This window comes from Roseovarius sp. TE539, assembly GCF_003298505.1.
Classification (GTDB): domain Bacteria; phylum Pseudomonadota; class Alphaproteobacteria; order Rhodobacterales; family Rhodobacteraceae; genus Roseovarius.
In genome coordinates, this window is the sequence record NZ_QNGB01000026.1 from 1 (window position 1) to 49,069 (window position 49,069).

The 49,069-nt window shown below is 64.3% G+C and carries 43 protein-coding genes and 1 pseudogene; 21 read left to right on the forward strand and 23 right to left on the reverse strand.

What is annotated here, in order from left to right; translation table 11 throughout:
* From DQW77_RS18595 to DQW77_RS14265, 12 genes and pseudogenes are all read left to right on the forward strand, one after another.
* Positions 1-111: pseudogene (locus tag DQW77_RS18595) on the forward strand (IS5/IS1182 family transposase); the annotation flags it as partial.
* 158 nt (positions 112-269) lie between these two features.
* Positions 270-725: a universal stress protein gene (locus DQW77_RS14215; protein WP_113258897.1), complete on the forward strand. Its 456-nt coding sequence runs from the start codon at positions 270-272 to the stop codon at positions 723-725.
* A 196-nt stretch (positions 726-921) separates the two neighbouring features.
* Positions 922-1,488 carry a NifU family protein gene (locus tag DQW77_RS14220; protein ID WP_113258935.1) on the forward strand — a complete coding sequence of 189 codons (567 nt, stop codon included), beginning with the start codon at positions 922-924 and terminating at the stop codon, positions 1,486-1,488.
* On the forward strand, positions 1,478-2,074 hold the full coding sequence (gene tsaB, locus DQW77_RS14225) for a tRNA (adenosine(37)-N6)-threonylcarbamoyltransferase complex dimerization subunit type 1 TsaB (protein WP_113258898.1): 597 nt from the start codon (positions 1,478-1,480) through the stop codon (positions 2,072-2,074). Before DQW77_RS14220 ends, tsaB begins: the two co-directional genes overlap by 11 nt.
* A complete protein-coding gene (locus DQW77_RS14230) occupies positions 2,064-2,507 on the forward strand; it encodes a GNAT family N-acetyltransferase (protein WP_113258899.1) in 444 nt (147 codons plus the stop codon). The genes tsaB and DQW77_RS14230 overlap by 11 nt, the downstream gene beginning before the upstream one ends.
* 193 nt (positions 2,508-2,700) lie before the next feature.
* On the forward strand, positions 2,701-3,690 hold the full coding sequence (locus tag DQW77_RS14235) for a BMP family protein (RefSeq protein WP_113258936.1): 990 nt from the start codon (positions 2,701-2,703) through the stop codon (positions 3,688-3,690).
* A 69-nt stretch (positions 3,691-3,759) separates the two neighbouring features.
* Positions 3,760-4,116, forward strand: coding sequence for a hypothetical protein (locus DQW77_RS14240; RefSeq protein ID WP_113258900.1), 357 nt, complete (start codon positions 3,760-3,762; stop codon positions 4,114-4,116).
* Positions 4,113-5,717, forward strand: a complete 1,605-nt coding sequence (locus DQW77_RS14245) for an ABC transporter ATP-binding protein (protein WP_113258901.1) — start codon at positions 4,113-4,115, stop codon at positions 5,715-5,717. Before DQW77_RS14240 ends, DQW77_RS14245 begins: the two co-directional genes overlap by 4 nt.
* Positions 5,710-6,807 (forward strand): ABC transporter permease, encoded by a 1,098-nt coding sequence (locus tag DQW77_RS14250; protein WP_113258902.1) that lies wholly within the window; start codon positions 5,710-5,712, stop codon positions 6,805-6,807. Before DQW77_RS14245 ends, DQW77_RS14250 begins: the two co-directional genes overlap by 8 nt.
* 46 nt (positions 6,808-6,853) lie before the next feature.
* Entirely contained in the window at positions 6,854-7,819 is a 966-nt protein-coding gene (locus DQW77_RS14255; RefSeq protein WP_113258903.1) for an ABC transporter permease, read from the forward strand.
* 111 nt (positions 7,820-7,930) lie between these two features.
* Positions 7,931-8,848, forward strand: coding sequence for a sulfite exporter TauE/SafE family protein (locus tag DQW77_RS14260; protein ID WP_113258904.1), 918 nt, complete (start codon positions 7,931-7,933; stop codon positions 8,846-8,848).
* On the forward strand, positions 8,848-9,600 hold the full coding sequence (locus DQW77_RS14265; RefSeq protein WP_113258905.1) for a TIGR02186 family protein: 753 nt from the start codon (positions 8,848-8,850) through the stop codon (positions 9,598-9,600). Before DQW77_RS14260 ends, DQW77_RS14265 begins: the two co-directional genes overlap by 1 nt.
* 145 nt (positions 9,601-9,745) lie before the next feature.
* Here DQW77_RS14265 and DQW77_RS14270 read toward each other — a convergent pair whose 3' ends face one another.
* The 8 genes from DQW77_RS14270 to DQW77_RS14305 all read right to left on the reverse strand — a co-directional run bounded on the left by DQW77_RS14270 (position 9,746) and on the right by DQW77_RS14305 (position 18,344).
* On the reverse strand, positions 9,746-10,459 hold the full coding sequence (locus DQW77_RS14270) for an SDR family oxidoreductase (RefSeq protein ID WP_113258906.1): 714 nt from the start codon (positions 10,457-10,459) through the stop codon (positions 9,746-9,748).
* The gene (locus DQW77_RS14275; protein WP_113258907.1) at positions 10,456-11,985 is read right to left on the reverse strand and encodes an ATP-dependent RecD-like DNA helicase; all 1,530 of its coding nucleotides are present in this window, start codon (positions 11,983-11,985) and stop codon (positions 10,456-10,458) included. The genes DQW77_RS14270 and DQW77_RS14275 overlap by 4 nt, the downstream gene beginning before the upstream one ends.
* A 74-nt stretch (positions 11,986-12,059) precedes the next feature.
* Complete coding sequence (locus DQW77_RS14280) at positions 12,060-13,556, reverse strand: phosphomannomutase/phosphoglucomutase (RefSeq protein WP_113258908.1); 1,497 nt, start codon at positions 13,554-13,556, stop codon at positions 12,060-12,062.
* Positions 13,557-13,602: 46 nt separating this feature from the next.
* On the reverse strand, positions 13,603-14,436 hold the full coding sequence (gene kdsA / locus DQW77_RS14285; protein WP_113258909.1) for a 3-deoxy-8-phosphooctulonate synthase: 834 nt from the start codon (positions 14,434-14,436) through the stop codon (positions 13,603-13,605).
* A 1-nt stretch (position 14,437) separates the two neighbouring features.
* Positions 14,438-16,144 (reverse strand): capsule biosynthesis protein, encoded by a 1,707-nt coding sequence (locus DQW77_RS14290; RefSeq protein ID WP_113258910.1) that lies wholly within the window; start codon positions 16,142-16,144, stop codon positions 14,438-14,440.
* Entirely contained in the window at positions 16,122-16,781 is a 660-nt protein-coding gene (locus tag DQW77_RS14295) for an ABC transporter ATP-binding protein (RefSeq protein WP_113258911.1), read from the reverse strand. The genes DQW77_RS14290 and DQW77_RS14295 overlap by 23 nt, the downstream gene beginning before the upstream one ends.
* 194 nt (positions 16,782-16,975) lie before the next feature.
* The gene (locus tag DQW77_RS14300; RefSeq protein ID WP_113258912.1) at positions 16,976-18,004 is read right to left on the reverse strand and encodes a permease; all 1,029 of its coding nucleotides are present in this window, start codon (positions 18,002-18,004) and stop codon (positions 16,976-16,978) included.
* Positions 17,997-18,344, reverse strand: a complete 348-nt coding sequence (locus DQW77_RS14305; protein ID WP_113258913.1) for a helix-turn-helix transcriptional regulator — start codon at positions 18,342-18,344, stop codon at positions 17,997-17,999. The genes DQW77_RS14300 and DQW77_RS14305 overlap by 8 nt, the downstream gene beginning before the upstream one ends.
* A gap of 187 nt (positions 18,345-18,531) precedes the next feature.
* Here DQW77_RS14305 and DQW77_RS14310 point away from each other — a divergent pair, with 187 nt between their 5' ends.
* Positions 18,532-19,119 (forward strand): uracil-DNA glycosylase family protein, encoded by a 588-nt coding sequence (locus DQW77_RS14310; RefSeq protein ID WP_113258914.1) that lies wholly within the window; start codon positions 18,532-18,534, stop codon positions 19,117-19,119.
* Positions 19,112-19,903: an SseB family protein gene (locus DQW77_RS14315; protein ID WP_113258915.1), complete on the forward strand. Its 792-nt coding sequence runs from the start codon at positions 19,112-19,114 to the stop codon at positions 19,901-19,903. The genes DQW77_RS14310 and DQW77_RS14315 overlap by 8 nt, the downstream gene beginning before the upstream one ends.
* 19 nt (positions 19,904-19,922) lie before the next feature.
* Here DQW77_RS14315 and DQW77_RS14320 read toward each other — a convergent pair whose 3' ends face one another.
* From DQW77_RS14320 to DQW77_RS14385, 14 genes are all read right to left on the reverse strand, one after another.
* Complete coding sequence (locus DQW77_RS14320) at positions 19,923-20,855, reverse strand: glyoxylate/hydroxypyruvate reductase A (protein WP_113258916.1); 933 nt, start codon at positions 20,853-20,855, stop codon at positions 19,923-19,925.
* A 3-nt stretch (positions 20,856-20,858) separates the two neighbouring features.
* Entirely contained in the window at positions 20,859-21,998 is a 1,140-nt protein-coding gene (gene rodA / locus DQW77_RS14325; RefSeq protein WP_113258917.1) for a rod shape-determining protein RodA, read from the reverse strand.
* Positions 21,995-23,935, reverse strand: coding sequence for a penicillin-binding protein 2 (mrdA, locus tag DQW77_RS14330; protein ID WP_113258918.1), 1,941 nt, complete (start codon positions 23,933-23,935; stop codon positions 21,995-21,997). The genes rodA and mrdA overlap by 4 nt, the downstream gene beginning before the upstream one ends.
* Positions 23,932-24,471 (reverse strand): rod shape-determining protein MreD, encoded by a 540-nt coding sequence (locus DQW77_RS14335; RefSeq protein WP_113258919.1) that lies wholly within the window; start codon positions 24,469-24,471, stop codon positions 23,932-23,934. The genes mrdA and DQW77_RS14335 overlap by 4 nt, the downstream gene beginning before the upstream one ends.
* Positions 24,464-25,402, reverse strand: a complete 939-nt coding sequence (gene mreC / locus DQW77_RS14340; RefSeq protein ID WP_113258920.1) for a rod shape-determining protein MreC — start codon at positions 25,400-25,402, stop codon at positions 24,464-24,466. The genes DQW77_RS14335 and mreC overlap by 8 nt, the downstream gene beginning before the upstream one ends.
* Positions 25,403-25,433: 31 nt before the next feature.
* Entirely contained in the window at positions 25,434-26,480 is a 1,047-nt protein-coding gene (locus DQW77_RS14345; RefSeq protein WP_113258921.1) for a rod shape-determining protein, read from the reverse strand.
* A 482-nt stretch (positions 26,481-26,962) separates the two neighbouring features.
* The gene (locus DQW77_RS14350; protein WP_113258922.1) at positions 26,963-27,859 is read right to left on the reverse strand and encodes an FAD:protein FMN transferase; all 897 of its coding nucleotides are present in this window, start codon (positions 27,857-27,859) and stop codon (positions 26,963-26,965) included.
* Entirely contained in the window at positions 27,856-28,371 is a 516-nt protein-coding gene (locus DQW77_RS14355) for a nitrous oxide reductase accessory protein NosL (protein ID WP_113258923.1), read from the reverse strand. Before DQW77_RS14355 ends, DQW77_RS14350 begins: the two co-directional genes overlap by 4 nt.
* The gene (locus DQW77_RS14360; RefSeq protein WP_404947938.1) at positions 28,368-29,189 is read right to left on the reverse strand and encodes an ABC transporter permease; all 822 of its coding nucleotides are present in this window, start codon (positions 29,187-29,189) and stop codon (positions 28,368-28,370) included. Before DQW77_RS14360 ends, DQW77_RS14355 begins: the two co-directional genes overlap by 4 nt.
* Positions 29,189-30,097 (reverse strand): ABC transporter ATP-binding protein, encoded by a 909-nt coding sequence (locus DQW77_RS14365; protein WP_113258925.1) that lies wholly within the window; start codon positions 30,095-30,097, stop codon positions 29,189-29,191. The genes DQW77_RS14360 and DQW77_RS14365 overlap by 1 nt, the downstream gene beginning before the upstream one ends.
* The gene (locus DQW77_RS14370) at positions 30,087-31,361 is read right to left on the reverse strand and encodes a nitrous oxide reductase family maturation protein NosD (RefSeq protein WP_181711282.1); all 1,275 of its coding nucleotides are present in this window, start codon (positions 31,359-31,361) and stop codon (positions 30,087-30,089) included. Before DQW77_RS14370 ends, DQW77_RS14365 begins: the two co-directional genes overlap by 11 nt.
* Before the next feature lie 2 nt (positions 31,362-31,363).
* Complete coding sequence (gene nosZ, locus DQW77_RS14375; RefSeq protein WP_113258926.1) at positions 31,364-33,274, reverse strand: TAT-dependent nitrous-oxide reductase; 1,911 nt, start codon at positions 33,272-33,274, stop codon at positions 31,364-31,366.
* Entirely contained in the window at positions 33,267-35,408 is a 2,142-nt protein-coding gene (locus DQW77_RS14380; protein ID WP_113258927.1) for a NosR/NirI family protein, read from the reverse strand. The genes nosZ and DQW77_RS14380 overlap by 8 nt, the downstream gene beginning before the upstream one ends.
* Positions 35,409-35,697: 289 nt before the next feature.
* Positions 35,698-36,891 (reverse strand): NnrS family protein, encoded by a 1,194-nt coding sequence (locus DQW77_RS14385; RefSeq protein ID WP_113258928.1) that lies wholly within the window; start codon positions 36,889-36,891, stop codon positions 35,698-35,700.
* Between the two features lie 144 nt (positions 36,892-37,035).
* Between DQW77_RS14385 and DQW77_RS14390 the strand changes: the two genes are divergently transcribed.
* Positions 37,036-37,731 (forward strand): Crp/Fnr family transcriptional regulator, encoded by a 696-nt coding sequence (locus DQW77_RS14390; protein WP_113258938.1) that lies wholly within the window; start codon positions 37,036-37,038, stop codon positions 37,729-37,731.
* Here DQW77_RS14390 and DQW77_RS14395 read toward each other — a convergent pair.
* The gene (locus DQW77_RS14395; RefSeq protein ID WP_113258939.1) at positions 37,728-37,949 is read right to left on the reverse strand and encodes a DUF1858 domain-containing protein; all 222 of its coding nucleotides are present in this window, start codon (positions 37,947-37,949) and stop codon (positions 37,728-37,730) included. The genes DQW77_RS14390 and DQW77_RS14395 overlap by 4 nt on opposite strands.
* A 574-nt stretch (positions 37,950-38,523) precedes the next feature.
* Between DQW77_RS14395 and DQW77_RS14400 the strand changes: the two genes are divergently transcribed.
* The 6 genes from DQW77_RS14400 to DQW77_RS14425 form a co-directional block, all read left to right on the forward strand.
* Positions 38,524-39,285, forward strand: coding sequence for a DeoR/GlpR family DNA-binding transcription regulator (locus tag DQW77_RS14400; RefSeq protein ID WP_113258929.1), 762 nt, complete (start codon positions 38,524-38,526; stop codon positions 39,283-39,285).
* Positions 39,282-40,394: an ABC transporter ATP-binding protein gene (locus DQW77_RS14405; RefSeq protein ID WP_113258930.1), complete on the forward strand. Its 1,113-nt coding sequence runs from the start codon at positions 39,282-39,284 to the stop codon at positions 40,392-40,394. The genes DQW77_RS14400 and DQW77_RS14405 overlap by 4 nt, the downstream gene beginning before the upstream one ends.
* A complete protein-coding gene (locus DQW77_RS14410) occupies positions 40,391-41,653 on the forward strand; it encodes an ABC transporter substrate-binding protein (RefSeq protein WP_113258931.1) in 1,263 nt (420 codons plus the stop codon). Before DQW77_RS14405 ends, DQW77_RS14410 begins: the two co-directional genes overlap by 4 nt.
* 63 nt (positions 41,654-41,716) lie before the next feature.
* Positions 41,717-42,610: a carbohydrate ABC transporter permease gene (locus DQW77_RS14415; RefSeq protein WP_113258932.1), complete on the forward strand. Its 894-nt coding sequence runs from the start codon at positions 41,717-41,719 to the stop codon at positions 42,608-42,610.
* A complete protein-coding gene (locus tag DQW77_RS14420; RefSeq protein ID WP_113258933.1) occupies positions 42,607-43,407 on the forward strand; it encodes a carbohydrate ABC transporter permease in 801 nt (266 codons plus the stop codon). Before DQW77_RS14415 ends, DQW77_RS14420 begins: the two co-directional genes overlap by 4 nt.
* Before the next feature lie 367 nt (positions 43,408-43,774).
* A partial coding sequence (locus DQW77_RS14425) for an ELWxxDGT repeat protein (RefSeq protein ID WP_113258934.1) occupies positions 43,775-49,069 on the forward strand: 5,295 nt, incomplete at its 3' end.

A 49,069-nucleotide genomic window follows, 5' to 3' on the forward strand; every position in this document is an offset into this window, starting at 1 on the left:
TTTTTCAATAAGATCAAACGCTTCCGCAGGATCGCATTGCGTTGCGAGAAATCCGTCAGCTCATTCAAAGCCTTCGTTGATCTCGCATGCGCAATGGCTTGGATCAGCTAAATGCAGACGCCGCCTACACCGCGTTCCGGGGGCGGCTGCCGGGGGTCGGAGCCTTGCTGGAGGGGCGTGGGCTGCCCGCATGAGCCGCCGGGCCGGCCCATTGTGCCATTGCGCGGGTCGGGCGCTTGCGTCATGATCACCGCTGAGGGAGAGGACAGATGCGCAAGTTTCTCGTGGTTCTGGATGACAGCCGCGAATGCCTCAACGCGATGCGCTTCGCGGCCATGCGCGCGGCCCATACCAATGCCGGGGTGGAGATCCTGTCGGTTATCCCGCCCGAGGAATTCAACCACTGGATCGGCGTTGGAGAGGTCATGCGCGAGGAAGCCCGCGAGCGCATACATGCCCATTTCGAGGTTTTCGCCAAGTGGATGCGCGACAAGCAGGGTGTCGATCCCGAACTGGTTATCCGCGAGGGCGAACCGGTGGACGAGATCATCGCGCAGGTGCGCGACGATCCCGAGATCGGGGTGCTGGTTCTGGGCGCGGGAACCGGGCGCAAGGGGCCCGGGCCCCTGGTCACGCAGTTGAGCCGCAATGCCGGCACCCTGCCGATCCCGATCACCGTCGTGCCCGGCGATCTGAGCAAGGAGCGGCTGGAAGAGATAACCTGACCCGCCGCGCTGCGAAATCGGACATTCTGTGCCATGCGTTGCGCGCCTTGCCTCTTGATTGCGGGCCGGTTCCGCAAGCAAAGCCGCCGGTTGCGGGGCGTCGCGGGGGCGCGGGCGGTGATTTAGAACCGTTCCAAATCTTGACATCGCGTGTCCCGGCGCGCATATCCAACTCATGCACCAAAAGGGGGCGCCCATGTTTATCCAGACCGAATCCACGCCGAATCCGGCAACGCTGAAATTCCTGCCGGGCCAGACCGTGCTTGATGCCGGGACCGCTGACTTCCCCTCGGCCGAGAGCGCCGAGCGGTCGCCGCTTGCAGGACGCATCTTTGCCGTTGACGGCGTTACAGGCGTGTTTTTCGGGAATGACTTCGTCACCGTGACCAAGGCGGAAGCGAACGAGTGGGATCACCTGAAGCCGGCAATCCTTGGTGCGATCATGGAACATTTCCAGTCCGGGCAGCCGGTGATGGCCGATGACGGGTCCGATCCGTCTTCGGGTCATGCGGATCATGACGGTGCGGATGGCGAGATCGTGGGCCAGATCAAGGAGTTGCTGGATACCCGCGTGCGCCCGGCGGTGGCGCAGGACGGTGGCGACATCACCTTCCACGGTTTCGAGCGCGGGGTCGTCTACCTGCACATGCAGGGTGCCTGCGCGGGGTGCCCGTCCTCGACGATCACCCTCAAGATGGGCATCGAGAACCTGCTGCGCCACTATATCCCCGAAGTGACCGAGGTGCGCCCGGTTGGTATCTGAACCTCTGGTTCTGGGATTTGACACGTCGGCCGCGCATTGTGCGGCCGCTTTGCTGTGCGGGGACCGGGTTCTGGCGGCGCGTGCCGAGGCGATGGGCCGCGGTCAGGCCGAGCGTCTCATGCCGCTGATTGCCGAAATGCTGGCGCGGAACGGTGCCGGGTGGCGCGATCTGGACAGGATCGGCGTTGGCGTGGGCCCGGGAAATTTCACCGGCATCCGCATATCTGTTGCCGCCGCCCGCGGGCTGTCACTGTCGCTGGGGTGTCCGGCGGTGGGGGTGTCGCAATTCGCCGTGATCCGGGCCGGTCGGGAGCGTCCGCATCTCGCGGCGGTGCCGGCCCCGCGTGAGCAGCTTTACATCGCGCCGCGGGGGCAGGCCCCCAGTCTTGTATCCCGCGACGAGGCCGAAGCGCTTGGCCTGCCGGTAGAGCTGCCGCCTGCGCCCGAGGATCTGGCGGTGGCGGTGGCACGGATCGCCGGGCACGAAACCGGGCCGTTCGCGGCGCCGGCGCCGCTGTATGTCAAGCCGGCGGACGCCGCGCCGTCGCGCGAGGCGCCGCTTGTGATCCTCGACGATGGGGGGTGACCGCGCGGTTTGCCTGCCGGGGCCGGCGGAATTGGCGGCGCTGCACGCGCGCGGCTTCGCCGGACGCGGGCGCGGCTGGAGGGCCGCCGAATTCGCCACGCTTCTGGCTGACGCGCAGGTTGTCGCGGTCGGGGATGGCCGGGCCTTCGCGCTTGGCCGGGCGGTGGCCGACGAAGCCGAGCTTTTGACCATCGTGACCGATCCGGATCACCGCCGGCAGGGGCTGGCGGCGGCGGTTCTGTCAGCCTTCGAGGGGGCCGCGCGGGACCGGGGCGCGGCGCGCGTCCTGCTTGAGGTGGCGCAGGGCAACGCCGCGGCGGCGGCGCTTTATGCCGCGGCGGGCTATGTCGTCATCGGGCGTCGCGCGGGCTATTACCGCGGTCCCGATGGTGGGCGCGAGGATGCGCTGATCCTTGAGCGCGGGCTGGCCTGAATGCCGCCGCGCCGGTGCCGCCGAACACGAGGATTTGTGCGGATGACGCCGCGGCAGCGTGAGTATTCTATTGACCGCGGCGGGGCGAAGCAGGCTTAATCCCGGCCTGAACGCAGACGTGACGGAAAACGCGTGGTCCGGCAAAGAGGGCAATACATGCCCCGCGCCGCGCATGGAACCCAGGGAGATTGCAATGACGATGATGAAGACCCTACTGACTGCCGCCGCCGGGTTGGCGCTGAGTGCCGGTGCGGCGCTGGCCGAGCCGGCGCTCATCTTTGATCTGGGCGGCAAGTTCGACAAATCCTTCAACGAAAGCGCCTATAACGGGGCGCAAAGATGGGCCGAGGAAACCGGTGGCGACTATGCCGAGGTCGAGCTGACATCGGAGGCGCAGCGTGAACAGGCCCTGCGCCGCTTTGCCGAGAACGGCAACAACCCGATCGTGATGACCGGCTTTGCCTTCGGCAACGCGCTGGCCGAGGTGGCCCCGGATTACCCCGACACCAAGTTCGCGATCATCGACATGGTCGTCGAAGAGCCCAATGTCCGCTCGGTCGTGTTCAACGAGCACGAGGGCAGTTACCTGGTGGGCATGATGGCCGCGATGGCCTCGGACAGCGGCACCGTGGGCTTCATCGGCGGCATGGATATTCCGCTGATCCGCAAGTTCGCCTGTGGCTACGTGCAGGGGGTCAAGGCCGTGGATGGCGACGCGGAGGTGATCCAGAACATGACCGGCACCACGCCGGCGGCATGGAACGATCCGGTCAAGGGATCCGAGATCACCAAGGCGCAGATTTCGCAGGGGGCAGACGTGATCTATCACGCCGCCGGCGGCACCGGCACCGGGGTGCTTCAATCCGCGGCTGACGAGGGTGTTCTGGGCATCGGTGTGGACAGCAACCAGAACTACCTGCACCCCGGCGATGTCCTGACATCGATGGTCAAGAGGGTGGACAATGCGGTTTACGAGGCGATGATGGCCGGCGATGACCTGGAAACGGGGATCGTGGTGATGGGTCTCGCGAATGGCGGCGTGGGCTATGCCCTGGACGAGCACAATGCCGATCTGGTCAGCGAAGAGATGCAGGCATCGGTCGACGCGGCCGCCGACAGGATTGCCAGCGGAGATCTCAAGGTGCACGACTACATGTCCGATAACAACTGCCCTGTGGAATAGGGCGGCTTGCCGGATCATGGGGTGGTGCGGCATGCGCCATCCGCCCTGCTGCACGTTGGGGGAAGGCCGATGACGGATACAGAGCTTCTCAATCATTTCTTCTGGGCCTGGGGCATGGCCGATGCGGGGCGCCGCCGCTCGGTCCTGTCGGAATGTTTCGCCGAGGATGGACTCTACAGTGATCCGCATTGTGCGGCGCCGGTGACGGGCCTGCCGGCGGTGGCGGCGATGTTGTCGGACTACGCTGCCAACATGCCCGGTGGCGCGGCCCGGGTGGCCGGTGAGGCAGAAGGCCACAACGGGTTCATGCGTGCCGAAGTCGTGTTCGAAAAGGATGGCGCCGAAGTGATGCGGGGGCGCTATTTCGCCCGGCGCGAGGGGAACGCCCTGAGCCTCGTGGTCGGATTCGTCGGGGCCGCCACATGACACCTCCGGTCCCGGCGATCGAGTTGCGCGGTATTTCCAAGTCCTTCGGGCCGGTGCGGGCAAACCGGGACATATCGCTGTCCGTCGCGCCGGGCACGATCCACGGGATCATCGGCGAGAACGGGGCCGGGAAATCCACCCTGATGTCGATCCTCTATGGTTTCTACCGCGCCGACGCGGGCGAGATTTTCATCGGCGGCACGCCTGCCGATATTCCCGACAGCCAGGCCGCCATCGCCGCCGGTATCGGTATGGTGTTCCAGCATTTCAAGCTGGTGGAGACCTTCACGGTGCTGGAAAACGTGGTACTTGGGGCCGAGGACGGCGCCCGCCTGCGGCCCAGCCTTGCCCGCGCGCGCGCCAGCCTCCAGGCGCTGGCGGATGAATACGAGCTGCACGTCAAGCCCGATGCCCTGATCCAGGATATCGGCGTGGGCATGCAGCAGCGGGTCGAGATCCTCAAGGCGCTTTACCGCGAGGCCGGGATCCTGATCCTCGACGAGCCCACAGGCGTTCTGACCCCGGCCGAGGCCGATCAGCTTTTCCGCATCCTCGACCGGCTCAGGAACGAGGGCAAGACCATCATCCTGATCACCCACAAGCTGCGCGAGATCATGGAGATCACCGACACTGTGAGCGTCATGCGCCGCGGCGAGATGACGGCGACCCTGCCCACTGCCGAGACAGACCCCGCGCAACTGGCCGAGCTGATGGTCGGGCGCAAGGTGCTGCTGCGGGTCGACAAGACCCCGGCCACCCCCGGCAAGGCGGCGCTGGAGGCCGAAGGGCTTTCGGTGATCGACGGGCAGGGGGTCGAACGGCTGCGAGGCATCGACCTGACGCTGCGTGCGGGCGAGATCCTCGGCCTTGCCGGGGTCGCGGGCAACGGGCAATCCGAATTGCTGGAGGTTCTGGGCGGGATGCGCGATGCCACCGGGCGGTTGCGGGTGAATGGCCGCGATCTTGCGTTGACGGGCCGGGCCGCCGACGGGCAGGCGCGGCGCGCGGCCGGAATCGCCCATGTTCCGGAGGACCGGCAGCGCGAAGGGTTGATCATGCAGTTCCAGGCCTGGGAAAACATGATCTTCGGCTATCATCATGACCCCGCGTTGCGCCGCGGACCGTTGATGCAGAACGCCGCCATCGCCCGCGACGCCGGTGTCGCCATGCAGGAATACGACGTGCGCCCGCCCGATGCCCGTCTGGCGGCGCGCAATTTCTCGGGCGGCAACCAGCAAAAGATCGTGCTGGCCCGGGAAATGCGGCGCGACCCGGAAATCCTTCTGGTCGGACAGCCGACGCGCGGTGTGGATATCGGCGCGATCGAATTCATCCACAGCCAGATCGTCCGCCTGCGCGATGCCGGCAAGGCGATCCTCCTGGTCAGTGTGGAACTGGACGAGATCATGTCGCTTTCGGACCGGATCGCCGTGATCTTCGATGGCCGCATCATGGGCGAACGCCTGCCCGGCGAAACCGACGAGGGGGAACTGGGCCTGCTCATGGCGGGGATCGAGGGCACCCCTGACAAACCCGCGTGGCAGGCCGTGGAGGACGCGCAGTTCGCGCAGGCAGAGGCGGTGGAGAAGAGCCATGGATAGGCTGCCCCGCTGGGCCGATATCGTGCTCATCCCGCTGGTCAGCCTGGTGCTGGCGGCCGTGCTTTCGGCGCTGGTGATCCTGGCCATCGGTGAGGATCCGGTGGCGGCTGTGCAATTGATGATCACCGGCGCGCTCGGTTCGACCTATGGCTGGGGCTACACCCTTTATTACGCGACGAATTTCATTTTCACCGGGTTGGCGGTGTCGGTCGCCTTTCATGCGCGGATGTTCAACATCGGCGGCGAGGGGCAGGCGATGCTGGGGGGGCTGGGCGTGGCGCTTGTCTGTCTGCACCTGCCGCTGCCGCACTGGAGCCTGGCGCTGATCGCCGCCACCGCCGGCGCGGCGCTTTTCGGGGCGCTTTGGGCGCTCGTTCCCGGTTGGCTTCAGGCAAGGCGGGGCAGCCACATCGTGATCACCACGATCATGTTCAACTTCATTGCCGCGGCGCTGCTCAATTACCTGCTGGTGAACCTGATGCGCCCGGTGGGGGCGATGGACCCGGCGACGCCCAAGTTTCCCACCGCCACCCACCTGCCCACGCTGCATGACCTGCTGGCGCCGCTCGGCATCGCCTTCTCGAAGGGGGCGCCGGCCAATGTCAGCCTTCTGGTGGGGCTCCTGGCCTGCGTGCTTGTCTGGTTGCTGATCTGGCGCACCCGGCTGGGCTACGAGATCCGCGCCCTGGGCCATTCCGAGACCGGGGCGCGCTATGCCGGGATCGGCCCGGCGCGGACCATCGTGATCACCATGGTGATCTCGGGCGCGCTGGCGGGCGGCATGGCGATCAACAACGTGATGGGCGAGGCCGAACGGCTGGTCATGAACGCGACCGAGGGCGCGGGGTTCATCGGCATCGCCGTGGCGCTGATGGGGCGCAACCACCCGTTCGGGGTGCTGCTGGCGGCAATCCTGTTCGGGTTCCTCTTCCAGGGGGGCGCCGAGCTGGCGCTGTGGACGGACATCCCGCGCGAGCTGATCGTGGTGATCCAGGCGCTGGTGATCCTCTTCACCGGGGCGCTGGACAACATGGTGCGCAGACCGTTGGCCATGGTTTTCGCGGCGCTCCGAAAAGGGCGCGAGGCATGACCGGGCGGCGGCATGGCCCGCTGGCGACCGGCAGGGAGGGGGATTGATGGATTTCCTCACCCTGCTTCAGGTCCTCGACAGCACCGTGCGGCTGGCCACGCCACTGCTGCTGGCCTGTCTCGCCGGGCTCTTCAGCGAGCGCGCGGGCATCTTCGATATCGGGCTTGAAGGCAAGATGCTGATGGCCGCCTTCCTGTCCGCTTCGGTGGCGTTTTTCACCGGATCGGTCTGGATCGGCCTGTTGGCGGGGATCGCAGCCTCGGTCCTGCTGAGCGTACTGCACGGGTTGGCCTCGATCACCTTTCGCGGCAATCAGCTCATCTCCGCGGTGGCGATCAATTTCCTTGCCGCGGGCTTGACGGTGCTGATCGCGCAGGCCTGGTTCCGCGAGGGCGGGCGCACGCCGTCGCTGATCGGGGGGGCGCGGTTCGAGCCGGTGACCCTGCCGCTGGCCGAGACACTGGCGCCGGTGCCGGTGCTGGGCCCGATCTATTCCGAACTGGTCTCGGGGCACACGATCCTTGTCTACCTGGCACTTGCCTGTGTGCCGTTGACCTGGTGGGTGCTGTGGCGCACGCGCTTCGGCCTGCGCCTGCGCGCGGTGGGTGAAAACCCGGCGGCCGTGGATACGGCCGGCATCTCGGTGGTGGGCATGCGCTACGGCGCCGTGGTGATCTGCGGGGTGTTGTGCGGGATCGCGGGGGCTTATCTGGCCACCGGTTTGCAGGCGGGCTTCGTCAAGGACATGACCGCCGGGCGCGGCTACATCGCGCTGGCGGCGCTGATCTTTGCCAAGTGGCGACCGTGGCACGCACTTGGCGCCACACTTCTGTTCGGCCTGCTGCAGGCGGTCGCGGTGCGGTACCAGAACATCGATCTTGGCGGTGTGGTGATTCCGGTGCAGGTGATGGACGCGCTGCCCTATGTCCTGACCGTGGTGATCCTGGCCGGATTTGTCGGCAAGGCGATCCCGCCGCGTGCCGGCGGCGAACCCTATGTGAAGGAACGCTGAACCCGGAGGGGGCACGCGGATAGGGCCAGATCCGCGGATTTGATCGGGCCTGCGGCGTTTCGGCCCCTCGCGTGCCTTGCATTGAGACCGCCTGCGGCGCTAGGAGAGGCCATGCAAATATACCTGCCCATAGCCGAGGTTTCGGTGAACGCCTTCCTGCTGCTGGGGCTGGGCGGGCTGGTGGGTGTATTGTCGGGCATGTTCGGGGTCGGCGGCGGATTTCTGATGACGCCGCTTCTTTTCTTCATCGGCATACCGCCGGCGGTGGCCGTGGCGACCGAAGCCAACCAGATCGTCGCCTCCTCCTTTTCCGGGGTGCTGGCCCATCTGCGCCGCAAGACGGTCGATCTGCGCATGGGAACGGTGCTTCTGATCGGCGGGCTGGTGGGTGCGGCTTTGGGTGTGGTGGTATTCAACTACCTCAAGTCGATGGGCCAGGTCGATCTTCTGGTGCGGCTCTGCTACGTCGTGTTCCTTGGAATCATCGGCGGCATGATGTTCTTCGAGAGCCTGCGCGCGATCCGCAACACCCGTTCGGGCAAAGCGCCAAGACGCAAGAAACACGGCTGGGTTCACGGGCTTCCCTTCAAGATGAGGTTCCGCACTTCGGGGCTTTACATCAGCGTGATCCCGCCGCTTCTGGTGGGGGTCGCGGTGGGTATCCTCGCCGCCATAATGGGCGTCGGGGGCGGGTTCATCATGGTGCCGGCGATGATCTACCTGCTGGGCATGCCGACGAAGGTGGTGGTCGGGACGTCGCTTTTCCAGATCATCTTCGTCACCGCCTTCACGACGCTGTTGCACGCCACGACCAACTTCACCGTCGATATCGCGCTCGCGGTGCTGCTGTTGGTGGGCGGGGTCATCGGGGCGCAGATCGGCACCAGGATCGGCACCCGCATGCAGGCCGAGCAGTTGCGCATCGCGCTGGCGGTGATGGTGCTGGCGGTCTGCGGCAAGCTGGCGATGGACCTGCTGCTGCAACCCTCGGAACTCTATTCGATCGGAACCGCGGGCGGGGGGCACTGATGGCCTGGCGGCTGGTTCTTCTGCTTTGCCTTGCGGCCCTGCCGGGACGCGCCGAGGAGGTCGTGCTGGGCCTGAGCCGCGACAAGGTGGCGATCACCGCGAATTTCGATGGTTCCAACATCCTGGTTTTCGGGGCCGTCAAGCGCGAGACGGCAATCCCCGAAATGCCGCTCGAGGTCGTCGTGGCCATCGCCGGGCCGTCACGACCCGCCACCGTGAGGCGCAAGGAGCGCCGCTTCGGCATCTGGGTCAACACCGAGGCGGTGGAGGTCGACGCCGCGCCAAGCTTTTACGCCGTTGCCACGAGCGGACCTCTGGAGGACGTGCTGTCGCGGGTCGAGGACCTCCGCCACCGGATCACCATTCCCAAGGCGATCCGGTCCGTCGGGACCGGGGTTCTGGACGCGGAGAATTTCACCGATGCGCTGATCCGCATCCGCATGCGCGAAGGTGCCTACCAGATGCTGGAAGGCGGCGTGGCGCTGGATGAACAGACCTTGTTCCGGACCTCTATCGACCTGCCGGCGAACCTGACCGAGGGCGACTACGCGACACGCATCTTCCTGACCCGCGGTGGACAGGTGGTATCCGAATATGAAACCGTGATCGACGTGCGCAAGGTGGGGCTGGAGCGGTGGCTTTTCGTTCTGTCACGGGAACAGCCGCTGCTCTACGGGCTGATGTCCCTGGCCATCGCGATCGCCGCGGGGTGGGGCGCATCCGCTGTTTTCCAGTTGTTGCGGCGGGGCTGACCGCCCGTTCCCCCGGCCGGCAATTTCCCGGATGAGCGCGCCGGGGGCGCGCGCAGGCTTGTCTCGTCACCCGCCTCCGGCGGCCTCCTCGGGTGCCTCCGGCGGGAGTACTTGGGAAAGATGAAAAGGCCCCTCGCGGACGCTGCTACCCGCGCCCGATATACGGCATGCCGGTGGCCATCACCGTCATGAACTGCACGTTCGCCTCGGCGGGCATGGCGGCCATGTGCAGGACCGAACGTGCCACGTCCTGCACGTCCATGGTGGGCATGTCGGGCCGGTCCTTCTTCAGGGCCGCGACCAGTTCGCTTTCGGCATTGCCGACGTCGATCTGCCCGCAGGCGATCCCGAAGGGCCGCCCATCGAGGGACAGGCTGCGTGTCATGCCGGTGATCGCATGTTTCGAGGTGGTGTAGCATATCGAACCGGGCCGGGGGCTGTGGGCCGAGAGCGAGCCGTTCATGATGATCCGTCCGCCCTGCGGGGCCTGCGAGCGCATCCTTGCGAAGGCCAGGCGGGCAGCGATGAACATGCCCCGCAGATTGACCGCCATGACCTCGTCGAACTCCTCGACCGTGACGGCATCGGGTGTGGCCGAGGGTCCGAACATCCCGGCATTGTTGAAGAGCGCGTCCAGCCTCCCGGCGATGACCTCGAAGCGCTCGAAGGCGGCTGCCACCGCGTCCGCGTCGGTCACGTCGCAGGGCAGGGGATGCGCGCCCGCGAACCGCTCTGCCAGGGCCACGAGCGGTTCGGCGCGCCGTGCGATCAGGCCCACGCGCCAGCCGGCGTCGAGAAAGGCGGTGGCGGTTGCGTGGCCGATGCCCGAACTCGCGCCCGTGACGATGACGGATTTCATGACCCGGCCTCCAGTTCCAGAGGCGCCGGCCCGGCCTTCAGGTCATCGGTGCGCAACGGCGCGAGCGGTTTCGACAGCCGGTTGCGCACCACCCAGTGCAGGCGTTCCTCGGCGCGGGTGATGGCGACATAGGCGAGGCGTTTCCAGAGCGGCTGACCGGCCTCGTTGCGGCCCATCCGCGCCGCGGCCCACAGATCGGGGGCGAAGACCTGCACATCGCGCCACTGGCTGCCTTGCGCCTTGTGGATCGTCACCGCCGCGCCATGCAGGAACGTGGCACCCATGTTGGCGGCGAAGGGGATGAACGGCTCTTCCTCGTCGGGTTTCTCGATCTTCACGATGCTGGCCGCACCGACCTGCGGATCCTCGGCCCCGATGACGTGAAGCCGCGAGAAGCCGGGTTTCCTGCCCGGCCCGAGATAGATCACCTGGGCGCCCTTGATCAGGCCGCGCGCCTCCAGGTCGAGGCGTTTCCTGCGATGCCGCAGCGGCAGTTCGATCCCGTCGCAGACCAGTGGTTCGCCCGGCAGCAGCGCCGTTTCGGGAGCATCATGGACGCGGCGAAAGGCGTTGATCAGGCGGATGCGGGTGGCGTTGCGCCACACCAGCACCGGGGAGCGTGCCATCAGGTCCACTTCGACCCGGCCGGACCAGCGCACCCGGTCGTCGCGCTGTGCCGTCTGTTCGATCATGCGTTCGAAATCGTTAAAGTCCAGCGCCGGATCTGCCAGGGCATGGGCCAGATCAAGGATCGGGTTGTCGGCGTCCTGACGGTGGATGCGCCGCAGTGTGAGCTTGCGGGTCTCGGGCAGCCCGTCGAAAACCATGCCGCCGCTGCCCGATTTCACCGGGGGAAGCTGTGCCGGATCTCCGAAGAGAAGCAGCGAGGGGAAGATCTCCTGCAGGTCCTCGAACTGCTTGTCGTCGAGCATGCTGGCCTCGTCCACAAAGCCGACGTCAAGCGGCGACTCGCGGCGTTTCCAGCCGGTGATGAAATCCGATCCGCGCAGTCCCGCCGCCGCCAGGGCGCCCGGGATCGACCGGTTGGACCGGTAGAAGGCAAGCGCCCGGTCGAGGGCCTGTTCGCTGAGGCCCGCGGCCTCGGCAGGGCGATCGCCCTGGCCGGCCAGCCATTCGGCGAGGCGTTCGTATTCGGGGTCGTAGACAGGTGTGTAGAGGATGCGGTGAATGGTGGTGGCGGGCACCCCCCGCAACCGCAGGACGCTGGCAGCCTTGTTGGTGGGCGCCAGCACGGCGAGGCTGCGCCGGTCGCGGCGTGCCCGGCCCTCGTGGTCGCCCGAGACCAGTTCAACCCCTGCCTCCTCGAGCGCGCGGCAGAGTGCGGCCAGAAGCATGGTCTTGCCGGACCCGGCCTTGCCAACCACCGCGAAAACGCCGCTGCGCCCCTCGCGCGGGGGAGTGAGCACGCCGGTGTCGATGTCGATGCCCGTCTGCCGCAATGCTTCCGCGACGCGGTCATGGGCCTCGGCCTGGTCATGGGAGAAACGGAGAGCGGTTTCGGTCATGCGATGACCCTAGCCGTGGGCCGGGGCGCGCGCCAGACACGAAACGCCGCCGGCCGGTGTGCGGGCGGTCATGCTCATATCGTCTGGTCGTAATCACCCACCGAGGGTTCGGTACGGATCACCGCATCGAGTCCGGCGAAGATGGCGCGCATCTCCTCCTCGCTCTCGCCGCTTTCGCAAACCACGACCAGGTTGGGGGTGTTGGAACTGGCCCGGACCAGCCCCCATGACCCGTTGTCCAGGATCACCCGAGCGCCGTTCACGGTCACGACCTGCCGGACGGGGCGGCCGGCGATGTGCGTGCCGGCGTCGGCCATGGCGGAGAGCCTTTCAACGATCCGGTCCAGCACCGCGTATTTTTCCTCGTCGGGGCAATGGGGTGACATGGTCGGGGTGGCCCATGTGTGCGGCAGGGCGCGGCGCAGATCCGACATCGACTTTTCCGGGTGCCGATCCAGCAGCTTGCAGATCTCGACGGCCACCCGCATTCCGCAATCATAGCCACGCCCGACGGGATGGGAGAGGAAGTAGTGGCCCGACTTCTCGAACCCCGCGAGCGCGCCAAGATCCCTGACCCGGCGTTTCATGTGCGAATGCCCGGTTTTCCAGTAATCTGCGGTGGCGCCATTGGCGCGCAGTTCGGGATCGGAGGCGAACAGCCCGGTCGATTTGACATCCGCCACGAAGGTGGCGCCGGGGTGCAGGCGGCTGAGGTCCCGGGCCAGGATCACGCCCACCTTGTCGGCAAAGATCTCCTCGCCCGTGTCGTCGACCACGCCGCAGCGGTCACCGTCACCATCGAAGCCCAGAGCGAGGTCCGCACCGGCCCGGCGCACCGCATCGGCCATGTCGTGCAGCATTTCCATGGCCTCGGGGTTGGGGTTGTAGTTGGGGAAGGTGTAATCGAGGGCATTGTGGCTTTCGACCACCTCGACGCCGATGCGACGCAGCAACTCTGGCGCAAAGGCGCCCGCGGTGCCATTGCCTGTGGCGCAGACCACCTTGAGCGGCCGGGTCATTCGGAAATCACCCGCCAGATCATCAAGATAGGCCTCGCGTACGCCCGCGACGAATTCGTAGCTGCCGCCGGGGCGGTCCGCACCGCGCCCTTCGAGGACTATGTCGCGCAGTTCCGCCATCTCGTCGGGGCCGTGGGTAAGCGGGCGGTCGAACCCCATCTTGACCCCCGTCCAGCCATTGGGATTGTGGCTGGCCGTGACCATCGCGACGGCCGGCGCATCAAGGTGGAACTGCGCGAAATAGGCCATCGGGCTGAGGCAGGGGCCGATGTCGCGCACCGCGATTCCGGCGCGCATCAGTCCCAGGATCAGGGCATTCTTGATGCTCAGCGAATAGTCGCGGTAATCGTTGCCGACCGCGATCACCGGGTCGATGCCGCGCGCATGCATCTGTGTGCCCAGCCCCATCCCGAGGGCGGTGATTCCGGGCAGGTTTATGCCGTCGGGATATTTCCACCGCGCATCGTATTCGCGAAAGCCCGTGGGTGCGATCATCGGGTCGCGCAGGAATTCCCAGGTGTTGGGACTCACATCGGGCAGTGGCTTGGTCACGGGCGGGCCTCTCTTATGGTGTTCGTCGCGCGGCTCGGTGGGCGGGTCAAAGGCGCAGGGGCTCCTGCTTGGCCAGCGCGTCGAAGCGCATCAGGCTGTCGATCAGGTCCGGCATCCGCTTGAGCGCGATCATGTTGGGCCCGTCCGACGGCGCGCGGTCGGGGTCTTCGTGGGTTTCGATGAACACCGCCGCGATCCCGAGGCTGACGGCCGCGCGGGCCATCACCGGGGCGAATTCGCGCTGCCCGCCGCTGCGCCCGCCAAGGCCCCCGGGTTGCTGTACGGAATGAGTGGCGTCCATCACCACGGGGTAGCCGCTGGCGGCCATCTGCGGCAGGGCGCGCATGTCCGCGACAAGCGTGTTGTAGCCGAAGGACGTGCCGCGTTCGGTCAGCAGGATGCGGGTATTTCCGGTGCTCTCGATTTTTGCGGTGACATGCGTCATGTCCCAGGGTGCCAGGAATTGCCCCTTCTTGACATTGATCGCCGCGCCCGTCGCGCCGGCGGCGAGCAGAAGATCGGTCTGCCGGCACAGGAACGCCGGGATCTGGAGAACGTCCACCACCGCCGCCGCTTCGGCACATTGGTCGGGCAGGTGCACATCGGTGAGCACGGGCAGGCCGAGCGCATCGCGCACCCCCTCCATCACCCTGAGCCCGGCCTCCATGCCGAGGCCGCGTTCCCCCGACACGGACGAGCGGTTCGCCTTGTCGAAAGAGCCCTTGAAGATCAGTTGCGCCCCGGAAGCGGCGCAGGCTTCCTTCAGGCATCCGGCGATCATCTGTGCGTGATCCGCGCTTTCCAGCTGGCAGGGCCCCGCGATCAGGGTGAGCGGGCGGTCATTGCCGATCGCCAGGCCGGAAACATCAACGACCCGCATCCTAGGACGAGACCTGTTCGCGCAGGATGGAGGCGGTCAGCGACACCATCAGGTAGATGCCCGCGAAGATCAGGAAGGCCAGCATCGTGTTCTCGAAAGACCTCGGGTAGGATGGATCCTCGGACGCGACGGGCTTGACGCTGACGGTCAGGTAACGCACCTGCTTGTTGGCCTCCACCTCGCTGGCGCGCTTGTTTTCTAGTGCCGATTGCAGGATCAGGTCGGCGGTGGCCAGATCGGCCTGCGCCATCTGGATCGCGGCGGATTGCGAGGCCAGGGAATCCTTGCCTTCGGTGGCTTGTGTGAGACGGTCATTCTGCTTGTCCAGTTCGCGTTGCAGGACTTCGACCTCGCTGCGGAGCGCCTCCACCTTGGCTTGGTTGGGGCGCGAATTGTTGAGCTGCGTTTGAAGCGCAAGCTGTTTTTCCTGAAGCTGAAGTTCGACGTTGCCGATCAGCTGGCGGATGTTGGCGATCTCGCCCTCGGGATCGAGGACGCTCTGCTCCTGCAGTTCGACCATCCGCCTCTGGGCCTCGCGCCGCGCTTCCTTGGCCTCCTCAAGACTTGCGACCGCGGTCTTTACGGCGTCCTCGCGCTTGCGTTGACTGAGCTGGTCAACACGCTCCTCGGCATATTCGATCAGCTTCTCGGAAAACCGCCGGCTGACTTCGGGGTCGGCGGTCGAGACCTCCATGCGCAGCACGCCCTCGGTCGGGTCGTAGCCCAGCTTGACGTATTTCTTGTACAGGCTGTAGACGTCCTCGGTGCTGGCATCCGGATCGAGCCGCTGGATCGGGTCGATCCAGGGCTGGCTGAAATGGGCTCTGAACCCCTCGTCCCGGTTGAGACGCAGCATCGCATCCTTCGAGGTCAGATACGACTGCGTTGCGATCGCGTCCTGGCCGGTGGCGAACTGGCTGGGCAGCAGACCGCCCAGCTTGCCACCCCCCGCGCCGCCCCCGCCATCTGCCACGAGGATCAGGAATTCGGACTTGGTGGAATACATCGGCGTCGCGGCCACGTAGTAGTAATATCCCGCCACCAGGGTGGGCAGGAACACGAAGGCGGCAAGCCGCGCGAACAGCAGCGCCAGCTTGCGCCGGCGCCGGCGCCCGATGTCGCGCTGGATGCGCATGATCTCTTCGCTGCGCCGTTCCGCGGGGCTGACCTCGGTGGAGGGAAGCTGCGTCGTGGCGGGTTGCACCGTTTGGGGAAGCTGCACCCTGTCATGGTTTTCCGTCTGTTCCGAACCGCTGTCGTCCGAGCTTACCAGCTCCAGCATGCTGGAGCGCTGGAACGGGTCGATCCCGCGCGCCCTGAGAAGGCGCACCGCGTCGAAATCCGATGTCGGCGCAAGCCCGTGCTTCTGCGCGATACGGCGTGCCATCCGCAGCTGGCGGCCGGTGAGCCCCTCGCGGCGGATCTGGCTGATGTCCTGCGAGGCCGCCATTTCCCGCGATGTGCTGACCTGTCCCTCATGTGTTCGCGGACGCTCGCCGGCGGATGCCCGGGCGATCTGGGTTCCCGTTGCCGCGGACCGTTCCCGCTCCTGGTCGGGGGGGCGCGCTTTTGCGGGCTGTTGATCTTCATGTGCCCGTTCCCGGGCCTCGTCCCGCGGCGCGCGTCCGTCGCCGCCCTCGAACGCCGCGCCCTTCTGTGGCGCGCTCCGGCGGATACGGAATTTCCTAGCCTTGGGTTTCATAGTCATAAAGTTGCTTTGCCTCTTCCAGCGTATCGAACATATAGAGCTGTCCGCCCATCAGAACGGCCGCCTCGGTGGCGAATTTCTCCAGTGTCTGCGGCTGATGCGACACGATCACGACGGTCGTGGTACTGAGCCTTTCCCTGAGGATCTCCCCGGCCTTTCTGTTGAACTCAACATCCGTCGAACTGGGCATGCCTTCGTCGATGAGGTATATATCAAAATCCAGCGCCAGCATAAGCGCAAATGTGAACCTCGCCTTCATTCCCGTTGAGTACGTGCCCAGGGGCTGATCGAAATATTCGCCGAGGTTGCACAGCCAGCGGCAGAACGCCTCGATGTAGTCAGGGTCAAGCCCGTAGAGACGGGCGATGTAACGGCTGTTTTCCATCGCCGAGATACGGCTGACAACCCCGCCCATGAACCCCAGCGGAAAGCTGATCCTGCAGCCGCGACGGATCTCTCCCTCGTCGGGTTTTTCAAGCCCGGCCATCATGTTGATCAACGTCGTCTTGCCGGTGCCGTTGGGGGCCAGAATGCCCATGCTGCGCCCAAGCTCCACCCGGAAGGAAACCCGGTCGAGGATCACCTTGCGCTGCGTGCCCGTCCAGAAGGACTTGCTGACATTGTCGAATTCTAGCATCGAGTGCTTCCGGTACTGCTCCGGCCAACCCTCTTTATCGGGGCTTGATTGAGACGGCATTAACCGCGACCGACCCCATTATGGCCGATCACATGGTCATAATACAAGAATTCGGGGCAGAATTATGCCATGAAAAGGACAAAGCGACGCAAATCAACGGCCAGTCCCGGGTGTGCGGCGTGGCGCATCCGGGTTCAGGCCATCGTCTGCCATGCCAGACCGGCCAGAACCGCACCGATAACCGCGAAGCCCAGATAGGCCGCGAAGACACGCGGCTTGACAAGCGCCCAGACCGCGATTGCCGCGGGGATGCAACTCACGCCGCCGGCGATGACGAAACTCATCGCAGCCCCGTCGCTCATCCCCTGGGCCAGAAGCGCATCCACAAGCGGCACCGCGGCATAGCCGTTGAGATATGCCGGGGCGCCCACGAAGGCCCCGAGAATGATGGGCATGATCCCGTTGCCCCCCAGCACGCCGGCAACCGCATCGGCGGGAATGTATTCCAGCATCAGGGCCTCGATCACATAGGCCAGCGCCAGCCACTTGAGCAGGAAGGCCCCGTTTTCCAGCGCGCTGGCACGGAACGCGTCCCGCCGTGGCGCCTCTTGCCAGAACCGCCATTGCGGGCGGCCCTCGAAGGGTTTCTTCACCCCGCAGCAGCCGCCGACCTGCGGCTTCTCGCGCAGCGGATCGGCAAAGACCACGCTGCGCGCTGCCAGCATCGTGGCGAACCCGCCGAAAAGGCCGATCCCGACGGCGGCAAATGTCTTGGCGATGGCGAAATCCCAGCCCAGCGTGCCGGAGGTGATCAGGAACATCGCCGGGTCCATCAGGGGCGAGGCCAGCCAGAAGGCCATCACTGCGCCGAGCGGGGCACCAAGCGCCAGCATCGCCGCGATGAAAGGTATGACCTCGCAGGAGCAGAACGGAGACAGCCCGCCGAGGAGCGCCGCAAGCAGGATCATACGTGCCTGCCGCCCTTCGAAGGCCTTGGCCAGAAGCGTCTCGGCGCCGGTGGCCTTCATGTAGGCCACCGCCAGAACCGCGAAAAGGATGAAGGGCGCGGTGTTTGCCAGTGCGCCCGTGGTGAAGAGGACGGTGGGCACGAACTGCGCGCGGTCCAGCAGGGCCACGGCCACAAGGATCAGAACCAGTGCCAGCCAGGCCTTGTCGATCCTGTTCCAGAGAGCCCGCGGCGCGGGAAGCGAGATGTCAGCCATGATCGTGGTCCTTTCCCGGGACATCGGTATCGGCGCAGCATTCACGCAAAAGGAATTCCGACAGGTGCCGCAGTTCGTCATAGGCCACGGCCGCGCAGATCACGCTGCGCCCGCGTCGTTCCTGCGTGACGAGCCCGGCCTGCGCGAGGATCTTCACGTGATGGGTCAGGGTCGAACCGGTCACGCCTGCGCGTGCGCCCAGGTCACCGATGCTCAGGCCCCCAGGACCGGCCCGCACGAGGCTGCGCAGGACTGCCAGACGCTGCTCGCTGCCAAGCGCGGCGAAGGTGGAGGCCGCGAAGGCGATATCAGGGTCGTTCTGCGGTTCTGTCATTTTCATGATTCTAGAAATATGAAAATTTAGTCGGGCGTGCAAGTGGCGATTTGATGCGCGTGCCATTTCCGTGCCTGCCAAAGGCCGGCCTGTTGCAGTTTGATGGAAAAGCGGCTCTGTCTAATTTAACCTGAAAATTCAGTGGATAATCTTCGAAACGAGTGCTTAAAAATACTACATTGGTCATTGCAGCATGTCCGACCTCGTCAATCAGATCCGTTCCTGCCGGCTCTGCGCCGCGCGTTTCGCCGTCACCGAAACGGCGCATGAACCCCGCCCGGTGGTGTGGTTGCACCCGTCTGCGCGGGTGCTTGTGGCAGGGCAGGCGCCGGGCTTGCGCGTGCACGCCTCGGGACGGCCATTCGACGATCCGTCGGGCCGTCGTCTGCGTGCATGGATGGGGCTGAGTGAGCGTGAATTCTATGATAAATCCCGGGTTGCGATCGTACCCATGGCATTCTGCTTTCCCGGTTACGATACCCGTGGCGCCGATCTTCCGCCGCCGCGCGTCTGTGGCGAAACATGGCATGACTCTGTGATGGACATCCTTGAAAACATTGAACTTACGCTGGTTGTCGGGGCGCATGCACATCGCTATCACCTGGGCACGCGGCAATCCGTGACCGAAACCGTGCGCACCTGGCGGGCGCATGCGCCGAAGGTTTTTCCCTTGCCGCACCCGTCTTGGCGCAACACCGGGTGGCTGAAGAAAAACCCCTGGTTCGAAAGGGATCTTCTTCCGGAAATGCGCGATAGAGTTCAAGAGGTTATGAATGGATGACACCACCCCGCTCGATGCCGCCCATGAACGGATGCAGGCCGCCCCGGAGGATGCGACGGCCCGCCTGCGGTTCTACGAACACCTGAGTGGCACGATGCTTCACCTGCTTCTGGAGGCCGAGTCGGAGACGGAAAATGTGACGCCGCGGACTTTTGAAATTGATGGTGAAAAATATGTCCTGGCCTTCGACTCCGAGGCAAGGCTGGTTCAGTTCACACAAGCGCCCGCGCCGCATGCCTCATTGACGGGCCGGGCGCTCGCCGAGGTTCTGGGGGGTCGGGGGCTGGGCCTGGCGCTCAATCCCGATGTTGCTCCGTCCGCGATTCTGTTGCCCTCCGGTGCTGTGGCCTGGCTCGCGCAGATGCTTCGGGACGAACCCGACAGGCTTCGGGCACGTCCCGAGGAAATGTTCGCGCCCAACGGGTTGCCGGAAGAACTTCTGGTGTCGCTGGATACCCGGCTGGCAAAGATGGAGGGGCTTGCAGAGCGCGCCTATCTTGCCGGGGTCCGGTATGAGGACGGAGGGCGGGGCCACCTGCTGGGAATCCTGGGCGCCCCTGCCGATGCGCAGCCCGCCCTGGCGCGCGCGGTGTCCGAGGCGCTGTCGTTTTCGGGGGTGGAGGCCGCGGCGCTTGATGTCGGGTTCTTTCAGGCGCACGAGCCTATCACCGCCACGCTCGCGCGTCATGGCCTGCGGTTCGATATTCCGTCGCCGTCCGACGGGGCTGCGGCAGGTCCGTCGGCGCCGGGCATGGACCCGGAAAAACCACCCCTGATCCGATGATTGGAAACCGGCCGGTGGGTCAGTAGCCCAGGCCCCGGTCCACGAGGTGCAAAAACGGTTCGCCGGCTTCGCCGCGCCGGATATTTTCGGCGATGACCCGCGCGGACGAGGAGGGCCGTGTTTCCGACGCGATGTGCGGCGTGACAGTGATACGGTCATGCGCCCAGAACGGATGCTCGGGCGGCAGCGGTTCCTGTCGGAAGACGTCAAGGGTCGCGTGGCCGATCTGGCCCGCATCCAGCGCCGCCAGCAAGGCGTCATCGTCCACAAGCGGGCCGCGCCCGGGATTCAGCACGACCGCGCCGCGCGGCAGGACGGCCAGCCGCGCGGCGTCCATCAGGTTTTCCGTTTCCGGCGTGAGCGGAAGAAGAAGAACGCATATTTCCGCCTCGTTGAGCGCGGCCGCAAGGGTTTCCGGCCCGCTGAGGCAACGGATGCCATCGACGCCATGTGCAGACCGGCTCCAGCCGGTGACATTGAACCCGATCCTTGCAAGGGACCGGGCACAGGCGCGTCCGAGCTCCCCGAGACCAAGCACTGTCACCGGCCTTTCGGAGGCCAGTGGCGGGATGTCTCGCACCCACTCTCCGGCCAGCCCCAGAATATGGGTATCCATGCCCAGGTGATGGCGCAGCACATGGCCCGTCACCCACTCGACCATGCCCTGGGTCAGCCCCTCGTCGACCATGCGTGCCAGCGGGATGTCCAGGGTTGGATTGTCGACGATGTTCTCCACCCCTGCCCAGAGATTGAGCACCGCCCTGGCACGGGTGAACGGCCGGAAATCCCGCAGCTCGCTGTTTGGCGCGTAGATGATGTAATCCACCTTCGCGGGCGGAATGTCCTGCGCCAGGTTCACCTCCAGGCCCGCCTCGGAAAATGCGTTTCTCAGCGGAGTTTCATAGCTTTCCCAGCGATCATGCCGGGCCGCGAAAAGGACGTTCAAAGGCATCTGTCACCTCGGTCTGTGGACATGGGCGCTCTGGACCAGGCCAAAGCCGAGAAGCAGAACCAGCATCGCGGATCCGCCATAGCTGACGAGGGGGAGTGGCACGCCCACCACCGGCGCGAGCCCCATCACCATGGACATGTTCACGGCGAAGAACAAAAAGAAGGTCGTCGCAACACCAAGCGACAGAAGCGCGGCGAACCGGTCGCGATTGTTCAATGCCGAGACTATGCAGAAAACGATGATGAGCGTGTAGAGCCCGAGCAGCGAAATGCCCCCGATGAACCCGAACTCCTCGGCCAGGGTCGTGAAGATGAAATCGGTATGCTTCTCGGGAAGGAAGTTGAGACGCGATTGCGTCCCCTGCATGAAGCCCCGCCCGGTCCATCCCCCCGAGCCGAGCGCGATCTTTGACTGGGTGATGTGATACCCCGCGCCAAGTGGATCGGTGGAGGGATCGAGAAACGTATCGATACGCCGGTATTGGTAATCCGCCAGCAATTGCCACTCGGTGCCGCGGCTCTGGAATACGGCGGTGACAAGGCCGATGCCCGCCGCAGCCACGGCCGCGAAATAGGCCCAGTGAACCCCGGCCAGAAGCATCATCAATCCCCCGGTGGCAATCAGCAGCAGGGAGGTTCCGAGATCGGGCTGCCGCAACACCAGCAGCACCGGGATCATCGTGATCAGGACCGGCAGGAAAACCCACAGGGGGCGCGATGTACGCTCCAGCGGGAGCCAGTCGTAATAAGCCGCGAGAACCATGACCAGCGAAAGCTTCATGAGTTCCGAAGGTTGCAGCCTTATGAAACCGAGGTCGATCCAGCGTTGTGCCCCCATTCCGACGCTGCCGAAGAATTCGACCATTATAAGAAGCAACAGGGAAACCGCATAGGCAAGCCCCGCGATGTTGCGCCAGAAATAGATCGGGATCATGGCGACGAAAAACATCATCGCATATCCCAAGCCAAAACGTTTCATCTGTGCCTCGGCCCACGGTTGCATGGAGCCGCCCGACACCGAATAAAGCATGAGGAATCCCACGCAGGCCACGGCAAGCACGAGAATCGCGAGCGGCCAATTGAGGTACAGCACCTTGCGCAGACCCGATGGCGTGGTCTTGACCGTATACTCGAGATAACTCATGCCCGATCGCTTCCATCACGGCTGTCACCCGGCCGTTCGCGGCGCAGGCGTTCCTGCTGCGCGCGGATGCGGTTGCGATCCTTGGCCGGATAGGCCGCAAGCGGCGGATCGCCGCCATGCAGGGCCTGAAGCGTGATGTCCCGCGCGATCGGGGCTGCCACGGTCGATCCGCCACCGCCATGCTCGACAACAACCGCAACGGCAATGCGCGGTTTTTCAAAGGGCGCGAAATCCACGTAGAGCGCATGATCGCGATGTTTCCAGGGCAGGTCCTCGTTTCGGCGCACGCCGCTCTCGCGTTCCGCCGAGGTGATGCTTCGCACCTGGCTGGTGCCGGTCTTGCCCGCCATGCGGTAGGCGTCGTCGATGATCCGGCTGGAATAGGCCGTGCCGCGGCGGCTGTTGGATACCGCGAACATCGCCTTGCGCACTTCGCGCAAGTGGTTTTCGTTCACCCCGATCGGCGGGGCGGTGTCGAACGATTGCTCAACCCCGTTGACCGATTTCAACATACGGGGCGTGATTTGCCGGCCGGTGGCGAGACGCGCCGACATGACCGCCAATTGAATGGGAGATGCCAGCACGAATCCCTGGCCGATGGCTGAATTGGCGCTGTCGCCTATGACCCATTCGCGTCCTTTCACGCGGCGTTTCCAGGCCTTGTCGGGAATCAGGCCGCCGGCCACGCTTGTCAGGGGCAGATCATACTCCACCCCGAGCCCCAGCCGGCGCGCCATTGCGCTGATCTTCTCGATTCCGGTGCGCATGGCCATTTCATAATAATACACGTCACAGCTTTCGCGCAGGGACTTGTGCAGATCCATGTTGCCGTGGCCGACACGTTTCCAGCAGTGGAACCGTCGGTTGCTAACCTCCAGATGACCGGGGCAATAGACAGTGTCCTCGGGCGTGACCTGGCCGTCTTCCAGCGCTGCGAGTGCAGTCACCATCTTGAATGTCGAACCGGGTGGATAGATGCCCTGCACCGCCTTGTTGGGAAGCGGACGGTACTTGTTTTCCAGAAGGGCGTTGTAGTCCGAGACGGAAATACCGCGCACGAAAAGATTGGGATCGAAACTGGGGGCCGATGCGCTGGCCAGCACATCGCCGTTTTCGCAGTCGATCACCACCGCCGCCGCGCTCTCGCCCTCAAGCCGCGCATGAAGGTAGGATTGCAGTGCGCTGTCGGTGGTGATCTGAAGGTCGGTGCCCGGCTCGCCTTCCTGCCTGTCGATCTCGCGCATGACGCGGCCGCTGGCATTGACCTCCACGCGTCTGCTGCCGGCGGATCCGCGCAGCCGATCCTCCAGCCGGGCTTCGATTCCGACCTTGCCGATCTGGAAGCGCGGTATGCGAAGAAGCTGGTCAGGCTCGTCGATCCGCTTGAGGTCATAGTCGCTCACCGGGCCAACGTAGCCCACCAGATGCGCAAAGTCCGCACCCATCGGGTAGCGCCGCGTCAGACCGACTTCGGTGGTCACACCGGGCAGCGCGGGCGCATTGACCGCAACCCGGCTGATGTCTGTCCAACTGACCCGATCGGCGAGCGTTACCGGGTGAATGCCGGAACGATCCATTTCTTCCAGCGCGCGCGCCATTTCGCGCTTGTCGAGACCGATCAGCGCGTCGAGGCGGCGCATTACCTCCTCGGCATCGCCCGCGTCCTCACGCACCATGGTGATCCGGTAACTGGGCACGTTTTCGGCGATGACGATTCCGTTGCGGTCATAGATCTGCCCCCGCGGAGGCGGGATGAGGCGGATGTTGATGCGGTTTTCGTCCGCCAGAAGGCGGAACTCGTCGGCCTGTTCGACCTGAAGAAAGCGCATCCTCAGCGCCAGCGCGCCCACGAACGCCGCCTGCGTGCCGGCCAGGAACAGGGCCCGGCGGGTAATTCGACGCTGGCTCAGCGCGGTATCGCGGCCCTGACGCCTCATGCGCCCTGATCCAGCCCGTCGGCATCACTTGGCTTGATCTTGCGAACCCCGAAGACAGCGCCCGAAAGCATCACGACCAACGGGTAGACAGCGAGTGTCAGGAACAGCTGCATGAGGTTAAGCGTGAGCGGGGCCTGATCGACAAGCAGAAGCGAGAGAACGAGCCGGTAGGTGATCACGATGGCCACGAGCAGGGTTGCGACGGTCGCCCACTCGGCGGGGAAGGACAGGTTGCGAAGCCCCGGCGCGCGCGACTTCAGCATTTCGCTGCCGATGACGACCAGCGCCGCCCAGAGCCCCGGCGGCCGTTGAAACATGAGATCGGCAAGCAGCATAACCCCGGCGATAAGCAGGGGGGGCGCGTATTCGGGGCGCCTTAGAACCCAGACGAAGGTTATCGCCAGGATCAGGTCCGGACCCGCCCATCCGCGCGGGATCGTGTCAAGGGGAAGAAGGCGCAGGAACATCAGTGTCAGGCATATGCCGACAAAGATCGCCCGCATGGTCCAGAGCCGGGTAAGGTTCCGTTCAGCCATTGCCGCCCACCTCTTCGGGCGCCGCATCCCCATTCGCGTCACTGTCGACCGGATCATCGATCTCCCGCGGGGATGTGGGCACGACCAGCCCGCCCGCCGTGCCGATGTCCGGGCGCGCATAATCGCGCAGGACGCGCAGGAATTCCAGACGCTCGTAATCCGCGGCCAGCCGCAGGCGCAGGCGGCCGCCGGGATCCTCCGTTACCTGCCCGACCAGCAGGCCCGCCGGAAAAACGCCTCCGTCACCCGAAGAGATCACCCGGTCGCCCGGCCGCACCTGATCCACGTTCTCGATGAACTCGATCCTCGGTGCGGCCGTGTTATCTCCCGAAACGAGTGCGCGCTGCCCGGATGGCTGTATCGTCACCGGTATGCGGCTGGAACTGTCGGTCAGCAGAATCACGCGGGCCGTGTTCTCGCCCACGCCCGAAATGCGTCCGACAAGGCCAAGACCGTCCATTGCCGCCCATCCGTCGACGATACCGTCCCGCGCGCCGACATTCACCACCACCGACTGGCGGAAGGGCGAGCCGCTGTCGGCCATGACCACGCCGGTCACGTAAGTCAGGCGCGGATCGAGCCGCACGTTGTTGAGATCCAGCAAGCGGGCGTTTTCCTGTTCCAGTTGAAGCGCCGCTTCCTTCCATGCCTTCATCTGCTGCAGTTCGCGGCGCAATTCCTGGTTCTGCTGGTGGATGCGCTGATAGGCTTGGAAGTCGCGGAGGATGTTCACCGCGCCCGTGACCGGGGCCATCGCCCAGTCGAAGCCGGGCACGAAACGGTCCACGATCTGGGCGCGGAACCTTTCCACCCTCGGGCTGTCGATACGCCAAAGAACGAACAGGCCGAGAAGGCATATCACTATTATACCCAGCAAAAGCCGCTTCAGCGGGCCGGTGAAATCGTCGCTTTGTGTCCGGTCTCTGGCCAACGGTACCCCCTTCTGTCAAAAGGTGGGCGGTTCAACTGTCGTAGTCAATCGCGTGACGGAGCTGCTTTTCGTATTCGAGGGCCTTGCCGGTTCCGAGCGCCACGCAATTGAGGCTTTCATCGGCGATCGAGACGGCGAGGCCGGTCTGTTCACGCAGTGCAAGATCCAGATCCCCCAGCAGCGCGCCGCCACCGGTCAGCATGACGCCGCGGTCGACGATGTCGGCGGCCAGATCGGGCGGTGTTGCCTCGAGCGCGGTCATCACCGCTTCGCAGATCTGCTGTACGGGTTCTGCCAGCGCTTCGGCCACCTGTGCCTGACTGATCTCGGTTTCCTTGGGCACCCCGTTGAGCAGATCCCGGCCCCGGATCTGCATTGACGAACCGCGGCCGTCATCGGGCATCCGAGCGGTGCCGATCGAGGTTTTGATCCGCTCCGCGGTGGAATCGCCGACCAGAAGATTTTGCTGACGGCGCAGATAGCTGATGATGCCTTCGTCCATGCGGTCGCCACCGACCCGCACCGAACGGGCATAGACGATGTCACCGAGGCTCAGAACCGCCACCTCGGTCGTCCCGCCGCCGATATCGACCACCATCGAGCCGGTCGGATCGGTTATCGGCATGCCGGCACCGATAGCGGCCGCGATGGGTTCGGCGATCAGGCCGGCGCGCCGTGCACCGGCGCTGAGCACGGACTGGCGGATCGCTCTTTTCTCGACGGGTGTTGCACCGTGCGGCACGCAAACGATGATCTTGGGCTTCGAGAAGGTGGTGCGCTTGTGAACCTTGCGGATGAAATACTTGATCATCGCCTCGGCGGTGTCGAAGTCCGCGATCACGCCTTCCCGCATCGGGCGGATCGCCTCGATGCTCCCCGGCGTGCGGCCCAGCATCAGCTTGGCATCTTCGCCGACCGCCAGAACCTTCTTCACGCCGTCCTTCACATGGTAGGCAACGACCGACGGTTCCGAGAGGATGACGCCGCGGCCCTTAACATAGACCAGCGTGTTCGCTGTTCCCAGGTCGATCGCCATGTCCGAGGTGAACAGACCGGGAAGGTTTTGCAGAAATGACATCGGTGTCGGCGTCCCGTCGTGAAAATGTATTGGCGTCCGCGACTCCGGTCGCGGCGCGCCTGTCCTTATAGTTCGCGCAACATTCGGGCGAAAGGTCAGTTTTCCCGGTATCAGCACGTTATTGCCGGCCTGCGTTCGCCGGTATCCCGCTCAACAATCCACGATTGCAGTGCTGTCCATCCGGTTTGTTATCGCGTCCGGTCCTCAGTATCCGCGAATGTGCGGAAACTCCGGGTCACAAGAGGGGGCTGGCGGCCGGCTGACCTGTCAACTCGACGGGCCGCGCCCGCTTGTCCCGCTCCGGTTGGGGCCAATCCCGGCCCTGTTGGCGCCGCCGGTCATCGCCGCGGCGGGGCTTGTGTCGCGACGGGCCACCCGTTGCCCGGCGCGTGGCCCGGTGAAAAGGCCGTCACGTTGGGCGATGTATGGTCGCCCGCTGAAGCCATGGCTTGAACCGCCGTCTTGGCCGTGGCCGTGGGCGTTCAGGCCATGACTTCGATTCTGGCGCTGCCGAATTGATCGACCAGACGATGGCCGGCCTTTCGGTCCAGCAGGCAAAGCGCCGTCGACAGACCGTCCGCGAGGACCGCACTGGAGGCCGAGACCGAGACAAGACCTTGGCGCGGCGCCGTGCCGGCCGGATTCAGGATGTGGCCCTGTCCGCCTTCGAGAACCGTTCCCTCCGGGGCCGAGGTGGCCAGGGCGCGATCGCTCAGCGCGACGCGGTGCAGAACCTGGCCGTCGATCCCGGAAATGCCCGCTTGCCACGGCGTGTCGCGCGCATTGTGCCCGCATGCCGCTATTTCGCCGATATCCACGAGGACATTCCGGAACCCCTCGCGTTTCAGGAGTGCGGCAATTTCATCGGTGATGTAGCCCTGCGCGATGCCATTGAGCGTGAGCGCCATGCCGCTGCGGGAAAAACGGATTCGCCTGGTACCGAAGTGAACGCCTCCCCATCCGATCGCCTTGCGGGCGACGGACGTGTCGCCGCCATGTGCCAGCGTCTGCCAGAGTGGCTGTACCGTCGGGTCGAATGCGCCGTCGGAACCGTCGTGCAGTGCGCCGGCCAGTGACAGGACTTCCAGCATCTCGGGCGGTGGCGCGTGCAAAAAGCCATCGCGGTTGAGGCGTGAGATGGCGCTTTGATCGCGGTAAAGGCTGAAGATGCCCTCAAGCCGGTGAAGGGCGTCTTCGAGGGCCGCCAGGACCGGGCGTGCCTCTGCCCGGGTAATGCCTGCAAGCACCACGGATGCCGGCGCGCCCAGGGCGACACCGCGCCAGACGGCCCGAGCGGATCGGGCCGCGGTGCGCTGCGGAATGGCCATTGCGGCTGCGGCGGCGGAGATGGTCAGGAAACGGCGGCGGGTGAAGGTCATGACGGGGCCTCCTCCTTGAGTGTCACATCGACGGGCGCGAGCACCGTATCGGGGGGAATGTCCTCCATGAGCATTACCCGGCCGCCCTTGCGGCTTGCGAAATCCCGCGCCGCGCCCGGATCGGCAAACGGGACGATCTCCGGGGCGCCCATTCCGCCGGCGACATCGGAGCCGACGACGAAATGGCTGCCGCCTGCGGGGATCCAGTTGTCCTTGCCGGGGCTTTCCCAGCTGGGTGCGATACCCATGTCGCTGACATAGAAGGCAAGGATGCCGCCATCGCGTTCCGGGCCCTTCACATAGGCAAGGGCGTCCCGCACCTGTGCAAAGAATATTGGATCCGGGAAACCCTCTATGTGGATCTGTGCCTTCGGTCCGGGGTGCTGATCGATCTGCATCAGGCAAAAATGGCTGACCGCCTCCCGGGTCATTGTCACCGGGTCCGGCGCTTTGGCTTCCTCGTCCTGGCAGGCGATCAATCCGAACGCGGCAAGCAACAACAGGCGTTTCATGGTTCGGTCCTCCGGAATGCGGCCGCGGCGAGCGCGAGTGCGACCACGGGCCAGACAAAGAGTGATGCCGGCGCGGCCCAGACGGGCAGGGCGGCCCCCGCCCCCGCCATGCCGGTTATCAGCGCCACCTCCTGGGAGCCCGAGACGTTCCAGAGGCGGAAGGCATCGGCCGGGTTTGCCGCCAGAAGCCACGGGAAAACATGCTGCGTGAAGGCCCCGCCGCCGTCGAAGACCACCGCGCCAAGAAGGCCCAGATCATAAAGCACGACCATCACCAGCCAGAGCCCCACCGCCAGGCCGGCCGCGCCGGCGACGGTGCTGGACAATGCCGACGCCACGTAGCCCAGGGCCATGAAGGAAGCGCCCAGCAGGATCGCCGTGGCGATGAGCCGACCGAGTGCCATCAGGCTGTCCGGTCCCGCGCCGCCACTCATCGCCGCCGCCGCGCCCGCCGCGCCCAGCCCCAGCGTGATCGCGATCCCAAGCACCGAGAGGTGTGCGCAGAACTTGCCAAGCAGCATCTCGCCACGCGACAGGGGATAGGTCAGCACCAGGCCCAGTGTGCCGCGCTCCGCCTCGCCCGCTATCGCGTCGAAAGAGATCATCAGCGCGAGGAAGGGCGCGAGGTAGACGGCAAGCGTTGTCATCGACGCCACGGAGACGGTCAACAGGTCCACCCCCAGCGTGCCCGTCGGCGCGGACCCCGCGAAGGTCAGGGCCAGGGCAAAGAGCAGCATCATCAGCGTGGCCGAGAAAAGCCACCGGTTGCGCCGCTGGATGCGGAACTCCATCGCGGCGATTGCCAGAATGTGCCTGATCATCGCAGCTCCTCCCCGCAATAGTGCCGGTAAAGGTCTTCAAGGCTGGGCGGTGTCATTTCCACGTCGCACACCGCGTCTCCCATCTCGGCGATGCGAGCCAGCCGCGCCATCTTCTCATCGGCCGGGCAGTGCAGTTCCAGAGCCGTCCCGTTGACGCGGGTACCCCCGAGCGCCGCCTGCACCCGGTCCGCCGCGCCCGCCTGAGCGGTCAGATGAATGCGCGTGGGAAGGTCCGCGGAGCGGCTCAGGGCCTTCAGGCTGTCATCCGCCACGAGCCGCCCCTGGCGAAGAATGGCAATCCGGTCGGTGCGGGCTTCCAGTTCGGTAAGGGCGTGGCTGGCAATGAGGATCGCGGTACCATTTGCGGCCATTTCGTCGACGACAGCATACACGTCGTGCCGCGAAACCGGGTCGAGTCCGCTTGTGGGTTCGTCGAGCAAGACCACGCGCCGGCGGCCGAGAAGGGTCTGCGCGAGCCCCAGGCGCTGGCGCATCCCCTTGGAATAGGTGCCGACCCTGGCATCGGCGGCCCCGGCGAGGCCGACCCGCTCAAGAAGCGGCATCACGGTGCTGGAAGGCTCTCCGGCGAGTCGGGCGAAGGTGGTGAGGTGTTCACGGCCGGTCAAAGCGGGGTGAAACGCCACCTGTTCGGGCAGGTAGGCCGTCGCCCGCCGCGCGGCGCCGCTGCCGGGTCGGTGACAGTTGACCGAAATCTGACCGGCGGTCGCCCGGAGTAGGCCCAGCACCAGCCGTACCAGCGTCGACTTGCCGGCGCCGTTGTGGCCCAGCAGTGCCACCCGCTCTCCCGGCGCCACGCTGACCGACACGTCGCTCAGAACCTCCCGGCGTCCGTAGCGCTTGGTCAGTCCCTCGGTGACGAGGGCGCATTTTCCGTCATCCCTCATGGTGTCTCTCCCATTGCGGCCGGTCGATCTCGACCGGTTTCATCATCGGTGCTGTGTCCACCACGCCGCCCGGCAGGAGCGCCGGAAAGGCGGATTGCGCCCATTTCACCAGTTGCACGGCCGGAGCGCCGAGCAGGAGCTTGGCGGCGGGCTGTGTCCAGAGCACGTGATCCATGCTGTCATTGGGCCGGTAAGGCACGTCCGCGCGGCCGTCGCCGTCAAGGTCATAGGCCGCGAAATCGGACCAATAGTTGCCGGTTCCGTCCACGCTCCAGTCAAGCCACTTGCTGCCGACGTATTTCACCTGCGTCCGATTGCCGAGAAAGGCGTTTCGGTATATCCGGTTGCGCTCCGATCCGGCGGTGAAATGCACACCTGTTGGACACCCTTCGAAGCGGTTGCCTGTGATCTCGTTCTTGTGCGCGTTGTAGATGAACAGGCACTTCTCCCTGCCTTTCACCACGAGGTTGCCGGTCACCTCGGAGCTGTTGGCGTAGTTCAGCATGATTCCGTGCTTTCCATCGCGGATGGAAATATTGTTCCGGACCTGCACCCCCCTGGAATACATCACCGCGAAGCCGAGGTGATTGCCGATCGAGAGATTGTCAGACACCTCCGAGTTGTTGGCGTACATGTAATGCACGGCAAATCGCAGATCGCGGAAACGGTTGCCGGTGAAGGTGTTGTCGTTGGACGTGTTGACGAAGATCCCGTCGCGACCCCAGCGGATGTCGTTGCCGGTCACCTCGGCCCCCGGCGCATTCCAGACATAAACGCCGTTGCCGCGGTCGTTCATCCGGTGATCCTGCCGGCCCTCGATGACGTTACCTGCCACGAGCGCATTCCGGGCACCGTGGATGTCCACGCCGTAAAGGTTGCCGATCAGCCTGTTGCCGATAACCCTCGCGTCATTGGCGCCCTTGAGCAGGCGCACCCCGCTGTCGATGTTCTGGTGATCATCGCCCGACCCCCGGATCAGGCAGTTGCGGATTTCCACCGCCCTTGCCGTGACCGTCAGCACGGAGCCTTGACCGCCTCCGTGGATTTCCGCGCCCTTGCGGCACATCAGGGTGAGCGGTTTCGCGATTTCAATGCCGCCGGTGTGGCGGCCCGGGCCGAGGCGGAGGATATCCCCCGCCCCGGCGGAGTGAAGCGCCTGTTCCAGCGCCCTGCCACCCGCGGGCACCTCAACCGTTCCCGCCGCCACGGAGACGGGCATGACGAGGCCGAGGGCCAGCAGGAGTCGGGCAAGGCGCCAGATCATTGTCAGGATCCCCGCGGCTCGACCAGCATCCGCCCGCGCATCTCCATGTGCAGGGCGTGGCAGAACCACTGGCAGTAGAACCAGTGAACGCCCGGTCGGTCGGCGGTGAAGGTGACCGAGGCGGTGGCCTGCGGCGCGACCTCGAAGGCGATCCCGTGGTTGGACAGCGTCCAGCCATGGGACACGTCGTCCACATCGTCGAGGTTGGTGATATAGACAGTGACCTCGTCACCCTGCCGCACGGTGAACTTCTCCATGCTGAAGGTGGGGGCTATGGACCACATGTAGACGCGCACCCTGTTGCCGTCCCGGATCGGCTCCGGATGGCCGTCTTCCAGCACCACGCCATCGGCCTCGGCCTGTTTGCGGGCCTCTTCGAACATCGGATCGTCACGCGACCAGACATTGACGGGATTGACGATGTCACGGCGCACGATGATGCAGTCATGAGGTTCGGCAAATGTTGGGCCGTCGTGGACCACCGGCATGTCATCCTGGGTGATGTCGAGAAGCTGTTCGTTCTCGGGCTTCAGCGGGCCGACGTTGATGAACCGGTCCTTCGAGAATTTGTTGAGTGAGATCAGCCACTTGCCATCTGCTTCCTTGGTCTCTCCCATGGAGGTGTGGTTGTGGCCCGGCTGGTACATCACATCGGTCTTGGTCACGATCGGGTCCACGTCCTCGCCTGCATAGGCGCGCACGGCCTTCTCGATGTCCCATTTCACGATCTGACTGTCGAGGAACAGCGTCGTGTAGGCAAAGCCCTTGTTGTCGAAGGCGGTGTGAAGCGGTCCAAGACCAAGCTCCGGTTCGGCCACGATACAGGAGCGTTCCTCGGCATCATCGTTGAAGAGCGCATCCACCTTTTCCACGTCGATCACCGAGACTGTCGGCGACAGTTTGCCGTTGAGCATCACGTGCCTGCCGTCCGGCGCGGTATTGCACCCGTGCGGGCTGTTGGGGATGGGGACATAGCGGGTGTATTTCTTGTTTCTGTCCTTGCGCCCGTCGATCACCTTGACGCCGCTGTATTCGGTGTAGTCGCCGGCCTCGATGCCGGCCTCGATCTCCTTGATGTTGAAAATCACACAGTGATCCATCTCGTTTTCCGTCATCTCGGCAAGGTTCATCCCCATTTCCGAGTTGTAGGAGGTCGAGAACGCGTATTTCCCCTGATAATCGGCATCACAATTGTCGAGGTTGCCCGAGACCATGACCTGCCAGGCGATCTCCATCGTGTCGCCGTCGATGGCCGTGAAAACGTTCACGTATTCATCCGGCTCGTCGAGGATCGAACCGTCGTTGACGATCGGCATCTCGTGCTCGCCATTGGCGAAGACATAGCCCGTCCGCGGGAACTTCTGCGGGCGCAGCCCGTGGATGTCGCCGGTGTTGGGGATCTCGATGATCTTGTCGCATTTCATCACGTCGCAGCGTATCCGCGCCACGCGCGTATTGGCCTTGTCGTTCATGAACAGGTAGCGACCGTCGTAGGTGCCGTCGTTGAACGACATGTGCGGATGATGGAGATCGCCGTTGTCATAGGTTTTCATGCCGCGCTTGGCAAGAAAGCCCTTGGTTTCCTCGGTGAGGCCTTCCGTGAGGACCTTGAGCGACTCGTTGGTCTGGCCCCAGCCGGTGGCCGAACACCGGTTGAAGACCGGAACGCGCATCAGCTCACGCATCGACGGAAAACCCATGATGCGCAATTCACCCGTCTGGCCCGAGGACCAGAAACCATAGTATTCATCGAGCTCGCCGGGGGCGAGATTGTACTGGTTCGCGGCTTGGGCGGGTTTGGCCCCGGCAAGAAGGCCTGCACCGGCCCCCGTTGTGGCGGCGATTGCGCTGGTTGCGGTGGCCCCCAGCATTCCACGCCGCGTCAGGTTGAACTTCTTCGTTGTATCAGACATTTGAGGTCTCCTTTTCTCCCTCGTTTCCTGTCAGCAGTGTTTTCATCCGGGTTTCGCTTGATTTTGCGGCCGAATGATCGCGCGCCCTTCGTTTCAGTTGCCGGATGACAACCGGGCACTTGGATTCGGATTGATAAAGCACCTGGCAGTGCAAGCAGTTGACACATTCGTTCGGATTGATCTCGCCGGTGGGGTGGATCGCCTGAACGGGGCATTCGTTTGCACAGGTCTGGCAGGGGCTGCCGCACTCGTGATAACGTTTGAGCCAGTCGAACATCCGCATCCGCGCAGGTATCGCCAGTGCCGCTCCGAGCGGGCACAGGTAACGGCAGTAGAATCTTTCCACGAAGAGGCCGATCACCAGAAGCGCCACCGCGAAGACGACAAAGGGCCAGTCGCGCATGAACTTCAGGACGATAGCCGTCTTGAACGGCTCCACCTCGGCCAGCCTTTCCGCCATCGGGATCGACGCCAGCGATACCCCGAAGAGGCCGAGGAAGATCATGTATTTCACCGGCCAGAGCCTCTCGTGCAGGCCCCATGGCAATTCCCATTGCGGTACCTTGAGGGCGCGCGCGATCCTGTTGGTGAGTTCCTGCAGGGCGCCGAAGGGGCAGAGCCATCCGCAATAGGCCCCGCGCCCCCAGAAAATGAGGGCGGCGGCCACGGCGAACCACTGAATGAAAACCAGCGGATCGAGCAGGAAGGCATCCCAGGTGAACCCGCCGCGAAGCGCACCGGCCAGCGCCATCAGGTTGACGACCGAGAGCTGCGCATTGGCGTACCAGCCGACGAAGACGAGCGTCATCGTCAGGAAGCCCGTGCGGAACCAGAAATAGAAACGTTCATGGCGGGTGATCTGCATCTGGAAGAAGAACGCCCCGGTCAGCACGGTGAGCATCACGCCCAGCACGCCAATCTCCACCTGCCGGTCCATCCAGATACGTTGCCAGAGGGCCGCCTTCGCGGCGGCTTCCTCGTCCGGCGCGTTCACCCTTGGCCGTGGCGCCAGGGGCATCAGGTATTTCTCCGGCAGGCGATAGCCGAGGTCATAGGTGATGAAGGTCTTCTCGATCGCGCCCACGGCCCGCTGCACCAGTAGTTGCAAGCGCCACGGCTCGGCCGGGTCGAAACCGCTGTCAGCGGGGATCCGGAACAGATCGAGTTCCCTGAAACTCGGTGAGCCCTCCGCGGCGACTTCTCCCAACCTGCGATGGTCCCGGTCGAAGAAGCGCACCGACCTGTCGCCCTGAATCAACTGGATACGGTCGAAAATGCCGCCACGGACATAGCCCGAACCCTTGAAGGAATACCGCCCGCGCCCTGCCACCAGCAGCGCGTGCTCGCCTTCGCCAAGCCAGTCCCGAAGATTGTCGTATTCGGCCTCTCCCAGCAGGCTGCGCCCGATCGTGGGCACGCTGACCAGCGCGGTCCGCATGTCGATGAAGGTTTCTCCGGGCGCGCCCTTTTCCGGGCGTTCGGCGGCACGAGTGTCGCCGCTTTCCTCGAAGCCGCGGTTGACCTGACCGACATCGAGTGTCAGGCCCCGGATCGAACCGTCGCCGGCAAGGGCCTGCCAGTCGCGGATTTCGCCCTCACCCGTCCTGAGTTGTCGGCGCGGGCCCTTCTGTGCCACGGGCGAAAGGCCGCCCAGCCCGAGAGTCCGGGCGACCTTGAGCCCGCCGCGCACGAGGCTGTCGTCGATGACCATCACCGTGACCGTCGCGCCCGAGATGATATCCAGCGCGTGCGCGGTGCCCGATTGTGCCGCCTCCTCCTTGAGGTCCAGCCCGGCATACCCCTCGATCACGCCGCGCATCCTGGCTTCGGGGATTCCCACGAGCACGATCGGCTCGGAGTGCTCGACCAGCACGGCGCCGGTCATCACCGCATCCGGGTCGATCGCGGCGACAACGTGGATGGGTTTGCCGGAATAGCCCGTCGTGCCGGCGAAATCGGATGTCAGAAACGCCCATGCCACCCGCTCGCCATTCTTGAGCACCGGGGCGACGGGCAGGTCCTCGCGGACCGCCCCGAAACCGTCCGCACCGGGGACTAGCTGACCGGCCTCCACCTTGTCCAGAAAACGCGGCAATTCCGCTGCTTCGTCGGCGGTCGCAGCAATGGCGGTCATGCACCAAAGGGCTACGACAAGGAAAGGGATATGAATTCTGGCAAGCACACAGGCCCCCTTTGAGATCAAACTTGATCCCGTTTAGGCAGGAGCCGAAGATCGAACGTTGTTCCTCAACAACAAGTGAGCAGGGTTTCACGGCACAAGCGCCGGAACATCGGTTCCCGCCTTTCGCGTGACGGCAACACCCGAGTCCAGCACGCGGCGTTTGAACGTCACATGTCACGGGATCGTGAGGTATGAGTCCTTGACTTGTCAAATGCGGGGAACCGCGCCGGCTGATAATGGCTCATGTGACGCGATTGGGCCGGCGGCGTGTAACGCCGGGCGCAGCAAGCCAGGGCGCCAGTCGCAATGCAAGCAGGAGAAATCCCGCCGTCCAGAGCAAGGCAGCCAGCGTGATCCCGTCCGGCACCGGCCCGAATCCCGTGGCGCCGGCCGCACGGACCGCGGCCGCGACGGCCACCATCGCGAAAGCTGTTGCGAGGGTTCGCCCCGCCACCAGCGGCCGCCCTGTGTGCCCTATCGTGGCGCGCATCATCACCGCCACTGTCATGCCGCCGACCGCGCCAATTCCCAGAAGGTGCGCGCCCGCCTGCGGCCCGGCCAGTCCGACCGCGGCAAGTGAAGCCGCCAGAAGGCCGACGGGCAGGAACCCGTATGCCAGATGAAGCATCACCAGCAGCGGCGAGCGCCATGTGGCAACTCCGCGCCAGCGCGCCAGCCGCAGGCCATGCAGCACGGCCGAGAGACCGAAGAGCCCTCCGGCGAAAGACGAGTCCGGCACGACGGTCCATGCCAACATCGCCGCCGCGCCGGCCACAAGGCAGGCCACATCGAAGCGATTGAATGGCACGGGCATTCTTGTCGCGCCCTGCTTGGTCAGCCAGTTCCGGGTGAAGCTTGGCACGATCCGTCCGCCGATCAGCATGACGAGGAAGATCAGCGCCGCAGTGCCGAAGCGGCGCCCGGTATCGGCCATGCCCCCGGTCATCGCCTCGACGTGAAAAAGCACGTTGGCCGCCAAGAGCAGCGCCACGGGGATCGCCACCTTGAGATTGCGCCAGTTCTTGCCGGCGATGATCTCGCGCGTGACCATGCCCACGACCGCCAGCAGGAAGGCACTGTCGAACAACATGGCACCGACAGGCCCCAACCAAAGCAGACCAGCCACCGCCAGCCGTCCGGCAACCCAGAGTGCCAGAAGCACGGCCAGCGGCCAGCCGCGGACGGGCATCCGCCCGGTCCAGTTTGGGACGGCGGTGAACAGAAACCCAGCGAGAACCGCCGCACCGTAGCCGAAGATCATTTCGTGAACATGCCAGTCCACCGGCAGAAACGGGCCGCCAAGGCCCATAGCCCCGCGCCACACCGCCAGCCAGACCGGGATAACCGCCAGCCCGAAAAGGACAGCGGCAAGGAAGAATGGCCGGAAGCCATGGGAAAAGACGGCCGGGCCGGAATATTCTGCATTTGCCGACATGTTCGGACCTCCTCGGGAAGCGGGCCGATGCGGTGGGGGGAGCACCCGGCCTTTCGGTCTCTGTATCCGGTTGTTTGTTCCGGCGCGGATATGCTGTATTCGGGCGATCTCGACGTTGCTCTTCCACAAACCGCCGGACATCTGATGCCCAAACTCGACGAAAGCCTTCTGACCGGCCTTCCGCCCTTCAGCCGTCTTGATCGTGGTCAGATCCGCCAGATCCTTGATCAGGCCGGTTCGCGGCGCTACGAGGAAGGCACGCCGATCTTCCGAGAGGGCCATGATGCCGAGCGGTTTTACCTGCTTTTGGACGGTTACCTGCGGGTGGTGCAAGCCACCCGGGACGGAGAGGAAATCATCGTCCTGCACATATCTCCCGGACAGCTGTTCGGTATCGCGCCGGCATTGCAACGTGACACATATCCGGCAACCGCCATCGCTGCCGCGGAAACCATCGCGTTATCCTGGCCCGTGCGTCTCTGGGACACATTCACGCGCGAATACGAGGGGTTTGCCACGGAGACCTACAGGACCGTCGGCCAGCGGATCGGTCAGATCCAGGAAACATTGACCGAATTGGCGACCCAGGCGGTGGAGGCGCGCGTGGCCTCGGCGGTGCTTCGGATGGCCAACCAGAGCGGCCGCAAGACCGAAGAGGGTATCGAGATCGCCTTTCCCGTGACCCGCCAGAACATCGCCGACATGACCGGCACAACGCTGCATACCGTGAGCCGCCTGCTTTCGGGATGGGAGAAGAACGGGCTGGTGCGTTCGACGCGAAAGCACATCGTCGTGACGGACGCGCACCGCCTTGTGCTCCTGAGTGGCGCAAAGGATTAATCGGTTTCCGGGGATCCGGCGGCACGGCGCAGTTCCTTGCGGAAATCCTGTTCGTCCAGCCTGTATTCGGCACAGGCGTCGATCACGGTGTGAAACGGCGCGATCGGACACCCCGGACAGAGCATCCGTTTTTCTAGGAAGACCGGCGCCGCCTCCGGCCACGCGTGGAACAGATCCGCGAGCGGCAGGTCGGGGTCGTCTATGTCCGGCCGGGGCATCACATGTTTCCTCATGGCGCCATCCTATGTCCGCAGTCGCGGCCGTCATTGCGTTTGCGCAATATCGCCGGAGTGGGCTTCGGTGTTCTCTGCCGCGGCGCGGGAGCTTCCGTGTCTCGGATCACGAGCGGCGCCAACACCGCGTCATCTCCGGCCTGCACGTCGGTCGGCAAACGAGATCGCCGTCCTTCGCCATGCGTCGCCAAGACGACAAATGGTTCAGCCGAATGGCAAAGCACGCCGCCACCGCATTGACCGTAGCCTTCGCGCGCGGCGTCGCGGCGACAGCCTGCGCCCTCACCTCATCCGGCCCGCCGCCGCTGACCCGACGCATGGGTCTCCACTCCCAGCGATCCGAGAAATGCAGTCTGGGCAGACATCGCGAAATGCTCCCCGTGCCTCACGACGGGAACGGCCTCGCATTGTCCGCAACACGTCGGAAAGGGACGCCGGCCGCCGCTTAGGGACAACTACACGAGGTGCACAACAAACTGACCCAAGAATTGCTTCTGTGAGCACCGATTTCATGCGGGCGTCATAGTCCGTGCTCATAAGAGCATGAAGGGGGCCCCGAATGAACAGACAGTCGGCGATTCTCGAAACGGCACAATCCCGCGGGCGCGTCATGGTGGACGAGTTGGCAGAGGCACTGCGCGTCTCTGCCCATACCGTTCGCCGGGACATAAACGCGCTCTGTGCGCAGGGAAAACTGCGGCGCCTGCACGGGGGGGCCGAATTCATCGAGGGCAGCTCGAACTTGCCCTACTCCGCACGCACTTCGCTGAATGTCGCGGCCAAGCAGAGGATCGCGGCCCATGTCGCGCGGCTGATCCCGGACGGAGTGACGCTGTTCTTCTCCATTGGCACCACACCGGCCGTGGTTGCCGCCGCGCTGGCCGAGCGCGAGGGGCTGACCGTCATCACCAACAATCTCAACGCGGCGATGGCCCTTTCGGACGCGCCCGGTGTGCGGATTGTCATTCCCGGTGGGGAATTGCGCCTGCCTGACCGGGATGTTCTGGGATTGCTGGCACAGGAGCTTTTCGGCACCTACCGGGCGGATTTCGCCATCTACGGCGCCGCCGGAATAGACAGTGACGGCTCCCTGCTGGATTTCCACGCACCCGAGGTGCGTATCCGTCGCAAGGCACGGGAAAACGCGCGGCATTCCATTTTCGTTGCGGACAGTTCCAAATTCGGACGCCGCGCCCCTGCGATCGGCGGCCATCTCGAGGAGGCCGACCATGTCGTGACAGAGGCTGCGCCGGGGCCACCTTTCGCTGCTCTGGCGGAGTCGCTTGCCGAGCGGCTGATTATCGCGGGAGAGGACACATGAGCTTTTTGGCGCTGGAGGGCCTCACGCGGCAATGGGACGGGCAGGGCGGTGTCCGCGACATCAGCCTCGACCTGCGGCAAGGCGCCTTCCTGTCGATTCTCGGGCCCTCGGGCTGTGGCAAATCCACGATATTGCGGCTGATCGCGGGGCTGGAGCAGCCGCAGGCGGGCCGCATCAAGATCGATGGCCGTGACGTTACGGCACTGCCTACCGCGCAGCGCAACCTGTCCATGGTGTTCCAGTCTTACGCCTTGTTCCCGCATCTCAGCGTGGCCGAGAACGTGATCTTCGGGCTCAAGGTACGGCGCGTCGCCCGCGCGGAACGCGCGCACCGTCTCGCCGAGGTGCTTGCCATGACGGGGTTGACGGGGCTGGAGCGGCGCAAGCCGTCCGAGCTGTCGGGCGGACAAAGGCAGCGCGTGGCGCTGGCCCGTGCGGCAGTGGCCGAGCGGCCGCTGTGCCTGATGGACGAGCCGCTTTCGAACCTCGATGCCAAGCTTCGCCACTCGGTGCGCCGCGATATCCGGATGCTGGCGCGCAAGCTGGCCTTGACGGTAATCTATGTGACCCATGACCAGGGCGAGGCGATGAGCCTGTCTGACAAGGTCGTGCTGATGCGGGATGGCCGGATCGAACAGGTCGGCGCGCCCGCGGACCTTTACGCGCGCCCGGCCAGCACATTCGCTGCGCAGTTTATCGGTGAGCCGGCGATGTCGTTGATCGACGGTGCGGCGCTTGGTCAGGATGGTGCGATTACCATCGGCCTGCGCCCCGAAGCCGTTTCACTTGCGCCGGCCGGCCACGGCGATCTCGATGCGCGGATCGACGATATCGAGTATCTGGGCGGAGAAACCCGGATGGCGCTCCGGCATCCCGCGGCGGAAGGACTTGCCGCGATCCTGCCGGGTCCGGCCCAATTCGAGCCCGGCCAGACGGTTGGTGTCCTCATCCCCAAGGAAAACCGGCTCCTTTTCGACTCCGTCACCGGAAGCCTGAAAAAGGAGCCGCAGCAGAATCCAAAGGCGCGCATTCGCCAAAATCCGGCGCCCGAGGATGGCCATAAGGCCCCCACTTCAACGCAAACTGCAAAAGAGGACCTTTCGAAATGACCCGTATCACTGCTGTATCCGCCATATTGGCGGCCTCCACCGCGCTCGTCAATCCGGCCGTGGCCGAGACCGAGCTGACCATGTATTACCCGATCGCCGTCGGTGGCGCTTTGACCGAGGTGGTCGATGGGATCGTCGCCGAGTTCGAGGCGCAAAACCCGGACATCACCGTCAACGCGATCTATGCCGGCAACTATGACGATACCCGCATCAAATCGCTTGCGGCTCTCGAATCCGGCGATCCGGCGCAGCTTGCCGTGATGTTTTCCATCGACGCCTATGACCTGATCGAGCAGGACCTTATCGTGCCCTTCGAGGACGTCATCGAGACCGAGGCAGAACAGGAATGGCTGAACAGCTTCTACCCCGCGCTGATGGCCAACGGCAAGATCGAGGGCCAGACATGGGGCGTGCCGTTCCAGCGCTCCACCATCGTGGCCTATTACAACAAGGACATGTTCCGCGAGGCGGGCCTTGACCCGGAGAACGCGCCGACCACGTGGGACGAACTGGTCGAGATGGGCAAAGCCCTGAGCAACGACGATCATCACGGCCTGATGATCCCCTCGACGGGTTATCCCTACTGGATGTTCCAGGCTCTGGCGATCCAGAACGGGCAGGAACTGATGTCGAATGACGGGCTGACCACGTATTTCGAAGACCCGGATACCGTCAAGGCGCTTGAATACTGGAAGTCCTTGTCCGCCGAGCATGACATCATGCCCGAGGGCACCGTCGAATGGGGCACGCTGCGTCAAGCCTTTCTTGAAGGCGAAACGGCGATGATGTGGCACTCCACCGGCAACCTTACGGCGGTCAAGAACAACGCCGGGTTCGATTTCGGTGTTGCCATGCTGCCGGGGCAGGAGCGTCTGGGCTCGCCCACCGGGGGCGGCAATTTCTACCTCTTCAAGGACTCGACCGAAGAAGAAAAGCAGGCCGCGCTTGAGCTCATCAAATTCATGACCGCGCCCGAGCAGGCCGCCGAATGGTCCATCGCCACCGGTTACATGGGCGTGTCGCCCGCCGCTTACGAGACCGAGGCGCTCAGGGCCTACACGGCTGATTTCCCCGCCGCCCTCGTGGCACGCGACCAACTGGAACACGCGGTTGCCGAGTTCTCGACCTTCGAGACGGCGCGCGTGCGCGACGGGCTGAATGCCGCGATCCAGTCGGCGTTGACCGGCGACAAGAGCCCGCAAGAGGCCCTGGAAGAGGCGCAAGCAAGCGCCGAACGTCAGTTGCGTGCCTACAAGTAAGGCGATGATGGCAAAGCGATGGGGCCGGTTTTCGGGCCGGCCCCATTTCAGCCGGGGTGACCCATGACACAGGCATTCACGACCGAGCGCCGACGCCGCGCCATCCAGGGCTGGCTCTTGCTCGGCCCCGCGCTTGTCATGCTGACCACCTTTGCCTTCTACCCGTCGCTTGCAACGCTTGTGACGTCGCTTTGGTCGCGTGGCACACGCCGCAACCCGGCCGAATTCGTGGGGCTGGAAAACTACCGTTACCTGTTTGACGATCCGACCTTCTGGCAGGTGGCGGGCAACAATCTGATCTATGCGGCTGTCACCATCCCGGTTTCCATGCTGCTGGCGCTGGTCATGGCGCTTTGGGCCAATTCGAGAATTCCCGCACGCAGCTTCATCCGCACCGCCTATTTCACGCCCACGGTGCTTCCGATGATCGCGGCGGCGAACCTTTGGCTGTTTTTCTACACGCCGAGCTTCGGCATTCTCAACCAGATCGGCGCGCTGTTCGGAGCTGCGCCGGTCAACTGGCTGGGACAGCCTGAAACGGCACTCTGGGCGGTCTGCGTGGTGACGATCTGGAAGGAGGCGGGGTTTTTCATGGTCTTTTATCTCGCCGCGCTGCAGACCATCCCGCCCGATTTGAAAGAGGCTGCCGAGATCGAAGGCGCAAGCCGCTGGACCTACACCCGCCGGATCGTGCTGCCCCTCCTGATGCCGACCACGCTCTTCATCCTCGTCAACGCGATGATCAACTCGGTCAAGTTGATCGACCACCTGTTCATCCTGACCAAGGGCGGCCCTTCGGACAGTTCCAAGCTGATCCTTTATTACATCTGGGAAAATGCCTTCGCCTATTTCGACAGGCCATCCGCCGCGGCGATGACCGTGCTGGTGCTGGCCCTGATGGGGGCGCTGGCGGCCTTTCAGTTCCTCGTGCTTGACAGGCGAGTGCACTACCGATGATCCGCTATATCGAACCCGCCGCCGCGATCCTGTTGGCCCTCCTGTGGATCTCGCCGCTGCTCTTTGCATTCTGGGCCGCGTTTCACGATGTCAGCGACGCGGTGAATTTCCGGCTGACCGCGCCCCTGACGCTTGAGAATTTCCGCACTGCCTGGGCCGGTGCACCGTGGCTACGGTATTTCCTCAACACCTTCATGCTGGTCACGCTGATCCTTGCAGGGCAGTTCCTGCTTTGCACACTGGCCGGATTTGCCTTTGCCCAGACCGAATTTCGCGGGCGCGACGGGCTTTTCATCCTCGTGCTGATGCAGCTTTTCATTCTGCCCGAGGTGTTGATCGTCGAAAACTACCGGGTCGCGGCCTCTCTGGGCCTGCTTGACAGCATTCTGGGCATCGGCGCGCCCTACATGGCTTCGGCCTTTGGCATCTTCCTGATGCGGCAGGCCTTCAAGTCGGTGCCCAAGGACCTTGACGAGGCCGCCCGCGTCGAAGGCTGCGGCACATTGGGCGTGCTGTGGCGGGTCTATGTGCCCGCTGCGCGGCCCACCTATCTGGCCTATGCGCTGGTTTCGGTGGCAACGCACTGGAACAACTTCCTCTGGCCGCTGATCGTGACCAATTCCCCCTCGACCCGGCCGCTGACAGTGGGCCTGTCGCTGTTCGGCGCGCCCGAGAACGGCGTAGATATCTCGGTCATCTCCGCGGCCACGGTCACGGTTATCGCACCGCTCTTGATCGGCTTCTTGATCTTCCAGCGTCAGTTCGTGCAGGCCTTCCTGACCGCGGGCGTGAAATGAGGACACCATGACCCGCATCCTGCAAATCTCCGATCCGCACATCACGCCCGAACGGCACGAGTCGCACCCATGTTCCGGCCACGGGACGGCCTGATACGGATCGATTGCCCCCTGCTCCGGGCACATCCGGGGCGCCGGTGATGCTGGAAGGCTCACGCAAGGTCATCGGGGTCGTCTCCGCCAGCTCCGATGCGGAAAGCCTTGCATACCGGTTACCTGCGGGCCTGACAGGGCGCCTGTGCAAATAGAGGTCTATTTTTCAGGATTTTGACTCAAATCAACACGCGCCCCGGAAAAACATCGCAATATTGGAATATGTGGCTGCGGCAGCGTGTTGCGAGTCGCCTTTTCCACTTGGGAGCAGAGCATGGACAAGGTTGTTTTTTTCTCGGCCGATGACGGCGTGCATGGCGACGAACTTTGGGTGACCGACGGCACCACCGCAGGGACCCGCATGGTTCGGGACATTAGCACAGGGAGCGAGAGCAGCTTTGCAAGCAGCATTGCGGCTCTGAGCGACAGTCTCGTGATCTTCCGCGCCAACTGGCAACTCTGGGTCTCCGATGGGACTGACGCGGGCACGGTTCCTATTTTCGGCGCCAGTGCGGACAGCCCATCCTTTGTTGCTTGGATAACTCCATTGGGAGATGGCCGCGCGGTTTTTGCAGCGGATTCTCCAACTACAGGCCGTGAGCTTTGGGTGACCGACGGTACGGCAGACGGGACCAATCTTGTATCGGATATACGCGCCCAGTCCGATCCCGAGACCGGTCAGCCCCTTTCAAGCGGACCTTACAACTTCATATCTCTGCAAAACGGGCAAGCAGTATTCAAGGCCGATGACGGTATTCATGGAGAGGAACCCTGGATCACCGATGGCACCCCAGCTGGTACCAGGTTGCTGGGGGACATTCAGGCTGGTCCCACGGGTGGATTGGAGTCCTTCGACAGTTGGATGGAGCCGATTCCGAACGGCAACGTGCTTTTGGCTGCTGATGACGGGATCAATGGTCTGGAACCTTGGGGGACGAATGGCACGCCGGAAGGAACCCGGCTGTTGCACGACATCAATCCGGGTGAAGGCGATGGTTTCGGTGATTTCATCGGGGTTATGCCTGATGGGCGCCACCTGTTTTCGCCGACCGAGGAAAGCGGTGAATACATGGGGCCATGGTTGACCGATGGAACACCGGAAGGCACTTTTGAATTGCGCGATCAACCCGGTTTTTCAGATCCTCGCCCGACTGTACCGGTGATTGATCCATGGCCTTACGAGCAAACCGGCAGATTTATCAAAATGGACCCGTGGGACCTTGGTGACACAATCAACTCGCCACTCAATTCGGGGCGACTCGGAGATGGCCGCCTGCTATTCACTGCCAATGTTATCAATATTACAGAAATTGATGGTGATACTGTCACAATTTCAGGGGGAAGTAAACAACTTGCCGTAACTGACGGTACTGTTGAAGGAACCAGTATATTTCGTCCAGTCGATCTTGCCGAAAACGGTTGGGGACTTGATTTTAATGCTGGTTACTTTTTTGCACTTGGCGATGGACGTGTTGCTTTCCGGGCCTATTCCGAGAAGACAGACAGCTATTCTCTATGGGTCGCTGACGCCACAGGCACGATCACGGAACTCGCCGAAAATGTGCGTATTGTCACGGATTTGATCCCGTTCCCGAATAACGTTTGGATGTTCACGAACGCTGTCTATCTTGGGGAACTTGGAGCTGATGTTGAGCTTTGGGTCACAGATGGAACCGCCAATGGCACACGAAAACTGGTGGAGGGCCTAAAGGGTTCGGGCGGTGTCGAGAACCTTCTTGTGCTCGAGGACGGTAGGACCCTGCTCGAACTGGAGAAATCCGGCGAGACATGGCAGGATGTGGAAACCGAGCTCTGGCTGGTCGAACCCAGCGGGCAAAGCATTCGATTCCTGTCAGACGAAATCGCCCTCAGCGACATGACTGAGCCCGCTCAGATGGGCGATGGCAACGTAATCTTCCGCCGCAGCACAGACGATGCCGGAAGTGAACCTTGGATTCTGAATCTGACAACAGGCGAGACACGGCTTCTGTTGGACATCAAACCTGGAACCGCCAGCAGTTTTGCAGGCGACTTCCTGTCGCTGACACAGCCGAAACAGGTGGATATTGATTACGACCAAATATCGGCTGTGGGCGAAACCCAAGAAATTGGTCTTGAAGAGTTGTTTCCTGCAGGTTTCACCGAAGAGACAACCTTCAGTGCTGACAGTCTTCCGGATGGAATATCGCTTCAGTCTGAAGGCAAGGCTCTTGCCGGTACGCTTGCGGCGGAACCCGGCATCTATACGGTAAGTGTAACCGCGCGTGATGCATCCGGCGCTGAGAAAGTTTCTACTTTTGACTGGACTGTCTTTGACACAGGAAAACTGAAGGTTTCCTCGTCATCTGGCTGGCAACGCGACAATGACACGTACGTTTCGACTCCGGGCAGCGTGATCACGGTCGGGCGCAAGGACGGCACCGGGGCGTTGTTCCGCGTTGAGCCCCGGGAGGCCGAGATCCCGGTCGCCACGATCGAGGATGGCAGGATCACCCTCGACGGCAACGTGTTCTCCGAGCAGGTGGTGACCGACAGGCCGCTGATGCAGGGCGGGTTCACCATCGACATGGCGACCGCGGCGGTGAGCGATTTCAGCGATGCGGATATCGCCACCGATCACCGGCTGGTGGCCGATCTCATCGACCTGAAGTTCGACACCGTGGCGATCGGGGCGGACAGGATCACCTTCGACACCGACCTAGCCTTCGGCGACAGCGCCGGCGACGGCCCCGCCTTCAGCGCATTGAGCACCGAGGGCGCGCCGCTGTCGCTTGGGTTCGGGGCGGACGGCCTGGAGTTCGGCCTTGCCGGAGGGGCCGAACGCTGGTCCCCCGAGCCGGTCGAGTTCGACCTCGGGGGCGGGTCGAGCATCAGCATCGGGTTTTCCGATCTGGGCATCGATTACGATGCGGACACGGACACGACCTACCTGATGGGCAAGGCGACCGTGGGCTGGGGCGGCGAGATCGAGAACGGGTTCGACTTTCTCGACAATGACAGCGCGCAATCGCTGGTCATCGACCTGGCCGGCGAGGCGCAGGCGGGCAACCACTTCCAGCGCGGCGACAGGTATCTCAAGATCACCGAGGGCGCCGCGGGCTGGGACTGGGACGTGGTCGGCGAGATCACGTACGAGGACAAGTACGAGGGGCCGGTGCCGTCGAACGGCCTGCTGGTCAAGGAGCTGGGGATCGGCTTCGACACGGTTCAGGACGCCTATTCGGGCAATTTCAAGGCGAATATCCCGCTCTTTTTCGGGCTCGACCTGTCGGCGGCCGTGGGCTTCGTGAGCAATCCCGATCTGGCGCTCGACAGTATCGGTTTCGGGGTCGACGGCCTCGACTACCCGGTCGGGACCACGGGGCTTTTCGTGCAGGGCGGCTCGTTCGGGCTGGAAAACCTGGCCGCGTCCGATCCGGATGCGGGCTGGACCTACAATGCTGACATCTCCGGCACCTTCGGGCCGGACAACGACCTGGTCAGCTCTCCCCTGCATGGCAAAATCGCCGGGACGGTCAAGGAAACGCTGCAGCAGGGGAGCATCGGGTATATCCTGAACGGCTCCATCGCGCTCGACTCCAAGGTGGGCTATTTCCTGCCCGAGATCGTGAACGACCTGGCGAGCCCGCTGATCGATTACTTCGGGGCCGATCCGGCGGATGTGACCGGGTTCGAGATACTGACGGCAAGCTCCGCAACCGAACTCGACTTCACCAGGGACCTGGTGCAGCTCGACGCGGCGATCAGCCTGCTGGACGGTGTGGTCGTAGGGACGGCACAACTGCTCGACATGCCGTTCGGCACCGACAAGGACGATCGCAAGATCACCGGCTCCGTCGCCGCAACGCTGACAATCCCCGAGGATTTCCCCCTGATCGGCGGCATGACCCGCAGCGGCAACGCGCGGGTCGAGTATTCCTCGGACGGAGATTTCAGCAACGACGTGGCCGCTTTCTGGGGCAGTATCTCGCTTCCCTTCGGCTACGTGAGACAGGTCGGCGCGGAGCTGACCTTCGACGGCGATTACCAGTTTCTCGGCCGCAAGGAGATCGCGAAGATCAGCAGCTGGCCGCTCGATGAGAGCATCGACCTCGCGATCCTGAGCGCACGCTGGGAGATCGCCGCGGATGATGTCGCGATCGAGCTGATCGCGCCGGATGGCACGGTGCTGACGGAGGCCGACATCGCGGCCCGGGACGACATCGCGCTCGTCGCGGATCTCAACACCCAGAATGCGCGCCATGTCGCCCTGCAAACCCCCGAGGCCGGGATCTGGGACCTGCGGGTGGCCGAGACCGGCGGTCTCGGTGTCGTGCGCTACGAGGCGAGCGAGATACGCCAGGGCGCGGTCGCGCGGATCGAAAGCCTGGCCCATGACCCGGACGCCCACCAGGCCGAGATGGTCATCGACCTGGAGGCCGGGGATGCCGAGACGGTGGATGTCGTCATCTTCGCGGCCCCGGAGACCGGCCAGGTCACCGGGGTCGAGCTGGGCACCGTCACGATGAGCGCGGGGGACCCGGACGTCACGCATGTGATCGACTACGATGCGCTCGGCGCCGGCGACTGGCATATCTACACCCGGGCCGAGGCCGACGGGCTGGCGCCGGGGATCGAGATGTATTCCGCCCCGGTCACCATTGCCGGCGTGGCCGATCTCGAGACCGGCGTGCAGCAGGTCCAGCATACGCCCACGGGCCAGCAGATCATCCGCATCGAGGTGACCAACAAGGGCGACCGGCCCGCACAGGCCGGCAGCCTGACCATCGACGCCCCGGCCGGGATGCTGGGCGCAGACCCGATCCCCGAACACGATGCGGTGCCGCTCGGGGAGTCGCGCAGCGAACTGGACCTGCCACCGCTGGCGCCCGGCGAGAGTTTCACCGTGCAGGTTGCGCTGCCGGCCGGGGCGGAAGAGCTGGCCGACACGATCTTCGTCGAAGCCTGGGCCCCCGGCATCGACGCGGACCGGACCGACAATGCCCTGGGGCAGGGTCTGCTGTCGGATGCCAACCACCTGCCCGCCGGCCAGGTGACGCTGACCGGTCCGGTCGCGCTCGGCAGCACGGTGGGTGTGGACCTGTCGGGCCTGGTCGAGCCCGACGGTTACGACCCGGCAACGGTTGAATATCAGTGGGTGCTGGACGGCACGGAGATCGCAGGAGCCACCGGCGCGACCCATGCGGTGACCGCGCCCGAGGTCGGCCGGGAAATCTCCGTGGAAATCTCCTATACGGACGATGACGGGGCGGATGAAACTGTCCTCAGTGCGGCGGTCCGTGCCGCCGGCATCCCGCAGACCCTGACCGGCACGCCCGGGCCGGACTCTCTCGTGGGGGGGAATGGCCATGACACGATCCGGGGGCTGGAAAGCGACGACACCCTGACCGGCAACGCGGGCGATGACCGTCTCGAGGGCGGGGCGGGCTTCGACACCGGTGCCTATTCCGGCGACCAGTCGAGCTACACGCTGACGCTGAGCCCGGCGGCCACCACGCTCACCGACCGCCGGGCGGAGGGCAACGGGACCGACACGCTGGCCGGCATGGAGTTCCTGGATTTCGACACC

What these genes read in the sequence shown, in the direction of transcription:
- DQW77_RS14235 (WP_113258936.1), top strand. Translation starts at nt 2,701, where the DNA reads ATGACGATGATGAAGACCCTACTGACTGCCGCCGCCGGGTTGGCGCTG.
- DQW77_RS14310 (WP_113258914.1), top strand. Translation starts at nt 18,532, where the DNA reads ATGTCCGACCTCGTCAATCAGATCCGTTCCTGCCGGCTCTGCGCCGCG.
- kdsA (WP_113258909.1), bottom strand. Translation starts at nt 14,436, where the DNA reads ATGCGGGTCGTTGATGTTTCCGGCCTGGCGATCGGCAATGACCGCCCG.
- DQW77_RS14260 (WP_113258904.1), top strand. Translation starts at nt 7,931, where the DNA reads ATGCAAATATACCTGCCCATAGCCGAGGTTTCGGTGAACGCCTTCCTG.
- DQW77_RS14250 (WP_113258902.1), top strand. Translation starts at nt 5,710, where the DNA reads ATGGATAGGCTGCCCCGCTGGGCCGATATCGTGCTCATCCCGCTGGTC.
- DQW77_RS14275 (WP_113258907.1), bottom strand. Translation starts at nt 11,985, where the DNA reads ATGACCGAAACCGCTCTCCGTTTCTCCCATGACCAGGCCGAGGCCCAT.
- DQW77_RS14265 (WP_113258905.1), top strand. Translation starts at nt 8,848, where the DNA reads ATGGCCTGGCGGCTGGTTCTTCTGCTTTGCCTTGCGGCCCTGCCGGGA.
- nosZ (WP_113258926.1), bottom strand. Translation starts at nt 33,274, where the DNA reads ATGTCTGATACAACGAAGAAGTTCAACCTGACGCGGCGTGGAATGCTG.
- DQW77_RS14390 (WP_113258938.1), top strand. Translation starts at nt 37,036, where the DNA reads ATGCCCAAACTCGACGAAAGCCTTCTGACCGGCCTTCCGCCCTTCAGC.
- DQW77_RS14380 (WP_113258927.1), bottom strand. Translation starts at nt 35,408, where the DNA reads ATGACCGCCATTGCTGCGACCGCCGACGAAGCAGCGGAATTGCCGCGT.
- DQW77_RS14420 (WP_113258933.1), top strand. Translation starts at nt 42,607, where the DNA reads ATGATCCGCTATATCGAACCCGCCGCCGCGATCCTGTTGGCCCTCCTG.
- DQW77_RS14415 (WP_113258932.1), top strand. Translation starts at nt 41,717, where the DNA reads ATGACACAGGCATTCACGACCGAGCGCCGACGCCGCGCCATCCAGGGC.
- DQW77_RS14220 (WP_113258935.1), top strand. Translation starts at nt 922, where the DNA reads ATGTTTATCCAGACCGAATCCACGCCGAATCCGGCAACGCTGAAATTC.
- DQW77_RS14245 (WP_113258901.1), top strand. Translation starts at nt 4,113, where the DNA reads ATGACACCTCCGGTCCCGGCGATCGAGTTGCGCGGTATTTCCAAGTCC.
- DQW77_RS14300 (WP_113258912.1), bottom strand. Translation starts at nt 18,004, where the DNA reads ATGGCTGACATCTCGCTTCCCGCGCCGCGGGCTCTCTGGAACAGGATC.
- DQW77_RS14305 (WP_113258913.1), bottom strand. Translation starts at nt 18,344, where the DNA reads ATGAAAATGACAGAACCGCAGAACGACCCTGATATCGCCTTCGCGGCC.
- DQW77_RS14405 (WP_113258930.1), top strand. Translation starts at nt 39,282, where the DNA reads ATGAGCTTTTTGGCGCTGGAGGGCCTCACGCGGCAATGGGACGGGCAG.
- DQW77_RS14255 (WP_113258903.1), top strand. Translation starts at nt 6,854, where the DNA reads ATGGATTTCCTCACCCTGCTTCAGGTCCTCGACAGCACCGTGCGGCTG.
- DQW77_RS14290 (WP_113258910.1), bottom strand. Translation starts at nt 16,144, where the DNA reads ATGACTATGAAACCCAAGGCTAGGAAATTCCGTATCCGCCGGAGCGCG.
- DQW77_RS14320 (WP_113258916.1), bottom strand. Translation starts at nt 20,855, where the DNA reads ATGCCTTTGAACGTCCTTTTCGCGGCCCGGCATGATCGCTGGGAAAGC.
- DQW77_RS14345 (WP_113258921.1), bottom strand. Translation starts at nt 26,480, where the DNA reads ATGTCATTTCTGCAAAACCTTCCCGGTCTGTTCACCTCGGACATGGCG.
- DQW77_RS14270 (WP_113258906.1), bottom strand. Translation starts at nt 10,459, where the DNA reads ATGAAATCCGTCATCGTCACGGGCGCGAGTTCGGGCATCGGCCACGCA.
- DQW77_RS14385 (WP_113258928.1), bottom strand. Translation starts at nt 36,891, where the DNA reads ATGTCGGCAAATGCAGAATATTCCGGCCCGGCCGTCTTTTCCCATGGC.
- DQW77_RS14410 (WP_113258931.1), top strand. Translation starts at nt 40,391, where the DNA reads ATGACCCGTATCACTGCTGTATCCGCCATATTGGCGGCCTCCACCGCG.
- DQW77_RS14370 (WP_181711282.1), bottom strand. Translation starts at nt 31,361, where the DNA reads ATGATCTGGCGCCTTGCCCGACTCCTGCTGGCCCTCGGCCTCGTCATG.
- DQW77_RS14315 (WP_113258915.1), top strand. Translation starts at nt 19,112, where the DNA reads ATGGATGACACCACCCCGCTCGATGCCGCCCATGAACGGATGCAGGCC.
- DQW77_RS14355 (WP_113258923.1), bottom strand. Translation starts at nt 28,371, where the DNA reads ATGAAACGCCTGTTGTTGCTTGCCGCGTTCGGATTGATCGCCTGCCAG.
- DQW77_RS14350 (WP_113258922.1), bottom strand. Translation starts at nt 27,859, where the DNA reads ATGACCTTCACCCGCCGCCGTTTCCTGACCATCTCCGCCGCCGCAGCC.
- DQW77_RS14400 (WP_113258929.1), top strand. Translation starts at nt 38,524, where the DNA reads ATGAACAGACAGTCGGCGATTCTCGAAACGGCACAATCCCGCGGGCGC.
- mrdA (WP_113258918.1), bottom strand. Translation starts at nt 23,935, where the DNA reads ATGAGGCGTCAGGGCCGCGATACCGCGCTGAGCCAGCGTCGAATTACC.
- DQW77_RS14240 (WP_113258900.1), top strand. Translation starts at nt 3,760, where the DNA reads ATGACGGATACAGAGCTTCTCAATCATTTCTTCTGGGCCTGGGGCATG.
- DQW77_RS14295 (WP_113258911.1), bottom strand. Translation starts at nt 16,781, where the DNA reads ATGCTAGAATTCGACAATGTCAGCAAGTCCTTCTGGACGGGCACGCAG.
- DQW77_RS14230 (WP_113258899.1), top strand. Translation starts at nt 2,064, where the DNA reads ATGGGGGGTGACCGCGCGGTTTGCCTGCCGGGGCCGGCGGAATTGGCG.
- DQW77_RS14215 (WP_113258897.1), top strand. Translation starts at nt 270, where the DNA reads ATGCGCAAGTTTCTCGTGGTTCTGGATGACAGCCGCGAATGCCTCAAC.
- rodA (WP_113258917.1), bottom strand. Translation starts at nt 21,998, where the DNA reads ATGAGTTATCTCGAGTATACGGTCAAGACCACGCCATCGGGTCTGCGC.
- DQW77_RS14335 (WP_113258919.1), bottom strand. Translation starts at nt 24,471, where the DNA reads ATGGCTGAACGGAACCTTACCCGGCTCTGGACCATGCGGGCGATCTTT.
- DQW77_RS14395 (WP_113258939.1), bottom strand. Translation starts at nt 37,949, where the DNA reads ATGCCCCGGCCGGACATAGACGACCCCGACCTGCCGCTCGCGGATCTG.
- DQW77_RS14365 (WP_113258925.1), bottom strand. Translation starts at nt 30,097, where the DNA reads ATGAGGGATGACGGAAAATGCGCCCTCGTCACCGAGGGACTGACCAAG.